The organism is Nitrosomonas eutropha (assembly GCF_003201195.1).
Classification (GTDB): Bacteria; Pseudomonadota; Gammaproteobacteria; order Burkholderiales; family Nitrosomonadaceae; genus Nitrosomonas; species Nitrosomonas eutropha.
This window is the reverse complement of the sequence record NZ_QICQ01000021.1, coordinates 1-52,128: the sequence shown is the minus strand read 5'-3', so window position 1 is coordinate 52,128 and position 52,128 is coordinate 1. Positions and strand designations below refer to the sequence as shown.

The following is a 52,128-nucleotide window of genomic DNA, read 5'->3' as shown; positions in this document are numbered from 1 at the left end:
GTGACTGGGAAAAGCTCATTAATTGGTGGCTGGATCATATAGGGGAAAATGACCCGCTACTGCGCAATACGACCCTTGACCAATGTCGGAGGGACGCTGAAGCCAGAAAGTATTTTATGGAGCACGCCATCCTTGAGAGAAGGAAAGATTAAACACAACCAGTGGTTTAATTATTGAAGGAGACATGAAATGTCAAAGAATGCCGAATGATTGAAAAAATATTGAGAGAAGGAAAGATTAAACACAACCAGTGGTTTAATTATTGAAGGAGACATGAAATGTCAAAGAATGCCGAATGATTGAAAAAATACCGTGCCAAGATGGATGATGCTGGATTTAGGCGGCTGAGCTTTTATGTATGCCCTGAATTGGGGCAACTACTGGATAGGGAGCATCGCCCTTCAGAGTGCAGAGGGCGTACCCTGGAGCGCTTGCTATTGGGTAAGGCTGCAAAGCGTCCTGATTATTGGACGGAAGAAGAACGAGCGCGCAGGACGGCAAAGTGCCAGGCAATCATGAAAAAATTCAAGCTATCTTAACGTAACGATAGGGGAATTTTCAACCACCGACATACACACGCGCGATAATGGAAATCACCACTACCGAGGAAGCCTGAAATTTTAAGGTGTCCGCGTGGTGGTGGTTAGTGACATTTCAAAAAACGGGTAGAAAACTGGGTGTTTTAGAGATCCATAAATCCAATACTCCCTTATATACGTCATTTCCAATGATTATTCGAATCCCGCCTTCAAAAAAGCCTCATCCTGTATATGGATGGGGCTTTTTTGCACCAATCTGCTGTCCTGCAACAACCCGGTAATGACCCAGTCACGCCTAACCTTGAACAATACACCATTAAATTCTCATTGAAGAAAACACAGAAGCCATGAAATAGCTGACTACTTTTCAAGCTTGCCCTTTGAGAGCAATCGCTATGGTCTGTGCCTTCCTGTGGTTACCAATGTGAAACGGGAACAGGCCCTAAATCCAGACAAATTTCATATATTTCCTCAGCTGTTTATCAAGCCTGCTTTATAAATGCCGTTGTTTTAGCTCATAACAACATAAAAACTTTTATTATTGCGAGCTCGGTATCCATAAGCTATGAATCGATGCATTATTGACTACAAAACAATAAAATCCACGCAACCGGAGATTATCTCCAGGATTATCGAAATTGATGAAGAATCCTCGAACTGTTTCAGGGAGATGGATTGTTTGTTGCGCTCTGATCAGGTGGTTGCATCGTTCATTCTCAGAGTGGCCAATTCACCTATTTATAACCGCAGTCAACCGATTAGAACGCTGCCTATCGCAATCAGCCTGCTAGGAATCAACATCATTCGTTCCCTAGTCATACTGGCCTTTTCACGCTCGGTATTCTCTAAAAACAAAAATACATTAGTACGTACACATATCTGGCAGCACTCACTATTAGTTGCAATTGCAAGTTACAACATCTGTTCTGAATTAGGTAAATCAGCGGATTGTGAAGAAGCTTTTGTTGCCGGTCTGGTGCATGATATTGGCAAAATTCTGCTTTTTACCCATGCACGCAAGGATTATATGGATGCCCTCACCCATGCACTTGAGAGCGATTGTTCAAGCAGGGAGGCGGAGCAGAAATTCCTGGGAACGGATCATTATCAGATTGGTGAGCAAGCGGTCAGGGCATGGAAACTTCCATCGCAGTTTCAACTATATGTCGGCACTGATCTCGATCAGCTGATACCCGGGCAAACTGAAAACAAAATCCAGCTTTGGCTGGCCATTGCCAATAATCTGATCAAAGGTGCCGGTATTGGTGCCAACCCCTGTGATCTGGATGTTCGCAAGGAGAAATTGATAGCTTACGGGCTAAGTGAAGAATATGCCGATCACCTACTCGACGAGGCGTTCTTTCAAAAATTGATCAATGATGAAATCTATCAATTCTGTGCAAATGATCACAGCTAAAACACCTTTTGCAGCAAATTCAAGTGAAGCCAGGCCGATCGCTATTCGATCCAGTTACCCGATCATCATTACTTCGCTTGAGCAAAATATCTGGCAAGAGCTTGAACGAAAAATTGCACACTCACTGGAACGTTTGTGTTGCCAGCGCCTACTGGATTCAACCGTACTGCTATTACACAAGCTGATTACGAATCTGGTTAAAACCATGCATCGTCATGCTTTCCAGCAGGCAATTGAAGGTGATCTCGGTCTTAATGTCGCCAGCAGGAATAGCGTATTTAATGAACTCCTGCAAAACGAACTGGTCATGCATGGCGATCGGAATATCGAGCAATTCTGTAAAGAGAACAATTTTCAGATCATGCTGACTTTCCCTGAAGAAAAAGATACTTTGATACAGATTGAATACCCGATCAGCTGTGACGATAGCGCCTATCTGGATAACAAGCTTGCCAGAGCAATCGGATTCGTATTGTCAAAACAGACTCATGATAAGTATTCGCCAGGATATTCTGCTGCCAGAATAGTAAGGAATATTGCAGAACATCACCTCTATCAGTCGCAGACAGGACACTCTCAATTGCTGACCTGTGCGGAGGAGTCAGATAAGGCCCAGGTTATTTTCAGCAAGCTGGGCTACAGCATTATCGTTTTCTCCAGCGCCGGGGATATTCTGGCTATATCACCCACAATTCTCAACAACCTGAAACTGGAAGTATCGCCTGTTTCAGCACATACCCTTGCAGGTATTATCCCCAGCCATTTTTATAATGATGTGTTGTGGGGGCTTGCGTTGGAATTACAGAATGGTTTGTTCGAGAACTACAGAACCCGCATCAGGCTGCCCCATGATGACAGCCTGTCGATACTTTTCAATATTAGTGGTTACCGTCACCATGACATGACAATCCACACGATGTGGCAAATCGTATCGCTGGATCACAAGGCCACTGACACACTGGCAGAAGGCTCTATCCTCAACGAAGCTCGTGTGCATAACATTACCCGTAATTATGTGCCTCAGCTAGTCGAGCAGAAAGCCAGAGAAATCGTCCGGCTGGGTGGCAATGCACTCCCTAATGAAGAATGTCAGCTTGCCGTTCTGTTTTGCGATATTGCCGGCTTTACCACTTACGTGGAAAACAATGAAAAAGAAGAATCCGTTATCCACACGCTCAATCTGATACTTGGCAGAATCACAAAAGCAGTCAAACAGCATGAAGGCGTCATCGACAAGTTCATGGGAGATTGCGTCATGGCGCTCTTCAAGGAACCATATAAAGCCGTACTGGCCGCACTCGACATTCACAAACATTCCCATGATTTCAATAGTCTGCGGATGCGTGCCAGCAAAGATCTGCTGCTATTGCGTATCGGCATCCATTGGGGAAAGGTTGTAATTGGCAATGTCGGTGCTTCAGGCAGGCTAGACTGGACAACAATTGGTGATGTTGTGAATACCGCTGCCCGGCTTGAGAAAAGTTGTTGTCCGGGCGCGATACTGATTAGTGAAGAATTACATGAAGCCATTGCACAGATTGATCACACCGAGATCAGCTTCAGCAAGCGCTTTTATCTCAAACTGAAAGGAAAACGCAACAAACAGGCTGTCCGCTACGTCCAGATAACCAGCCAACCTCTTTTGCATGATATTTTTATCACCCGTTCGAGAGCCTAAATTCAAGGAGATCATTGGGCACTGCCATATAACCCTGTGTGATCTCGGCTGGATCAAAATACAGAGCCAGGAGGGGAGAATTCTTGCTTCCCGATATCGACATACCAGCTGCTTTACCCTGTGAGCATTGCCCCGCTACTATCGCCCGGATAACTCCATAAGCCGATCCACCTCGCGATAATTCATCGTAACGCACTTCCCTCCATCGCTACTCCTCAAAACCAGAAAAGGGGACTACTGCCCCAAGTTAACATTTCCACATGAAAACTTGCTATTCCTTATTATTTCTGGTATTGATGACAGATTTCTTTTCCTCAACTCTACAATTATAAAGCGTATTATCAGAAGGAGCATGTCACGAATGGGTAAACAATTGGAATCAAACACCATTCCCCCTTATGAACCCAAAGCAGGTGAGGAATATATGAGCCCGGAGCAATTGGCACATTTCCGGAAAATACTGGAAGTCCAGCGGGCTGAACTTGGTAAGGAAATTGATCGTACTGTACACGTCATGCAGGAAGAATCCACAATTTTTGCTGACCCGGCTGACCGGGCCACCCAAGAATCTGACATGGCGCTGGAACTGCGCAGCCGTGACCGCGAACGCAAGCTGATCAAAAAAATTGGTGAAATCATCACCAAAATTGACGAGGGTGATTATGGTTATTGCGAAAAATGTGGTATCGAAATTGGCCTAAAGCGGCTGGAAGCTCGGCCAACAGCAACACTTTGTATCGACTGCAAGACCCTGGACGAAATCCGGGAAAGACAAGTCGCCAAATAACAGTTTAGGGCCTGTTCCCGTTTAATCTCAAGCTATTGATTTAAAGAAGCAAGCTCGTACGCTGTATTTCAACAGCAATACGAGCTTGCAATGTCACGATTACTGCTCAATGATGAGCCTGGTCGAAGCTGCTGACCATTTTTGTTTACTACACGCCAGTTCTGCAGGCATGCTGGGCACCACGGCCACTGGAAGAGCACCACCTTCATTGCGGGACTGCGTCACGATGCGATCACCGCTCCGTTAGTGCTCAACGGCCCAATGAACGGGGCCGCGTTTCTCGCCTATATTCATCAAACCTGCCTGTGCCCCACGCTGCAGCCAGGTGACATTGTGGTGGCCGACAACCTGTCTTGTCACAAGGTTCCAGGCGTCCGCGCAGCCATTGAAGCGGCAGGTGCCACGCTGCTCTACTTACCGCCGTATTCGCCTGATCTGAATCCAATCGAGAAAATGTTCTCCAAACTCAAAGCCCTATTACGCAAAGCCGCCAAACGAACCATGGATGCCTTATGGGCACAGATCGGCAAAGTGTTGGATCTGTTCACTCCGGAGGAGTGTGCCAACTACTTCGCTTCATGTGGATATGTAAACAAGTAAGCCAAAAATGCTCTAGTAAAATGTCTTTACATACAACGGACAGCCAATTACATAAGCCAATACCAAAGCATGGCGGAAGGCATTGATGCGTGCCGGTATCGAAAATTTCCGCTGGCATGAGCGACACACCTGGGCAAGTTGGTTAGCTCGAAGAGGTGCGCCTTTGAATGTGATCCAGGAGATGGGAGCTTGGGAATCAACCGAGATGGCGAAGTGTTATGCTCATCTCGCTCCCGAGTAATTCAGAAAACATGCAGAAGTGGTAGATGTTCTGCTGCTTCCTGACACAAATTTGACCGGAAAAATCAGCAGATTAGAAAACTCACCTACCCTATTGATTTAATGGTGCCGACAGCAAGAATCGAACTCGCGACCTTCTGATTACAAATCAGCTGCTCTACCAACTGAGCTATGCCGGCAAATAAAAAAATAAAACTATTTTACAATTTTTAAAAACGCTTTATCTCGTTGTTTACCTTCAACGGATAAAGCTTGGTCTTTCTGTAAAATAGAATCATCTATGTAACTCCCCTCGGTCCATCCCGTATTAATCTCCGGAATAAAGGTAAGTCCTTGCCCTGATTCTCGCGCAAATATTGCAGATACAGCTGCAATCATAATCCTGATTTTTTTTGGTACTCCATTGAACCGAGTTATAAATTGAATTATTTCATTATCAATCTGTAAGTCATTCACTGACTGGCTGCTTATATTAAGTATAATTTCTTTATTCTTAAATAACTCAGCCGGAATACCAGAACATCCATCTTCTAATGCTGAGATATAAGGGCAATATCCATTATTAATACACCACTCATGGACAGCACGTATTAAATAAGGTTTGATTGAAGAGACATTATTCATTTACGCATCAATTTTTCAGCTGGAGTCAATGCATCAATAAATAGCGGTCTGCTAAAAAGCCTTTCAGCATACTTTAGCAACGCAGCAGCCTGCTTTGGTAGCTTGATCCCATAGTGATCAAGCCTCCACAATAACGGAGCAATTGCCACATCCAGCATGGTATATTCATCTCCCAGCATATATCTCTGTTTGTCGAAGATAGGGGCAATCATTGCCAATCCATTCGCAATTTCTATGCGAATTTTGTCTGCTGCTTTTGGATTGCCCTGCTCCAGAGACTCAACATGGCTGAAAAGCTCCTTCTCAAATCGGTGTAATAGTAATCTCGCGCGAGCACGCATCACTGGTTCCGCAGGCATTAATTGCGGATGAGGAAAACGATCATCGATATATTCATTGATGATGTTTGCTTCATACAATACAAGATCTCTTTCAACCAGGATTGGCACTTTTCCGTGTGAACTAATTACAGCGATATCCTCAGGTATATTATTAGGATCAACATCGATAACCTGAAAATCCATATCCTTTTCATGCAATACAATTCGACAACGATGGCTGAAAGGACAAGTTGCTGTTGAATATAATGTCATCATAGCTTCTGTATAACAAGTAATTAATTTACAGAAGATAATTCTGAAGAATCTTCAATGTATATCTCTCCAGTATTCTTTCTTAAGCAGATAGGTTAGCCCAAGCATACCAAACAGAAACAGTAATACGATGACTCCAAGTTCTTTACGATAAGATGCATGTGGCTCACCTAAATAAACCATATAATTTACTAAATCAGCTACAAATTTATCGTATTCCCCTTTTGTCATCGTCCCGGATTTTGTTAAAACCAAATTTTTGGTTCCCGGTTCCAATGTCTGCCATCCTTGTAAATGATGCAGAACGTGAGGCATTGCAACTTTGTCAAAAGTCAAGTTATTCCAACCACTATAAGTGGACGTATCCTGATAAAAAGTACGTAAATAGGTATACAACCAATCTGCTCCACGGGATCGAGCGATAACAGATAAATCTGGAGGAGCCACACCGAACCATTGCTCAGCCTCTTTCTTTCTCATAGCTGCTTCCATAAGATCGCCAGTCTTTTGTCCGGTATGAATAAGTTCCGTACGAATATCATCCTCACTCATTCCGATATCACGATGTCGGTTATAGCGCATAAAATCAGCGCCATGACATGTGAGACAGTATTCAACGAAACTATTGGCACCACGTTTCAGCGATTCCTTATCAGTCCTATCTATAGGAGCTTTGTCTAACTCAACTTCCTGCCCGGAAGAATGTGCGACAAAAGGAGTTAGTAATACAGCCAGTAATAAAATTTTTATCATTCTCATTTTGTTACGTTCTCTGGTTCAGGTTTAACTTTATCTATTTTGCTATACCACGGCATCAGCAGAAAGAAAGCAAAATAAATCGTAGTAAAGATTTGTGCCAGTAAAGTATACAAAGGTGTTACCGATTTAGTCCCCAACCACCCGAGAACAAAAAAGCTGATCACAAAAAGAGTCAACGCAATTTTAAAATAGGGTCCTTTATAGCGGATTGATTTAACCGGACTGCGGTCCAGCCAAGGCAGGAAACAAAAGATAACTACAGCCGCCGCCATTAAAATCACACCCCATAATTTGGCATCCACACCCAAAAAGTTCACTGTCACTGCACGCAACATGGAGTAATATGGAGTGAAATACCATACTGGAGCAATATGATCCGGGGTATGTAAAGGATTGGCTGGTATAAAATTATTATCTTCCAGAAAATATCCACCCATCTCTGGTGCAAAGAAAATAATCCCACAGAACACAATCAAAAATCCCACTGCTCCAAAGATATCCTTGACCGTGTAATAAGGATGAAACGGTATGCCATCGACCGGGATCCCGGTTTGTGGATCTTTGTTAGCCTTGATTTCTATACCATCAGGATTATTGGATCCCGTTTCGTGCAAAGCAATGATATGTACAAACACCAGCACTACAATCAAAACAGGAAGTGTTACCACGTGATAAGCAAAAAACCGGTTTAAAGCTGCATCCGACAGCATGAAGTCACCGAGAATCCAGTTTGACAAGGTATCGCCTATAAGTGGTATTGCTCCGAACATACTGACGATAACCTGAGCTCCCCAATAGGACATTTGCCCCCATGGCAAAATATATCCTGTAAAGGCCAGGCTCATCAGAACAAAAAATATGGCCATACCTATCAACCACAGCAATTCACGCGGCTTTCGGTAAGATCCGTACATCATTCCGCGAAACATGTGCAGATAAACCACCACAAAAAACATGGAAGCACCAGTTGAATGCATATATCTGATCAACCAGCCAAAATCCACATCTCGCATGATATATTCAACCGACGCGAAGGCCATTCCGGCATCTGGTTTATAACTCATGGTCAGAAAAATACCTGTCAGCAGCTGATTAACCAGCACCAATAACGCTAACGATCCAAAGTAATACCAAAAATTGAAATTCTTGGGAGCATAATATTCAGATAGATGCGCTTTCCAAGTAGAAGTCAATGGAAAACGCTCGTCTATCCATTTTATCATTGAATTTTGCTGTTTATTCATTTTAGGCGGACTCTTTACTGTCAGAACCAACCAAAAGTTGGTTATCACTTAAATAGGTATAAGGAGGTACTACCAGATTGGTAGGAGCCGGTACGTTTTTGTAGACACGTCCAGCCAAGTCAAACTTGGATCCATGACAAGGGCAAAAGAACCCCCCTAGCCAGTCTTCACCTAGATCAGCAGGCGCTATATCCTTCCGATATACCGGGGAACATCCAAGATGCGTACAAACTCCCAGCACAACCAGTATCTGGGGTTTGATTGATCTTGTCGGGTTTTGCGCGTAAGGAGGCTGTTGATCTCGCTCAGAGTTCGGGTCAGCCAGCTGGTCATTTAATTTCTTCAGATCATCCAACATTTCAGAAGTACGCTTCAGTACCCAAACAGGCTTTCCTCGCCATTCAGCTGTCAGCAGCATACCTGGTTCCAGCTTACTGATATCCACTTCAACCGGTGCCCCTGCAGCTTTAGCTCGTTCGCTAGGCATCATACTACGCAAAAAAGGTGTCGCCACACCCGCGCCAGCAACCACCCCAGCAACCGAAGTGGCCACCAGTAAAAAGCGGCGTCGCCCGCTCATCTTTCCGTTATCACCACTGTCTGTCATTTTCTAACAATTCCATTTCATTAATTACCAGCTAATCAATAACACACTTAATTCCGGCACCTTGAAGCACATGAATTTCTAAAATGGCACCCTGGCACCCTCCTAAAAAGCGCGATTATTTTAGCATAGACTATACTCGCCAAGATAGATTGATTACTATCGACTAATTGATATGGGCCTTAATCTAATTTACCATGACATTGCTTATATTTCCTGCCTGATCCACAAGGACATGGATCATTCCGTCCAATCTTGTCACTTTTACGTACAAATGGTTGTTGCTTGGCTTCATGACCCTCCGTGACTGATTGATGCTCCTCTTCCGCCTCACTATAAGCAGCGTGATGATATTGCAAATTTTTCGGGGTTGAGGTTTCTGCTACTGATTCAACCTGCTGCTCACTACGGATTTGTACGGTCATAAGAATTTTTGTTACATCAGCTTTAATCGCGTCGAGCATCCCCGCAAACAGCTCAAAAGCTTCCCTTTTATATTCCTGCTTAGGATTTTGTTGAGCATAGCCGCGCAAATGAATCCCTTGTCTCAAATGATCCAGCGCAGCCAAATGCTCACGCCAATGTGAATCTATACTGTGCAACATCACCATACGCTCATATTGATTCATGATTGATGCACCCACTTGTTCGACTTTACCCTGATAGCTGGTGTTCACAGATTCCATGATACGGCTACGCAGATTTTCTTCATGCAGTTCACTATCAGCTTCCAACCATTCCTGCACGGGAATTCGCAAGAGAAATTCACTGGCCAAAGCTTTCTCTAACCCAGGAACATCCCATTGTTCTTCTATACTTTGTGCAGGAATATAAAGACCAATTAGTTGGTTTATCACACTCTCACGAATAGCACTAACGGTTTCTGAAATACCTTGCTCGGCATCCAGCAACTCGTTGCGCTGCTGATAAATAACCTTGCGCTGATCATTGGCCACATCATCGTATTCCAGTAATTGCTTGCGAATATCAAAATTTCTGGCTTCGACTTTTCTCTGAGCATTTTCTATTGCACGCGTCACCCATGGATGTTCGATTGCCTCTCCCTCTGGCATTTTAAGGCGCGTCATAATATTCGCTACCCGGTCGGAAGAAAAAATACGTAACAGTGGATCTTCTAGGGAAAGATAAAAACGGCTGGAGCCCGGATCACCCTGCCGGCCGGAACGTCCACGCAGCTGATTATCAATCCGGCGTGATTCATGCCGTTCAGTGCCAATGATATGCAATCCTCCCAGCTTGATTACCTCATCATGCCTGACTTGCCACGCTTGGCGGGTTTCCTTTATTTTTTCTGTTTTGGTCATATCATCAAGAGCATCATCTACCCGAATACGATTGATTACCTGCTCCAGATTTCCGCCTAGCACAATATCCGTTCCTCGACCAGCCATATTAGTCGCTATGGTCACCATCTTCGACTGCCCTGCCTGAGCGATGATATCGGCCTCCCGTTCATGCTGCTTGGCGTTGAGAACCTGATGAGGTAGCTTCTCTTTTGTCAGCATGGTTGATAGCAATTCATTATTTTCGATTGAGCCAGTTCCAACCAGAACTGGCTGTCCACGCTCGTAACAGCTTTTGATATCCGCAATAATCGCCTGATATTTTTCTCGTGCCGTACGAAAAACCTGATCCATACGATCTTCCCGTGCGATCGGACGGTGAGTTGGAATGACAACCGTCTCCAATCCATAGATTTGCTGAAACTCAAATGCCTCCGTATCAGCAGTACCGGTCATACCGGCAAGTTTTTCATACATCCTGAAATAGTTCTGAAAGGTGATAGATGCCAAAGTTTGATTTTCTTTCTGAATTGAAACATTTTCTTTGGCTTCAACAGCCTGGTGCAATCCCTCCGACCAGCGCCTTCCCGGCATTAAACGACCAGTAAATTCATCTACAATAACCACCTCATCGTTCTGCACAACATAATGCTGATCGCGGTTGTATAACGCATGCGCACGCAATCCCGCATTAAGGTGGTGAATCAAAGTAATATTAGCTGGATCATACAAACTGGATTCCGCTGGCAGCAAGCCAACCTCACCCAGTAATTTTTCAGCATGTATAAATCCTTCCTCGCTCAGTAATACCTGTTGCGTTTTTTCATCCACACTATAATCACCCGGACTATTTTCATCCTTCTGCCGAGTAAGCCGGGGAATCAATACGTCAACGCGTTTATAGACTTCGGTATCCCCTTCAGCCATGCCAGAAATGATCAAAGGCGTTCGGGCTTCATCAATAAGGATCGAATCAACCTCGTCCACAATTGCAAAGTTAAGCACGCGTTGTACCCGCTCTGCGCTATGCCCCACCATATTGTCACGCAGGTAATCAAAGCCATATTCGTTGTTCGTACCGTAAGTTATATCTGCACCATAAGCAGCTTGTTTATCTTCATGAGGCATCTGTGACAAAACCACCCCGACACTCAATCCGAGGAATTGATAAATTTGCCCCATCCATTCAGCATCGCGCTTCGCCAGATAATCATTGACTGTAACAATATGCACTCCCTTTCCGGAAAGCGCATTAAGATAGATTGGTAAGGTGGCCATCAATGTCTTTCCCTCACCGGTACGCATCTCGGCGATTTTCCCTTCATGCAGCACCATTCCGCCGATTAGCTGTACATCGAAATGACGCATGCCAAGAACACGTTTACTCGCCTCCCTGACTACGGCAAACGCTTCTGGCAGCAATTGATCCAGTTTTTCGCCATTTGAGATACGTTGCTTGAACTCGCTCGTCTTGTCACGCAGCTCCTCATCCGACAGTGGTGAAATGACAGCTTCCAGCTCATTGATGGTGCGGACGATCCTTGAATATTGCTTTACCAATCGATCGTTACGACTACCAAAAATACCTTTTAGTAAATTACTCAGCATGGGAAATTGTTGTTTATCTATTGATGTAAAAATGCACTGTAATACAGATCAACTATCAAACATGATCTATTTCACAGCAGGGGGAAGCAGAGGGGTACTGAAATTGCTTGCTAGCTGATTCATGATCAAACCAGAATAATGTTATAGAAAATGCATGCAAGCGCATAATAGTTGCAGATACGTAACGAGGATAAATGATACACATTATATTTGGATTCAGTGCGTTAAGTAGTGCTTGCTGTGACCCGCACTTTTCTTATTTACGCAATCATTTATCTGGCTGAGCATCAACTGATCTAATTCATCGTATGTCAGGATAAATTCCGCAGCGACACATCAAATCGTTGCGATAGTAAAGTCCGATCATACTACCATAATCGAAATGATAAGCAGAAAAGACAATAACTGTTTTGGTACTGAGCATATTGTCTCAAACCCTGATTATCCAGCATAATCTTCAATATTTATAATATGTATACAAAGCAAAATGGTATGTCCATCCTTAATCTAAGCAACTATCTGACAGTTCTGAGTAATACGCCCGATTATGGTCAATTATTTATCAAGGCAAGACATCTGGCAGAGGTACAAAAACACCTACTGGATATCATTCCATCTCAATTCAAAAATCGATGTACGGCAGGGCAGCATACCGCTGACGGCCTCTTGGTTATTTATGTGGATAACGGTGCTTCTGCCACTCGGCTACGCAACTTTGCCCCATCAATTCAACAAAAAATGAATAAAACCGGAATCAAGGTTGAAGATATCAGGTTTCGCATCCAGCCTCAGTTGCATTCCCAAGAATCTGAAGACACTCATGAAATTAAACGTTTACTGAGCCAGACTGCTGTTGAGCATCTGGACAGGCTATCCTGTTCATTACCAGCTGAATCCCCCTTGCAATCTTCCCTCAAAGCCTTGCTGGCAAACAGCCGTCATGAATAAAAATCGCTGTTTAACCCTTCTCCATATTGCTGATAAACGTATTGGCTTCATTTATAGATTTTTCCATCGCGGCAACCAGAATTGAGACATTCGATTGCAGTGTTTTCAATTCTCCTTTCAATGAAGCAATCGCCCGGGCATTTAGGTTATGTTTAAGATACATGACTTGATCATTAAAAACAGTCAACACAGGTTGTATTCTGGATTCAGCATTTTTCATGGCAGCAACAAGCTGTCTGTAATATGACTTCGTTGTATCGAGCTTTTCCTGGCTGCTTCGTTTTAAAGTCGAGTTTGAGTATTGTGTAATCTCCTGTTCCCACTCCCTGAACAATGCGGCCGAAACACTTTCGATATCCTCTATCCGGCTTCTGACTTCATTTGCCTTATCCACGCTTGCTTCGTATTCACGGTTCAGCTTTTTATAGACTCCTTCAAGATCGCCACCTTTAAAATTCGTGGCAACAGAAAATTGCTCCAAAGCTGATTTGAATTGCTCTCTAGTTTCTTCTTGCGTGTCCCTCGCCTTTTCCACGCGATAAACCAATATATCCCGTTTCGGGATGCCAACTTTCTCCAGCCCACTGTAATACATAGTAGAACAAGCAGTTAGAAGAACTGCAAAACCCATAACAAAAATTTGATTTGAATATTTCATTGTCGCGCCCCAATAAATCTCGTAAACCCTCGGTGAGGACTCAGAATATAGATATTAATCTCACCGCAGTACGCCACGCCGCAGTAATTGCCACATCACCTTATAGCCCCAGAGTATCGGATGGCGCCTTAACATCGGCGTAATCTCCACCTTGATGCCTGTATGCCGCTCAATTTTCCACGCAGCATAATCCAGACAATCCCGGAAAGTTATCGTCGCCTTGCTCAGGCGTAGTATTGATAAAACTCTTCCCTGCCAGCGCCGCAATCGCCATTGGATACGTGTACTTAATTTCTTTAGCGAGGTTACCGCTCCAATATGATACTGCTCATCAGTTTGCAAACTCAGCAATGGACTCAAGGCAGGTACGGCCGCTACGGTTAATTGGTTGTAGAACTCGGGATCAAGCTGTACTAAATGTTGAGCGCGTCCCTTGCGCTCAGCACGCAGCTCAGCTGCATAAGTCAGCATTAGCCCGGAAGTCCAGATTGTCTCCAGATTACTGGAGCCTGACTCAAGTACAGGCAACGTTGAACTGATAAATTTAAGTATGGCATGCGCCTGCGCACGGTAGATACGCTTCTGAATCTGGTCGTCACGTGTATAAAGCAATCTGGCCGGTTGCGAAAAACGCGCCCAGATATAGGGATGAAACCAGTGACGGGCGCCACGTTCAAAATCTGCTGTAGATATAACTGCATACTTTGCACGCATGACACCGGTTGAAGCGGGAATCTCCAGATAAAAGACATTTGGTGGCAACCAGGCATTCAGATAGGCCAGCAGATGATCGGAATAAGCTAGCTGATAATCACTGATCAGCACATAAAAATCGACAATACCTTCAGTCAGATCAGAAGTATGCAGGCATGAGCCGTATAGAACGATTGCATCCAGAGCCTCCCCGAAACGCTGTCTCAACGCATCAGTAAAGCCTTGAAATAACGGGTGTACAGGCTGAGCATCCTGGATCGCTATTTTCTGTATCAGGAGGTCAGGGATACTTTGCAAATCAACGGAATCACCCATTCAGATCTCTCTTTTAGAAAACACGGAACAGAATCGGGCCATCAGCCGTGATTTTTACTGGTCCGTACTGACTGGAAGCATGATAAAGCTCGCCATCCACGATATACTCATCATCCAGCCACAATTCAACTGAAGCTGCGTTATAACTGATATAGCCTTCCTCTCTTTTCAAGTGGTGGCCGCGCCCTGCGATCAGCGGCCAGATATTTCGCCAGAAGTGCTTACTGTGTTGCTCGACAAATGTTGTACGTAACGGCGCAGGTTCCTGCCCCCAATAAGGGCGAATGCCGAGCAATAATCTTTCCAGCGTGCTGACGAGCGCAAACAGATATACTTTTTCGCTCAAGGTACCCGTGTTATCTTCTTGAGTAATATGCACCGGGGCCCACTCAGTTTGTGGGCGTCCCAGAAAGGAGCCCACCAACGAACGTAGTACGATCAACACTGTAAAGATATTGCCAGTAATCCCCATGTGCTTAATCTGACTGTGCGAGAATTTCACGCCACGAGCAATCAAACCAAGGCCAAATATCATTCCGTATACATTTCTTGTACCGGCCTGTTCAATCCGCAATACTGGCCTCTTTATCCGCTTCACCTCACCAGGTTGGTGCACATATTGCCTGATTCTGGTCAAAATCTGCTCTGCCCGCCCATTCGTCCCTAGATCCAATGCAGTCATGTTGGTTGTTCCAGCCGGTACAATAGTGATTTCCGGCCATCTATCCAGCGACAAGCGTTCAAACAAACAACTGATCACACCTTGCAGAGTACCGTCTCCCCCCACAACAACCAGCCATTCAATCTTTGCTTCGATTATAGCGATAACAGCCTGCTCAAACTCAACTGGGCTGGTTGCCTGAATTTGTCTGATTTCCGGCAATGTTGCCAGAAGACTCTGCATCTGTGCGGCATGTTTACGAAACCAGCCTCCCAGCGGGTTGTAGATCAAACCTACCCTGGCAGATACAAAATCCCCCACAGAGTTACTGGTCATCTCATGTTGGCCTGACATATCGCTGGGAAAGAGACGGCCGGGTAAATACTCTGACTGCAAATTGCCGTCTGTCACGAACGGGATCAATGCCCTCCATCCATGAGTAAAGTACACCGTCCCGGGATCGGCTTTGCCAGGCGATAAACAGCCTGCAAATAAGGAAGAAGGTAGACAGACAATGCCACAGTACGACCAGAATGAATCCAATATCCGGCCTATCAACTATCCAGCCAGCAGTTAACAAGATCAAGTTCGGATTACGCCGTGCGGTAATTAGGCGGTGAAATGAATCGACCTTACGCCAGATGAAAATATCGAAAGAGGCCAGCCAGAACTGAAAGGCGCCTTCGCAAAGACGACCACCTATATAGCCAATAAACATTAACCAGGTGAATAATTCGAGATTGGTCAGCGGTGTGGTGGTAGTCATAAGACCAACACCCCAAGCCAGATACCATAAGGGCGGATGGATAATATCCAAACCATGATCTAATATATCGCCCACCTTGCTTGATGTCAGCGTAACGCGTGCCAGTTTGCCATCGACCGTATCCAGAAAAGTCATCAACCATGCCATGATCAGGCCGACACCAAACGCACCATACCAGAATGCCACGCCCGCCAGTACAGCCAGAACCAAGCTAAGTAATGTTACATGATTAGGCTTCAGTCCCAGCTGCACACACAGACGTGTAGCCATAAACGCTGGCCAAGGCCATAGCCATTTAGTGACCAGATCAGTCACACCTTTATAGGAGGCGGCAAAAAGCTCGGATTCAAGCGCGGCCTGGTTGCAACGCAGAATCGGCAGTACATAAGGTGGATCTTTCTTTTTCAGATTTTGCTGTACCTGAATCGGGAGGTCTTTTAAGGTGCAGCGTGGAAGATCATCGGGTACCGGCCGTTTCTCGCTCAATACTTCACACATCACACCAGCGTCGTTTCCGTCTGCCCGGATCGCCACTGGAATTTCATCCACAGGTGTAACAAGTACCGTGTGTTTATCCAATACCATCAGGGCATTGATCACTCTGGCATCGAACAGATAATCAGCCCGCAGCAACAACACGAAATCCGCTCCAGCCAATTGTGAAAGATCTTCTACCACAGCAGCTGTCCCGATTGAGCTCAGCATCCGTTCAAGACGAGTGCGCCCACTCACCCCCCACAAATTAGTTTTACTATTGCCGACAATATGAACAAAGAAAGTTGCAGACATGTTTATCTCAGAAAGTTCATCGTAACAGCCAATATGCTGCAATAACAATCAGAATTGATCCAGGTGCAATTGAAACAACGATAGGATTCAACTGAAATACCAGCCCGATATTAGCGATAATCTGATCGAGCAGATAAATACTGATCCCCATCAATGAAGCCAGAACCAGTTTTCCTCCCAATCCTTCACGCACCGAGCCAAAAATGAAGGGAATTGCTATCAAAATCATTGCAATAGTCATCACTACACTACCGACCTTGCGCCATAAAGCCATAACATAGGCATCCGCTTTCTGACCGGTCATCTTTAAGAATTCGGCATGGTGCAACAACTCCAATGGGGTCAGGCTTTCAGGCGGTTTTGTCAGTGTCGCGATATCTTCAGGGCCGAGAAACGAGTGCCACTGAAGTGCGTGTACTTTCCTGGAAAAGATACGATCTGGGGCAAACATACGTACAGTAACATCATGCAATTTCCACATACTTTTGTCGAAAATATCTGCATATTGCGCATGTATATGGGCAGTCATCAATCCCTGTTTATCAAAATGCATGACTTCGATATCTATTGCCCGCCCTTTATGCAGCATTTCACCAATACGCAATATATTCTGCTCATTACGTGTCCAGATTCCGAGCCCCTTCCCCAATTCCGCACTTTGCTCCAACGCCACCGCACGCAATACAATCGCCTGCTGTTGAAATTGTGGCGCCACCAAATACTCAAGTGCTATGGTTGAGGTGATAAGCCCCCCCCCGATTCCAATCGGGGCAAGGCTGATCATCAAAGGAGAAAATCCTGCCACGCGCATCGCCACCAATTCAAGGCTGACCGCTAACCCGCCTAGCGCACCTACTGTCCCCAGCAGCGCAATGAAAGGCGCAATCTGGATAAATCTGCGAGGCATCAGCATTGCCGTATACAGGAAAGCATCCCGGGTGGTATATGTTCCTTTCCCCACATCATCCAGCTGATCAAGCAGATCAAAAAAACTGAACAAGGGCAACAGCACCACAGTAGCAATAATCATCCCTGTCAAAACCTGCAAGGCGATGTAGCGATAACAGATCTTCACTATTTTCTTGCAGATAAGAATAACCTGAGCTCAGGCAGGCGCAATACAACAACCATGAGAAGCAATCCATATACCCACCAGATCCCCGGCACGGCAGCAACAACGCCCTGCTCCACCCAGGTTTTCGCTAATCCACTGAGGTTGTAATAAACAGCGAATACTAGCGCTGCAACAATAAATGTTCTATCAGCTTTATCTTTACGTGGCGCTGTCCGGGTAAAAGAAACCGCGATCAAAGCCAGCAAAATGGTTGCGGCTGGCCGGGAAAGCCGCCATTGTAATTCCGCTATCTCCTGCGGTTGCTCGGAATTCCATAATGATTGCGTTGATGCAGCCTTGCGTCGATAGTTTTGAGCTTGATCGTTTTCATTAAAGTAAATCATCTTTTCAAACTGAACAGTGCTATCCCTGGCTGCATCATATCCAAGACGATAGATTTTCCCGTCCAGCAATTCAATATACGGCCATTGCTCCTGTGTCATGGGCTGCTGGTAACCTTCTCGGGATACGATAATTTCTCTGTTTTCAGCTGTTCTGATGTAGTGAAAAATGCCTTCCATGCGTTTTTCAAGATCATCTTTTCCCCGGATAAAGATTACACGGCCACTTTTCTCACTACCGTAGAATCTTCCTGGCTGAAATCGATCAGTATTTAACTCAGCTTCAGCCTGTGCATTCATCACATAGCTTTCTGCATACGCCCACGGGCGAGCATAAATGGAAAGGACTCCACTGAGGACGGCAATGGGTAGGGCAATTATGAAAACAGTACGAATAATCTGGTTGTCACCATAACCGACAGAACGTAACACATTAATTTCCTGATCACGGTTCATCCGGCTTAAACCATGGATTACCGCAACATAAAAAGCAATCGGCACCAGCACTTCCAGCGCAATAATAGTTTTCAGCCCCACCAGTTTGAACATGGCTATGGCACCCAAGGTCTCAGCCACCGCCCCGGTTAAAAAACGCGCAACGCTGAAACTTACGAAAAGCCCGATCAGGATGATAGTTACTACGAAGAAAGGAAGTAATAGTTCCCGTGAGATATATCTTTCAATAATTCCCATGAAAGTCAGCTGTCCGTTCTACACCGGTGGATGTGTCGATATTGCTTTGGCCAGAACAGATTTTACCAGCTGTAAATCTTCCACTTTATCAACATCAATGCCTGCTTCAGGAAATGGCAAAATTACCGGACGCACCTGCACCCCTGTTTTTTCTGAAACTTCCTGTAGCGCCTGATCAAGCGTTAAACGTCCGGTCAGATATGACCAGACAGCTCGCCAACCCAGCACCCGGTTGATCAGTTTCCAGGGACGTTTGCGCAATGCCTCTGCCTGCTGCCAGAAATCCACCAGTGTGCGCCCCCGAGAATTGAATGTGAACAAGTTACAGCCACAGAAATTTCCATCACGCAAACGAATTACCGTGCGCCTGGCATTACCATATCTGTCTTGCAAAGTTTCATACCGGATGATCCCGACAGTCGCATCACATTCCAGATTGCGGGAGGCTTGCAAGAAATATTCCACAATTTCCGGCGTCAACAGGGCGTGATCGGCTGTCGTCAGCAAAATTCTTTGATGCATATCGATTTGCGAGAGCCCATGAACAGCACTACGGGCGGGTGAGTCCAGATTTTTCACCCAATCTACCTGCTTATTTTCTATACGTTGCTTGAGTTCTCCGCATGCAGATAGCAGCGATTCGGGCGGGCCGCACAGAAGAATAGATTTTATTTTGTTACAACCGCTCAAGGCATCGAGTACCCGGATAACCATTGGTTTTCCACAAACAGGGGCATAAGCCTTGCATGCCGCTCCCGTATACCTTGCCACAGGATCCTGATCACCCCGGTCGGCAGCCAATACCAGGGCAGCAAATTGATCGTTATCGCGCATCGCGAACAAAGCAGAATTTTGTCTTGCTGGATTGATTTGATCGCATCCTGATCATGCCAACGTTTTCTCATAAATACGATAACGCTTGTACTCTTTCCCTCCTATTCTTTCGAGAATTGCACGCATGGGCAGATTATCCTCAAAGACCCAGGATAATTCAACATGCTGAATACCCCTGGTTCTGGCTATTTTTCTTGGTGCATCAATAACCTTGAAGGCCAATGCCATCCCGGAGAGCGTATGATGAAATTGCTTGCGAACACCCATTAGGGGAACTCTTCCGGTGGTAATTGAATTGGATTTCAGTTTATTAACCAGGTGGAGCCAGCCAAAGGGAAAAAGATTTCCATTCAGATCTGGCAATACTTCATTCAGATTTGGTAGCACTGCCATGAAAGCGACAGGCTCCCCATCCATTTCTGCTATCTGGACGAATTCATCCGGAACCAGCCAGCGTAAAGAACTGCCCAGTTCGGCAAATTCTTCCTGCGTAAAGGGAACGAATCCCCAATTCCCCGACCATGCATCATTAAATATATTTCGCATGATCTCGATTTCCTCGCTAAACCGATTGCGTTGCAGCGTCCTGATCTTTATCCGATGCTGATATTTACGATCAATAGTCTGCATGGCGGGAGGCGATTCAAAATCTGTTTCAAGCCAGTAAGCCAGCAAATCCTTCCCGGGATGATAACCATTTTGTTCCAGCAGATTGACATACCACCGAGGTGAATACGGCATCATGAAAACAGGGGGGGTATCAAACCCCTGAACCAACAGGCCACACTCCTGGTTAATAGAAAAATTGAATGGCCCGCTGATCTGACGCGCTCCCCGTTTAACCAGCCAATCTTCAGCCGCCTGTATCAGCCCACTAAAAACGGTTTCATCATTAATTGATTCCAGCATACCAAAATGTCCGGTATCTGGTCCGTACCGCTGCCGATGCAGTTCATCTATCTGTGCACTAATTCTGCCAACAGGCTGATTATTACGGTAGGCGATCCATCCTTGCCACTGGGCATGCTTGAAATAGGGATTGAATCTGGAGAAATACAATCGCCGTTCCAGCCGAAGAGGAGGCACCCACAGCGGATCATCTGCATATACTTGCCAAGGTACATCAATAAACTTCCCTACTCCGCGAAAACCAGAAATCGGGAGAATTTCGATTTTTCCTTCCGATGGATGATCCGGGAATATGCTCATGTCCTCATTAATAAACAGGCTCGCTCAAGCTCAAGCAACGACTTGTCCGACAAATCGAACACTTCCTTCCGGATATAATTGCAACCTGATTATTTTTTGAACTGCTCAGTATAAACCAGCAAAACTGTAACCATTTGCTGAAAAGTCTGCTGCTGTTGATGCTGACTGAGTTGTTCTGCAGTAAAGTCCTGTGCATTTCCTCCAGGTAAACCTTCCTGCTCATTTCCACCTAGACGTGCAAACTGGTAGAACTTGTTCCATGCAACGTTATATTCACGCAACTGATTTTGTGGAATGAAATTTCTCAGGACTTCAAAGGCATCCCGCAACACAGGCAGGCGAGGCTGCATATAGGCCACCAGATCATCCGGCCAGCGAGTGGTCACCGGATACAAACCAATTAGTTCCTCGTGAAAAACAGAGTCGTAATATTCCACCGCTCCTGCTCGGCGCCGATGATTAATAATATCCACCCCCACCCCCACAACCAAAACCAAACCCAGCAGGGTAAATGGCCAAATCGGGGCATCATGAATATAGAGTGATACCTGTTCAATAAATTTTTCCAAAATATCCTCCTCTTTCCTCTAAAAGAGATAACGTGTTCAAGACAACTAATATTTGCCACTGCAACCGATTGATATTGCCACAGGTCACCAGCGGTCGCAATGCTTTACAATTCGATAGTTTCGCGCACAGCCTCTACAGGAAGCAAATTCATAGAAACGGTAAAGAACATGATAAATCGCTCGTTGCCATACGGCTGTATTACAAAAACCCGGTAGAAAAGTAATCCTGGTAACAGAAATGGCCTGAATTTTATATCGAAACAACCAAGGAGGGAGTAGTGGAGGACAAAGAAAAAAATACGTCTGAATTATTACAACTGATTGTTATACAAAATAACAATGAGATGATCACTGTCGATCAGATCAAACATTCTCTGGATGAACGAGGATTTGCTGTATTGCTGGCTATTGCCACCTTGCCAATTTGTCTTCCTATTCCCGCCCCACCTGGTTTTACGACTGTTTTTGCTATTCCGCTTTTTATTTTTTCAGTACAGATGATATGCGGCATGAGGGCACCCTGGATTCCCCAGTGGCTGGCAAGGAAAGCAATAAGAAAAAAAACACTGGATAAACTGATCAACAAGATCACACCATGGTTGCGAAAAATAGAAAGACACCTGCACCCGCGGCTAACCTACATCAGCGTGCATGCCTGGGAGCGAATCATTGGCCTCTTCTCTTTTATTTTTTCAATTTCTATTGCGCTGCCCATTCCCTTGATCAATTTTTTGCCAGGCTGGGGTATTCTTATTATGTCGCTCGGATTACTCAGCAAAGATGGCCTGACCATTTTCGCCGGCATGATCGTCGGCACCATCGGCGTTGGAATAGCTCTGATAATCGTTGCATTGTTATGGATGGGAGTTCCGATACCATACCTGCATCCGGCTGATTAATTCAACCTGCAGCCACTTTGCTGATCACATAGCGAAATTTGCCTGATTTCTCGGCTGAAATTTCGGATACCTGCTCTATTTTGATTATTACACCCCGGCCCAACCGAGCCTGGAATAACGCAATAATCTGGCCTGTATCCACTTGACTCAAGCCGCCCTCAGTAACGATTAGTACGTGGGTAAGATCTATACTTTCCTGTATGATTTTAAATGTTTTTATCTGCGGCATATCTCGCAGGATGTAAATCAGTGCCAGGCCATGCATGACTGTACCATCCCGGGCGACGACGAAATCAGTGCTGCGACCCTGTATTTCCCTGATCAGCGGCAAGCCACGTCCGCAGTCACATACCTTGTCATCAAGCGTGCCAATATCACCGGTTCGATAACGAATAAAAGGAAAATCCCTGCTGGCCAGATGAGTCACGACAATCTCACCTGACTCCCCATGCGGGAGAGGATGGCCGTGAGAGTCGACAATTTCAACAATAATATCCTCAGCGGTAATATGCATCCCGCCTGCAGGGCATTCATGCGCAATAAAACCTGCATCCCGGCTGCCATAGCCATTTGCTACCCGGCAGCCAAACGTATCGCTGATCTGCTTACGCTGATCGCCATACAGCCGTTCAGATGTCACAAATGCCACCTTAATACCCAGATTGCGCATGATGATGCCGGTTTTATCAGCATGTTTCGCGATATGGGATAAAGCTGAGGGATAGCCAAACAACATTTTGGGTCGAAATTCACAGATAGTACTGAGGAAACTCTCTACTTTTTGATCAGACATTTCAAATGCCGGTAGCAATTTGCTGCGAAACAGACGGTCGCGCACGGCACGTAATGCATCCTGCGCCCCCAACTCGATTGGAGAGCCCCACACCACAATCTCCGGATCTCCTATATCCACTCCCCACCAACGTGTAGCACGCCACTTGGCAGCGATATCGTGACTGACACGCTCTTTCCCGATAAAAAACACCAGCGGCTCGCCACTTGATCCACCCGTATTGAAGCGAGCCAGATGACGCGCCTGATTGGATTTAAGTGCTTCCAGATTGGCACGAATCGCTGGTTTGTCCAGAAAAGGTAGATGCTGCAAATCAGCCAACACATTTATCTTTTCCGGCTGAAAATTTAACCCGGCAAATAGTTTTTGGTAATAAGGAACATGAGTATTCGCGTAGATGAGTAATTGACGCAATCTTTCAATCTGTAACTGTGTAATCTCTTCAGGAGAAAACCACTGGGTGTTCTCCATAGACTTACGCACATTAACACTGCTGTGTTTTTTAATCTGTTCATGAAGTGGAAAAAGAAACCTGGATACCAAATGAGTACTAATATTAGGCATAAACTTACTGTCTATCTTAATGATCCATATCGTTTCGCCTGCTCTGATTGAGCAGCAATTTTCGTAAATTCTTCTACAAGCACAGCAACTCTCTGATCCCAAGAATTTTTATATGCATAATCAATAATTTTTTGCTGATTCCAATTGCTCTTTAAAGCATTATCAATCGCCGACCTAAGTGCCTGTTGATCATTAAAGGGTACTAATTTACCTAACTCTGTATTACAGACGACTTCAGCATTCCCTCCCACATTAGTAGTGACAACTGGCAAGCCACAAGCCATCGCTTCAAGAAATACATTGGCCCAGCCTTCGTTTCTTGTAGCAAGCACAAACAGATCAGCGGCTGAAAGCAGGATTTTCAAACGATCCGGCGAAACAATACCCAGAAATCGGACATGCTCCTCCAGCCCGGATTCAGAAACTTGTTGCTTCAATCTCCCAGTCCAGTCACCCTCGGCACTTGCCCCACCTGCTATCAGAAACCGAATATCAGGATAAATTTTTCTTAAATCAGGCAAGCACTCGATAACACGGTGAAACCCCTTACGTTCACAAAGACCACCCACTGACACCAATATTGGTATATCTTCCGGTATCCCCAAGCTCCTGCGTGCTTCAAGCCGATCAACACGACAAAATTTATCAAGATCTACACCATTTCCTACTACGAGTATTTTGCCTTCCTGAATTCCGACTGTCACCGCTACTCGCTTTAAAGAATCCGATACTGAAAAAATTTTTACGGCACGTATCATGGCTTTACGCATGAGGAAACGGTATAAAAATCTACAGGAAAGCCGCGCTTCCGTCCCTCGCAAGGTAATAGTGACGGGAACTCGAAACCATTTTCCCAAAAGGCTTGCAGCGTACCCATCCGGATAAGCAAAATGTGCATCAATAATCTGAAAATCGAAACGTTGCTTAAGCTGCCACAAAGTCAGCAAACTACCTAATGCCATGAAAAAACCATCCAGAAATTTCAGAAATCCAGGTACAGAAAAAAAACGTGGATGGTAAATTTCAAAATCTTGCTGATACTCCTGATAAGGTGCATCTGGCCTGAAATGAGGGCGCCAGCGGCGCAGAATCCCCTGCAATGGGAACCAAGGAACAGGAGCAATTACCACAAGCGGCAGATGTTTACCCACTCGAAACATACGCTCACGAATGAACAATCCCGCATTAGGCTGACCGGGATGTGGAAAAAGTGAAGTAAATACAACAACCCCAAGATCGCTATCATTGCCTTTATCCCTATTCTTCACTTCCCATGGAGTGTGTCTCATACTACTAAAACCATAATTATTTGATCAAAAAAGATAATAACAAATCATCTATGACAGTAGCATTCAATAAAATATCTTAAAAGAAGAAAATTGGAATCATAAAATCATGTATTAACTTTAACTTTAATAAGTACGCCCCAGAAACTAAGCCACGACAAATCTTCATCAGAAATATCTTGAAATGATTCAGCAAGATATGACCTGATCGATTTAATATTCTGCTCTTCAACAAACAAGGTAAAAGTAAGACACATTAAAATTGTGGCAAAACCTGTGGTAGCCAAAGCTCCGGTAGTAGTTAACATGCCACTACTAATTAGGAACTCCTTTATAGGAACTCCTTTATAGGTTATATCCATGATCCATGTAGTCTGTAACTCTTTAAATCTACCTCATGTAGTACTACCAAACTACCTTCATGCAATACCTCGAGCTATAGTCAAATACTGCTTGCTGTATGGAGGATCAGGCGGCCACCAGTTTTGGAGTTCCACTTCCCTGGAATGACTGCCTTGGCACCTTGCTGTTCGATTTGATCGCGTATGATCTGACTGTCTAGCCTTTGCCTGCAATAATAGATTGAGCCGCACCCAGCCTGAATAGCAAAGCCGATGCGTGTGTGCAATCATTGATCTGACCACCGGTAATATCGAATACGATGGAAAGTCTGTGGGCATCACCGCCATGCGAATCTTGCAAGTATACCGCCCCAGCTTTTTCCGATTGCCTTATCCTTTCCACTCGCACTGTGCTGGTGAGCCTTGATATAGAACTACCATAGATGAAAACCCGCTCCATGTCCGGCTCAACCACCAGAGCCTGAAATACCTTGAGCCATTTTCCGCTGGCAGACCAGGCGGTGAATCGTTTATAAATCTTGCTCCAGTTCCCGAATACCCTTAGGTAAACCTCTCCAGGAAGAACCAGTACGCATGCGGTACAGCATGCCTTCGATAATCATACGCAAATCTTGCTTGTTGTAGAGGTTATTGTGAAGCAAAATGGTCAGTGGCTTTGACCAGAGCTCAGCATTGAGCAGTAATCGGGGCATTGCAAGCTCGTATTGCTGTTGTGTGAGAACTACAACGGCAATACGAGTCTGTTCTTATGAAGCAAGAAGACAGCCTGAAACGGCAACAGACCCTAATCAGGTAAAATTTTATACGCAAGCGACATCTGCACTGGTTCACGGCCTGCCGATAGAAAAATACTCAAATCCTTCGGTTCGGATACTATCTGGATCGTATATATTACGTCCGTCAAAAATTACTGCATTCCTGAGCTTACGCCGGATTTCACTGAAATCCGGAGAACGGAACATCTTCCACTCTGTTACAACAATGAGTGCATCAGCACCTTCCAAAGCTGACATAGATGAATTTGCCAGTTTTAGGCCGGGTTCACTCGCGAAAAGTCTTTTTGTCTCATCCATCGCCACCGGATCATAAGCAGAAACAGCAGCACCCTGCGCCAACAAACCGGTAATCAGCATTCTACTGGGAGCTTCCCGCATATCATCTGTATTGGGTTTAAAAGCAAGTCCCCACAGCGCAAATGTTTTACCTGAAAGATCAGAGCCAAATCTTGCCCGAATTTTGTCAAGCAAGACCTCTTTCTGACGAGCATTCACAGCTTCTACCGCTTCCAGAATTTTTAATCCAGTTCCATTTTCTCTTGCAGTGCGTTGCAATGCCTTAACATCCTTGGGAAAACAAGATCCCCCATAACCGCAACCCGCATACAGAAAATGATAACCAATACGTGGATCAGAACCGATCCCCCGACGAACATGCTCGATATCGGCTCCCAATTTCTCAGCTAGTAATGCCAGCTCATTCATAAATGAAATGCGTGTTGCCAGCATAGCATTGGCAGCATATTTGGTCAGCTCGGCTGATCTGGCATCCATTACGACCAGCCGGTCATGATTTCGGTTAAAAGGCGTATATAATGTCCGTAAAAGTTCTATGGCCTTATCATCATCTGCGCCGATAACGATCCGATCCGGGCGCATAAAATCGTCTACAGCAGCACCCTCTTTCAAAAACTCCGGATTGGATGCAACACTGAAATCAATCTCAACACCACGTTTTGCCAATTCTTCATAAATAACTCCGCGTACTCTATCTACAGTCCCCACAGGAACGGTGGATTTATCCACAATCAGCTTATAATCCTGCATATTCTGGCCAATTGCCCGTGCTGCCGTCGTAACGTATTGCATATCGGCAGAACCATCCTCATCTGGCGGGGTCCCGACTGCGATAAATTGTACCAACCCGTGATCCGTACATTCTGCCTGATCCAAAGTAAAGCGCAAACGGCCTACGGATACATTGCGCCTGACCATGTCTTCTAGATCAGGTTCATAAATCGGAATCTCACCTTGTTTCAACAAATTGATCTTATTGACGTCCACATCCAGGCATAACACATCGTTGCCCACTTCAGCCAGACAAGTACCTGTTACCAGTCCGACATAGCCAGTTCCAATTACACTTATTTTCATAATTTTCTACCCATTTTCATCTTATCTCAAAGTAAACGTCCAAGCCACGGCACAAATTTAACTCACATATTTTCCGCTTTGAATATCTACCCAGAAACAATCATCTTTTGTTTTTTTGTCTGTTAAGTAAATCACAATAAACAAACTGGTATCTGTCCACACTTTTCCGCCAGTTGCGTTCGGTCTCTACAAATTTCCGTCCTGCTCTGCGCAATTCTTCCCATTGCTGAGGGGTGTTCAGAAGTGTTCCGACCTTCTCTGCCAATGAATGGGGATCACCAGATTTAAACAAGATACCATTATGATTGTCGCGGATCAGCTCCCGGTGGCCACCGACATCCGAGGCAGCCAACACCCTGCCCTGCGCCATAGCTTCCAGCGGCTTTAAAGGAGTGACGAGATCGGTAAGGCGCATGGAAAGGCGGGGATAAACCAGCACATCAATCAAATCATAATAAAATTGAACCTGATCATGCGGCACACGGCCGGTGAAGATAACCTCATCTTCTATACCAAGCTGGCTGGCCAGTTGCCGCAACTGTTTATCCTGTGGCCCGCCTCCAACCAGTAGTACGCGCAAATCAGGATGGTACGGTGACATGAGCGGCAAGGCTTGTAGCAGGATATCCAGGCCTTCATAGGCATAGAACGAACCAATAAAACCAATAACCTGCTTGTGCCTGAGCCCCAATCGTTCTCTCAGCGATTCATCAGCAGGATATGTTGACACAAACTGCTCAATATCGACAGCATTAGGGATAATGGTGATTTTTTCCGGCGCAATCCCCCGCCCGATCATGTCGTTGCGCAACCCTTCGCAAATCGTGGTGATTGCATCCACATGCCGTAATGCATAATTTTCCAGGCTGCGCGTTAGACGATAGCGCATGCCCCATTCCCGGCTGGTACCGTGATCCACGGCCGCATCTTCCCAGAATGCTCTGACTTCATAAACGACAGGAATCCCTGATTTACGAGCAACACGCAAGGCAGGAATAGCATTGAGCGCCGGAGAATGCGCGTGCAGAATATCGGGCTTGACGGACTGAACAATCTCGATAAGGCGATCAGTCAAGCTACTCATAACAGCAACCTGATTCAGAACGGGCAACTTGTTGACAGGATGCGCACGCCTGGGTGTCCGGAAGAAATGCCAGTCATCAACATCTTCTTCTAACATGGTTAAGCCAGCATGTTTGGCACTCGTCACATGGAATGTCTCCCAGCCAAGAGCACGCTGTTCTTTCAAAATTGCCAGGGTACGAAATGTATAACCGCTGTGTAACGGGATGGAGTGATCCAGAATGTGCAGAATACGCATAATTTAGTTTTCAGCCGGATAAAATTCAGATAACGGTACCATCGATATTTTTCCAACGACAAAACCCCTTCTTTCTTTATTACCACGCAATTTCTGTATCCTTTCTTATTTGATAAATCTTGCTACCAGACGGATATCTATTCCGATTTTCCGAATATCAGTTATCTGTAAATTATATTTCTCTGATAAATCTGTAATTTCGGGTAGTACCAGCATTGCTTGCGCCGAATTACCCAACAGGTTAGGGGCAAAATAAAAAATAATCTCATCTATCAATTCGGCTGCTACCAACGCCCCGTTCAACACTGGACCTGCTTCAACCAGCAGCTCATTGATACCCAATTCGGCCAGTTTCGTTATCATTGCTTTAAGATCAACTTTACCTGCCAGATCAGGCAGAACAACGACATGAGCACCCGCATCCTCCAGAAGATGTATTTTTCCCCTGTCAGCCTGCACCGTAAAAATCCAGGTTGTATCAGCATTTTCCAGCAGTTTTGCCTGTAGAGGAATTTCCAGATTCGAATCCAGAACGATACGTATGGGTTGCCTCGAAGTCTCGATATATCGTACTGTCAACAGTGGATCATCCACCTTTACTGAATTGACTCCCGTTAATATTGCACATGAACGGGCACGCCACCTATGGCCATCCTGTCGAGCTGGCTCGCCTGTAATCCACTGGCTTTTCCCATTTTTCAATGCAATCCTGCCATCCAGGCTGGCCGCTATCTTAGTTCGTATCCACGGTCGGCTATGGTGCATCCGGGTAATAAATCCAATATTCAGTTGCTGTGCTTCATCCTCCAACAAGCCTGTTTGCACTTCAACTCCGGCTTTCTGCAGCTTCTCCTTTCCTTGACCGTTTACATGAGGATTAGGGTCATCCATTGCCATAATCACTCTGCATACCTCAGCGCAAATCAAAGCTTCAACGCATGGCGGTGTACGACCATGATGACTGCAAGGTTCCAGTGTTACGTAAACTGTAGCACCTCTGGCCAAATCCCCCGCTTCCCGCAACGCATTGATTTCTGCATGCGATTCCCCCACCCGCTCATGCCATCCAGTTCCGACTACCTTGCCATCATTTACAATCACACACCCTACACGCGGATTCGGGCTTGTGGTAAACAACCCTCTTTCTGCCAACTGTAAGGCATGCGACATGTGCATATAATCTGAAGCAGTAAACACTTGTTTTATCATCCCTTTAAGAAAGATAAATCGATAATGCACGATCACCTTAATTTATCAGTACGATCTATCCCTCCTTTCAACAACTCAAAAAATCAATCGCCAGATCTAATTAGGTAACTATTATCATTGCATAATTTATATCGGCTCTTTTACCTGTCCCGGTATTCATGCTACGATTTTCGTACATTATTTTACAGTTGGAGGTAAAAATGTTTTTTGCGAGGACAATTATCACCCTTCTCGTCTTATCGTCGACAAGCTTGGTGTTCGCTAAAGATCAGGTACCGTATGCTACGCAGGTTAATGATCTGATGCGCTATTATCGTGTCACTCCCCAAATTGCCACTTCTGGAGCTCTTACTCATGACAGCATTCAAGAGCTGGTCAAGCACAGCTTCAACACTGTAATTGATTTACGTATTGAATCGGAAGGTACACCAAATGAAAGAAAAGCTGTCGAAGCAGCTGGAATGACCTATATCAATATTCCCGTTACCAATGACGGCGTAAATGAATCACAATTGATAGCCTTTAAGCGGGTTCTGGAACAAGCATCTCCTCCTTTTCTGGTACATTGCGCAACTGGCAACCGGGCAGGCGCCATGTGGACGGCTTATCGACTGAAGGAAGGTATTTCTCCAGAAATCGCCTTCAAGGAAGGACGTGCTGCTGGTATGAGTGTCGGCATGGAAGAAAAAATCAAGAAATACTGGTGTGCCAAGATTGAGGGTGGATGTTAAGCAGATCTATCCATCATTTCGCAACAGAGAATACCCGCCCCTCTGTTTTTGTACCTAAAATACCATGGGCATTCTAAAACTGAGTCTGACATCCTGTGCATCATTGGTTGTGCCTATAGCAACAGAGAAATTCAAGGTGGTCTGCTGCGAATATTTGAATGCATAGCCAAGCAGTAACTGTCCTATATCCAGCTGACTACCTTTCAATGTACGGTTATTTATTTTGGTGTTAAAAATGTGACGATGGCCATACCCGATATTGAAAGACGAGCGCTCGTTGATCCCGAACCCCATACCAAAAGTCATACCCACCGCATAACCTGGATCGACCTTAAATTTGTCGCCTGATCCATCAAGTGCCTTTTCCTTAGTGCCCATATTATAGTTATAGGCCAGATTTGCGAAGAATACGGCCGGGTCAGTCGCGTAAAGTGCAGTTACACTTGGCTCAAAGCTGAAGAAACCAGATCCTGTAGGAACCTCGGTAGGAAATATAGCTCCAGGAACTCCTTGTGCTCGTGCATATTTAATATCAAAAGGGCCTTTGCCCGTAGGCGCTGTAGCTCGCATATTTCCCACCAGAATAGGCCACCCTCCCGCTCCCGAGTTAAGCTGATAGCGAGCAGCAAATTCAATGTCTCCCAAACCATTTCCAGATGCGTTGAATGTTTCATCAATCCCCGCACCAATGCTGACCGGCCTGGAGCGTTGCTCATCAAAACGTGCACGATAAGGGACTCTTGCTTCGATCTCAAGACGGTCTGTCACGCCATAACGAGCTCCAATGCTTGCCATCATGCTATGTTGATCTACCTGGCGGATATCTATCAAGCCGATAGCAATTGCCGGGATAAATGTAAATGCATCCAGAAAAACCCGATTACTGTCTGTAAAAGCATATTCCAGCGCAGGCTCAATCACAATTTTTCCGTGGCGTGTCAGTACCCCCCCTACTGCGTCACTCAATCTGGGCATTTCAGGTGGTCTTGGTTTTTCATCCTGTTTGGGGGGTGCCTGCCCTACCGGCTTTGATGGAAGATTACTGGATTCTGCACGCACCTGAACATGATCAGTATTTTTATTAATCGGTTTAGCAGCCGTCGTCTTTGGTGGAGAAGATTGTGATGGGTGGGATGCTCCATTTTTAGCAGCAGTATTTCCAGAGGAATTGCGATCAGCTGATTGCGAGGTAATCAAAGAATCCAGGCGAGCTTTCAGATTCTCAATTTCCTTTCCCTGCTCAATGATAGTCTGTCGCTGCTTCTCAAATTCCTTTTGTTGCTGTGCAAAAAGAGATTTATATTGCTCAAGCACTTCATCTGCTGACCTTCCTGCTTGAGCGTAAATGACGAGAAATACTGCGAGACAACCTGCGAATAATTTGTACATCATACTACCCGTCAACTGACCAACTTCTTTAGGTACATCTCTTTTCATATCCAGCAACGTAAATGATTAAACTATCGCAATAATGCCGGAGCCAGAAATTCAGTAAAAATACGATGATTACTGCCATTCGCCATCACTTCCTTCAAGTTGCTCACCTCTATGTTGATTTTTGTCAGTGCATCAATATGCTGACTATCCAGCGTGTTCTGAATAAAAGAACTGAGTTGCGGCATTGCAACAGAATCAGGTATCGAATTTTGCATACCCGTCTGTAAAACCACACTTTCTCCAGGAACTTGCATGGAAGATGAATGCACCAGCATATCATTCAAATGAATAAATTTTTCCAGATTCATATCAATGTGTATGCCGTTTGGAAGAACAAACCCTCCTCTTAATGTTGAAAGCTCTTCATCTGTTACTCGCTCCCATTCCTGGTGAAAATGATCTTGTGCCGACGTTCTAGTATTCAAATCCTCTGCATATGCCGCAACCATGGAACAAGACAGTACCAACATAGCAAGACATGATTGAATATTTTTAACCATCAGACGAAAACTCTTGATTCTCATTTTTCCCCCGCGCTGTACGAATTATCAAAAGTCCCAAGGGCCTGGGTGCAATACATTAAAAACTCCCAAACTTGATCGATCAACAGCCTCACCCAGCGGAGCCACTCTGCCCACCCATTCCTGATATATTTTTTGATAGCTTACTTCAGGATCGCGATTATCATGGATCAGAAATAAAATACGATTCCCCCACATTTCTTCAAATTCGGAACGATCCATGGATTTAACACCCTGAGCCGGATCACCTAATAAAATTTTGAATTCATCCACTCCCTTAATGATGACAAAGTGCATGTAACCATTATGGTTGATAATGGTAATAGCTGGATTTCCAGTAGAACGCAATTTGTTCAGATCAATCTTGAAACCATCCGAGCGATATCCTCTGCGTTCAAGATACCGTTTCATATCCAGCATGGAAAAGCCTTCCCGTTTTATTTTTTCCTGATTTCCATGCTGAAACATGTCGATAAATACAGATTGCTCGTCTACCGTATCGTCATAATGAAAAGTAAGTAGGCTCGCCAGAGCAGCAGAACCGCAGCTGAAATCATACTGCTGCCGATAAACAGTATTGAAACGCCGTTCTGCAAAAGTTTTTACTTGTATATTAAAGTTAGCACCACCTACCATATCGATCATATCCATCCCTGATACTTCACTACAAGGAATTATCAGGATCCCTAATAAAGCAAACGTGATCAGAGACAGTCTCATATGCGATTTTGTCCTGGAGTAACTAAAATTGCTTACCACCTCATGCAAACTATGTAATAAATCTCAAGCAGCTAACAAAACATAAACCGTGTGTGCTTTATATGTTATCGGCTGTTCTCTCAAAATATTCAATCTAAATCAGGGTAATATCGTTACATTAATAATTGTCGAATCCTGAATAAGAACATTGTTACCCGAATTCTGAATCACTGAAAACATACCCCCTGATCCGGCAAAAGAACCGCTGTCAATCATATTAAAGCCACTAGCATTGTTCGTTGCTGTATTGCCAGAGAGAAGTGCACGAACATTCATATTGTTCAAGGTAGTTACATCAATACCCTCTCGGCCTGTCGCCCCATCAAGCTCCTCCAAGGAAGCTCTTTCTGCATGAGGAAGGTATGCATCCTCAACCGCCATCAATTCTGTACCGGATGCCGCGTAAATCATGCTAACAGGCATGAATAATGCAAACGCAATCAAGCCTTTTCTGATATCGGCTTTCATACCGACCTCCACATATTGCTTATATTTATATCTTCTGTTTTAGCAAAAAAAACTGGCAAGCAATATCATTACTGCTTGCCAGTTAGAAGAGTTACATTATTAACTCAAGTTGTAATTATCCAAACTTACAATTATTGGTTAACGTTTACATTACCCTGGAAGGAAACTTGCTGTTGAACCAGTGAGCTGGATCCAAGGTTCTGAGCAACTTGATTCAGGCCTGCACCATTGAACGAATCAGAAATATTGTTGCTTAAACTTCCACCTGAAAGTGCAACAGCTTCTTCAACTGACAAACCACCAGCTGACTGACCTGTTACAGATCCTTCCAATGCTGAATTGTTAACAGAATAGGTAGCTGTCGCATCGCCACCATTGGATGCTGCACTGCCATTGCTTGCAGTAGTTTGGCTGTTATCACTGTTGTTGGTGTTGTCTACAGTTGCAGTACCGCCATTGTTGGCAGCTGCGGATTGGCCTTCAGCAGATGCAGAGCTGTTATCACTATGATCGCTGTTGTCAACCGTGGCTGTACTACCATTGTTAGCTGCAGCACTGCCTTGGCCACTCGCATCAGCCAAGCTGTTGTCACTGTTATCGCTGTTGTCGCTGTTGTCGCTGTTGTCAGCAGTAGCGGTACTTCCATTATTGGCAGCAGTACCATAGCCGTCAGCATACGCAGAGCTGTTGTCGTTATTGCTATCAGCGGTGTTGGTGCTGTTATCGCTGCTGTCGTTATTGCTGTCAGCAGTGTTGGTGCTGTTATCGCTGCTGTCGTTATTGCTGTCAGCAGTGTTGGTGCTGTTGTCGTTGCCGTTGTTGTCAGCAGTGCTCGAGTTGGTGCTGTTGTCGTTACCATTGTTGTCAGCAGTGCTCGAGTTGGTGCTGTTGTCGTTGCCGTTGTTGTCAGCAGTACTCGAGTTGGTGCTGTTGTCGTTACCATTGTTGTCAGCAGTACTCGAGTTGGTGCTGTTGTCGTTACCATTGTTGTCAGCAGTGCTCGAGTTGGTGCTGTTGTCGTTACCGTTGTTGTCAGCAGTGCTCGAGTTGGTGCTGTTGTCGTTACCGTTGTTGTCAGCAGTGCTCGAGTTGGTGCTGTTGTCGTTACCGTTGTTGTCAGCAGTGCTCGAGTTGGTGCTGTTGTCGTTACCGTTGTTGTCAGCAGTGCTCGAGTTGGTGCTGTTGTCGTTACCGTTGTTGTCAGCAGTGCTCGAGTTGGTGCTGTTGTCGTTACCGTTGTTGTCAGCAGTGCTCGAGTTGGTGCTGTTGTCGTTACCGTTGTTGTCAGCAGTACTTGTGTTGCCATCAGCGGAGGTTGTATTGCCGTTTGCTGTGCTTGCAGTACTTCCGTCACCTTTGACTCCAGCAGAATCAGCTACAGCTATATTTGGCAGCGGTGCCGCGCCGTCAACTGCCCAAGCATTACCTGCAAAACCAAACGCCAGAACGATACTGGCAGCCAGAATTTTTTTAGAAAATTGATCCATGGTATTTTCCTTTAATATCAACTATTTAATTAAATATAGATATTGCATAACATCTATTGCATTACTCAACAAGGCGAATGTCGCTAATCAACCACAACCCTTGTCGAGTCGAGATACTAATGAAATTACTGTCACAGTGGCAATACTGCAATTGCATACAAGCTATAATTCCAGTACAAAAAAATATATTTGCTCCATAAAGCTCACCTGATATTTATGTCGTAAAATTTAACAGTTACCGATAAAATACTTTTTTTAAAAAAAATAACTTTTAATAATCAATATATTAAATATATTGGCATAGTTTATGCTTATTAATCTATCTATATATACTTACGAAGACCGAGGCATTCAGGGAAAATACTGCTTTGTAGCGAATTAAGCCTTAAAAATAGCGTTTATAACCGCTCACAAATGACAGCAATAAAAATAAGCCTCGATAAAATTGGAGTGAAGTTTTATGGACTATGAAAAATATAAGCGCCTACCCCGATCGCACTACACCTTGCTTGAGGCCAGCCGTGAAAAGAAAACAACCAATACAAAGATCCTCGCACAGCACCTCAATCGATCTCCGGCAACCATTCGAACCCAGTTCCAGAGAATCCTGGCGTTTCTTCAGGTTCACTGCAGATATGAAGCACTGCGTAAAGCAGAGGAGAAAGGTTTGATCAGGCAGAATAGACGTCTTCCCTCTGCCTGCAAAGAAGAGAGTAGCTCACCGCAAGCCTAGGAGATGAATCTGAAAAGCCCTCATCAACTACAGTAAGCTACGCTTACCAGAGATGACCCAAAGAAGATAAGATTTTTTAGTGGAGACTGTAAAATTTATCGACAGCCAGTTGCTGGTATGATCTTAAAAAAAAAGCACGTAATATTTCACCAAAATCAGGTTGGTGACGCCCTCCAGAAATTGGCAAAAATCAGTACCAACACCCTGACAGGCTCAGCCAACGGCAGTATGAAATTCAGAAAACAGAAAATGTAAGGCAAGAAATAGCAGAGAGTGTCGAATTTTTTTACAGCAATCCGCACTGGTTACTACGCATCACTCTCCGCTCATCTTGCAATGGCCTGATCAAAACAGGTATCACTCAAAATAGGGGTCAAGAAGCGGATCAGCTCAGCAAACTGGCGATACGCTTGACAGCCTCCCTGAGATTTTCCATGGAAGTCGCAAACGATAACCGCATATAGCCCTCACAGCCAAAGGCTGACCCTGGCACAACAGCCACTTCAGCCTGTTCCAGCAAATAACTGCAAAAAGCAACGTCACTGCTGTCCTGCAACACTTGTTGGGATTGCAACTGCTTAATTGCCTGCCTTGCATCCGCAAAAGCATAAAATGCCCCTTCGGATAATAAACAGTGAATACCCGTTATGGAATTCAGCGCATCTGTCAGAAACTGATTGCGTTCCTTAAAAGCCTCCACCATTGGAATCATGCAGGATTGATCACCATTTAATGCAGCTTCTGCTGCCATTTGAGCAATAGAGTTCGGGTTGGATGTACTTTGTGATTGAATATTTTCCATTGCGGTTATGATTGCTGCCGGCCCACCGCAATAGCCAATTCGCCAGCCGGTCATGGCATAAGCTTTGGAAACGCCATTGAGGACAACGGTGCGTGCTTTCAGATCAGGGCAAGCGTTCAGGATATTGACGAACTTATCACTGGTCAGGAGGATATGTTCATACATATCATCGGTAGCGATCAGAATTTCCGGATGTTTACGTAATACTGCCCCTAATGCCTGTAATTCTTCCTGACCGTATACACTGCCGGAAGGGTTGCCTGGGCTGTTGAGAATAAACATGCGGGTTCTGGGTGTTATCGCTTTCTCAAGCTGATCGGCTGATATTTTGAATTTTTCTTCGATCCCGGTATTAATAAAAACAGGTTTTCCTTGTGCAATCAAGACCATATCCGGATAGGAAACCCAGTATGGCGCCGGGATGATAACCTCGTCACCCGGGTCAATTGTAGCCAGTATCAAGTTGAAAAAACTTTGTTTTCCTCCGCTGGAGACCAAGATCTCTCCGGCAGTAAAATCCAGGGAATTTTCCCGTTTGAACTTCGAGATAATCGCCTGCTTTAAAGATGCAGTACCACCCACAGCCGTATACTTTGTAAAACCATTCCGGATTGCCGTAATCGCTGCATCCTTGATATGCAACGGCGTATCGAAATCCGGCTCACCTGCACCCAGACCAATAATATTTTTTCCTTCCGCCTTGAGCCTGGCTGCTTTGGCAGTCACTGCCAGGGTGGGCGAAGGTTTGATAGCCTGAACGCGTTGCGAGAGTTTCACGAGACAGCTCCTGATGTATGTGATTTGCGCATGTTAGAATCAAAAAATAATTAAATTTCGAGTACAGCGATCAAACTTGTGATTATTACCTTTCCGGACAGTCCTTACAAGCTCAATCAGGCATTTCAGCCTGCGGGTGATCAACCGGATGCCATCCGCAAGTTGGTGGATGGAATAGAATCAGGCTTGTCATTCCAGACGTTGTTAGGCGTAACCGGATCCGGAAAAACGTTCACCATCGCCAATATGATTGCGCAACTCGGGCGCCCGGCCATCATCATGGCCCCGAACAAGACGCTGGCCGCGCAGCTCTATGCTGAAATGCGTGAATTCTTTCCAGAAAATGCAGTTGAGTATTTTGTCTCCTACTATGATTATTACCAGCCTGAAGCCTATGTTCCCTCCCGCGATCTGTTCATCGAAAAGGATTCCAGTATTAACGAACATATCGAACAGATGCGCCTCTCTGCTACAAAATCCCTACTGGAACGGGAAGACACCATCATTGTAGCAAGCGTATCCTGCATTTACGGCATTGGTGATCCCGTTGATTATCACGGTATGATTCTACATGTGCGTGAGCATGAAAAAATCACGCAACGCGACATCATCCAGCGGTTGGCAGACATGCAATACCAGCGTAACGAATTCGAGTTTGCGCGTGGCACCTTTCGTGTACGTGGCGACGTGCTGGATATCTTCCCGGCAGAGAACTCTGAAACCGCACTACGCATTTCCCTGTTTGATGATGAGGTGGAAAGCATAGCGCTGTTTGATCCGCTCACCGGACATACCCGGCAGAAAGTTTCGCGCTATACGGTTTACCCTTCCAGTCATTACGTCACTCCGCGCAGCACCACCCTGCGCGCAATCGAAACCATCAAAACCGAACTTGCCGAACGACTCAATCATCTTCACGAAAATCATAAGCTGGTGGAAGCTCAGCGCCTGGAACAACGTACCCGTTTCGATCTGGAAATGTTAAATGAATTGGGTTTCTGCAAAGGAATTGAGAACTACTCGCGCCATTTGTCAGGTCGCTTACCCGGGGATCCACCGCCAACACTCATTGATTACCTGCCGGGTAACGCATTGATGATTATTGATGAGAGCCATGTTACCGTGCCTCAAGTTGGCGGAATGTACAAAGGTGATCGTTCAAGAAAGGAAAACCTGGTGGCTTACGGATTTCGCCTGCCTTCCGCATTGGACAACCGGCCGCTCAGGTTTGAGGAATTTGAAAAACTGATGCCTCAAACTATTTTCGTTTCCGCCACACCGGCAGATTATGAAATACAGCACAGCGGCCAGATTGTTGAACAGGTTGTACGACCAACCGGGCTGGTGGATCCGGTAATCATCATCCGTCCGGTAGCCACCCAGGTGGACGACCTGATGTCTGAAGTCTCAATGCGTACCAAACAAGGCGAGCGAACATTGATCACCACCCTGACCAAGCGCATGGCGGAAGATCTGACCGATTATTTTTCTGATCACGGCATCCGGGTACGTTATCTACATTCCGATATTGATACCGTTGAGCGAGTTGAAATTATTCGTGATCTGCGCCTGGGAAAATTTGACGTCCTGGTCGGAATCAATCTGTTACGGGAGGGACTGGATATTCCAGAAGCTTCACTGGTTGGCATACTGGATGCCGATAAAGAAGGTTTCCTGCGTTCAGAACGCTCATTGATCCAGACCATGGGACGCGCCGCCCGACATATCAATGGAACCGTCATTCTTTATGCTGACAGGATTACCAATTCGATGCGGCGCGCCATTGATGAAACTGAACGGCGACGTAACAAACAGAAGCTGTTCAATCAGCAGAACGATATTACGCCACGCGGTGTCAGCAAGCGGATCAAGGATTTGATTGATGGTGTTTACGACAGCAAAGATGCGGCAGAACATCAGAAAGTCGCACAAATCCAGGCACACTACGCTGCCATGGATGAAACACAACTTGCAAAAGAAATTCAACGGTTGGAAAAAGCCATGCTGACGGCCGCAAAAAGCATGGAATTTGAACAGGCAGCCCAGTATCGTGATGAAATAAAAAATCTTAAAAACAAGCTGTTTATCGGTATGATTGATCCCACTGAAATTGGGGACATACTGCAGCCAGCGATTAAAAAATCCGGAAAAAAATCCGGGAAGCGTCTCCAAATCTGATTGATTCCCTCTCCTGTAGGTTTTGCATAGATCGTTCATCCATGTCAAAATAAAAAGGAACGCTCGGCTGGAAACAGGGTTTTCCGGCAATCTCATTTCCTTGCTTACAACCAGCACACACTTCTTCGGACAAAAAATTTGTCCGCATTATTTCCGGGAGTGACCAGCCATCACTGACAGGAGTTTCGATAGAATATGCCTGCCGATCATTGTGATATATCTATAAAGAACGTAATTCTGTTTGGCGAAGTATTGGCAGATATCTTTCCTGATGGCCCGGTAATGGGAGGAGCTCCCTTCAATGTGGGATATCACCTACAAGCTTTCGGCTTGCACCCGGTCTTGGTAACGCGTACAGGAAACGATCCTCTTCGCCAGAAATTGATCAAGCTGATGAATAATGCCGGGATGTCTACAATCGGTGTCCAGTGTGATTCACACTATCCCACTGGACAAGTTCAGGTTAAACCTGGTGAAAACGGTCATGAGTTTAAAATCCTTGCAGATCAGGCCTACGATTTCATTGATCCACATGTTGCCGGTGATACTGCCTCGACTGCCAAACCCGAGCTGGTGTATTTTGGAACATTAGCACAACGCAACCCGGTATCCGGCGTAGCGCTGGAAGAAGTATTACGACGCACTCCACAAGCCTCTCGTCTGCTTGATATCAATTTAAGAGAACCCTGGTATCGCCCGGAAACCATCCAATATTCACTGACCCAGGCGGATCATGTGAAAGTCAATGAAGACGAACTAGCTGAATTATCCGGCTTATTAGCTTTCCAAGCCAGTGATGCTCGCGACACCGCGTTACGCCTGATAGAAAACTTCCAGCTAAAAACCCTGCTGGTGACACGTGGAGCCAATGGCGCATGGCTGCTTGATCAGGCTAACAATTATACTGAAATACTCGGTATCGCCAATGTGCCGATCGTTGATACCGTTGGTGCGGGAGATGGTTTTTGCGCAGTCTTCATCCTCGGATTACTGTTTGACTGGCCAAATGTACTAACACTGGAACGTGCAAACCGGTTTGCTGCCGCCCTATGCGGGATACGTGGCGCCACACCGGAATCAGCCGGATTTTATGATGTTTTTCTCAAGAATTGGAACCTGCTATGATAATAAAACGATGTTAGATCAAAAACTTTACATTCTGATGATCAGTGTACATGGCCTGATACGCGGTCATGATATGGAGCTGGGGCACGATGCGGATACCGGCGGACAGATCACCTATGTTGTCGAACTGGCGCGCGCATTGGGACGCAACAGTAATATTGCCCAGGTTGATCTGCTAACGCGCCAGATTGAAGATTCAAAAATCTCCCCTGATTATGCAACCCATATCGAAAAACTCGGGCCAAACGCGCAGATCGTTCGATTACCCTGCGGCCCCCGTAAATATCTGCGTAAAGAGTTGTTGTGGCCACACCTGGACCAGATGGTGGATCGCTGTCTGCACTATCTGCGCCAACAAGGACGTTTGCCCGATTTAATCCATACGCATTATGCAGATGCCGGCTATGTCGGCCTGCATTTATCCAATCTGCTGGGCATTCCACAAATACATACAGGCCATTCGCTTGGTCGCCCCAAACGGGAACGTCTGCTTGCCGCCGGCCGTAAAGAGCAGACAATCGAACGACAATTCAATCTATCGCAACGCATCGCGGCTGAAGAAGAAACACTGGTCCACGCTTCATTGATCGTCACCAGCACCTCGCAGGAAATAGAAGATCAATATGGCATGTATAAAAATACTGATCCGCGCCACTGCCGAGTTATTCCGCCAGGAACTGATACCTCGCGTTTCTCACCACCTGGGCGCAAGCTTATTGACCCCAACACACAAACAGGCGTAGATCGATTTCTAAGCAACCCCAAGAAACCGATGATTCTGGCTATTTCCCGTCCGGACACACGCAAGAATCTCGATGGACTGATAGAGGCATACGGCTCAGATCAATCCCTGCAGGATATCGCCAACCTGGTAATCGTTGCCGGCTCCCGTGAAGATATTCGTATGATGGAAACATCGCAGCGCGAAGTCATGAATGATTTATTGCTTGATATTGATCGTTATGATTTGTGGGGCAAGGTTGCGATCCCCAAGCACTTCACAGCAGAAGACATACCGGAACTTTACCGCTTGGCTGTTCGCAGACGTGGTATCTTTATCAACCCCGCCCTGACTGAACCCTTCGGGCTTACCCTGATTGAAGCTGCAGCCAGTGGCCTGCCCATTATTGCGCCGGAAGATGGTGGTCCGCGTGACATCATCGCCAATTGCCGCAATGGATTACTCGTCAACACACTGAACCATACAGAAATTGCTAACGCGTTGAAAGAAGCGTTATCCGACAGGAAACGCTGGCGCGACTGGTCCAGAAATGGCATAACCAATGTCAGGCGCCACTACACCTGGGATGCCCATGTCACAAAATATGTAAGGGAAGTCAATAAATTATTGCGTAAGGCGCGTAAACGTCTACGCCGCCAGTCCGCAGCTACGCTGTATCCTGATTGGGCACCTATTCCATTGGCGAGAAAAATAATCATCAGCGATATCGACAACACCCTGCTTGGTGATGAGCAGGGGCTAGCAGAATTGCTGCAATGGCTACGAGCACATGCCGATACCGTCTCATTCGGGGTGGCTACCGGAAGATCGCTCGAAAGCGCGGTAAAAATTCTCAAAAAATGGCATGTACCAATGCCCGACGTCCTGATCACCTCGGTCGGCAGCGAAATCAATTACTGGCCATCCTTGCGGCCAGATCAGGGCTGGAGTAATCACATCCGCCACCAATGGCGACGAGAAGCGCTGGCTGAAGCACTGCAGGCCATCCCGGGATTAACGCTTCAACCCCCGGAAAATCAGCGTGAATTCAAACTGAGTTATTTGGTTGCTCCCGAACAAATGCCTCCACTCGAACAGCTATACCAATATCTCCATCAGCAAAATCTACATGCCAAATTGATCTATTCACACGAAACATTTCTGGATGTGCTACCGACGCGGGCTTCTAAAGGTCTGGCTGTGCGTTATCTAGCCTATAAATGGGGATTATCATTGCAAAATTTTCTGATAGCCGGGGACTCCGGCAACGATGAAGAAATGTTGGTAGGCGATACACTGGGTGTAGTGGTGGGGAACCACAGCCCGGAGTTGGAGCCATTACGCGGACTAGAGCAGATGTACTTTGCGAGCAATACCTATGCCCGTGGAATCTTGGAAGGGCTGGAGCATTACAATTTTGCACAATAAGGATTTCGCCATGACCACGATCGACACATTTACCACTTGCACCCTACAGAATAGGGATGCTGTTTATACGTTATTACGGCGCTATTTCTCAACGAATCGCCCCTTGCTCCTGCAATCCGATCTGCGAGATGAATTGCTACAGCTGGAAAAAGATTGCGAGCGGTCCGATATGCTTCATGAATTTGTATTCCATCTACAGGAAGGCGTCTTCTCTTCACCTTGGGCATATTTTGTACTTCGACCCGGAATTGCCGAATTGGAATTCGTACGTATGCATCAGGAACACCTGATGCCGGAAAAGATAACCATCAATGAATTTCTCGGGTTCAAGGAAACAGTCACCAAAGGTGAAGCGATTGAATCTATTCTAGAGGTCGATTTCGGACCATTCAACCGGGCATTTCCCAAATTGAGGGAATCTCGCTCAATTGGGCAAGGAGTTATCTTCCTCAACCGCCAGTTATCCAGTGAAATGTTCACCCGTATCGAGGCAGGCAGTACCCGATTGCTGCACTTTTTAGGCGTCCATACTATCGACGGACAACAACTGATGTTCACCAGCAATTCACACAATATCAATATGGTGCGCAGCCAGTTGCGGCAGGCGCTGGAAATGCTGGAAGCAGTGGATGGTACGACGCCCTGGGCCGAACTGTCCTCAGACATGAGCAAAATCGGATTCGCACCAGGCTGGGGACATAACGCCGCCCGGGTGGCTGAAACCATGAATATGCTGATGGATATTTTGGAAGCACCCTCCCCTTCTGCACTCGAAGCATTTCTGGCACGTATTCCCATGATCTCTCGTCTATTGATTCTTTCCCCGCATGGTTATTTCGGCCAGGATAATGTGCTCGGACTGCCTGATACCGGTGGTCAGGTTGTCTATATTCTCGATCAGGTACGCGCACTCGAACAGGAAATGCGCGACCGACTGCAACTACAAGGCGTGCAGGTCGAACCCAAAATACTGATTGTCACCCGTCTGATTCCTGATGCGGGTGACACCACTTGCAATCAAAGGTTGGAAAAGGTCAGTGGCTGTACTAATACCTGGATTTTGCGCGTTCCATTTCGTAAAAAAAATGGGGAAATTATTCCTCAATGGATCTCACGCTTTGAGATATGGCCTCATCTCGAGACATTTGCCCTCGATGTTGAACGAGAGGCGCTAGCGGAACTGGGTAGACGTCCCGATCTCATCATTGGAAATTACTCGGATGGCAATCTGGTCGCCACCCTGCTCAGCAGAAGACTGGGCGTCACACAGTGCAACATCGCACACGCTCTGGAAAAAACCAAATATCTGCATTCGGATATTTACTGGCAGGAAAACGAGGACAAATACCATTTTTCCTGCCAATATACGGCAGATCTTCTGGCCATGAACGCCGCTGACTTCATCGTGACAAGCACCTATCAGGAAATCGCCGGGACACGGGAAGCAGAAGGCCAGTACGAAAGTTACCGGGCTTTCTCCATGCCTGGACTTTATCGGGTCATTAACGGAATTGATCTATTCGACCCAAAATTTAATATCGTTTCCCCAGGCGCCGATGCAGAAGTTTATTTCCCCTATACCGATCAGTCCAGGCGTCTGCACAGCCTGATCCCCGAAATTGAGTCCATGCTCTTCGACAATACTGCGAACTTTCCAGCCCGAGGTATTTTACAAGACTCGGATAAGCCTTTGATCTTCACCATGGCGCGCCTGGATCGTATCAAAAACATCACCGGCCTGGTTGAATCATACGGCGCCTCACAGCGCTTACGCTCACTTGCCAATCTTGTCATAGTGGGAGGAAAAATAGATCCGCAGCACTCATCTGACCATGAAGAACAAGAGCAAATACACCAGATGCATCATTTGATGGACGAATACAAGCTCGATCCGCAGGTTCGTTGGCTAGGTATGCGCCTTGACAAAAATCTGGCAGGTGAGCTTTATCGCTATATTGCCGACAAGCGCGGCATATTCGTGCAACCCGCCTTGTTCGAGGCCTTCGGCCTGACTATCATTGAAGCCATGGCATCCGGTCTGCCGACTTTCGCCACCCGCTATGGCGGGCCGCTGGAAATCATCCAGCACAATCGTTCTGGTTTTCATATCGATCCCAATCAAGGTACAGCTACTGCTGATCTGATCGCAGATTTTCTCGAAAAGAGCCATGAAAAACCGCTGGAATGGGAACGTCTCTCGCAAGGCGCACTTGCACGCGTTGCTAGCCGCTACACCTGGAAACTATATGCAGAGCGCATGATGACGCTATCGCGTATATACAGCTTCTGGAAATTCGTCAGTGGGCTTGAGCGAGAAGAAACCGATCTCTACCTCAATATGTTCTACCACCTGCAATTCCGGCCATTGGCGAATAGGCTGGCCGGTGATGCTTGATTAAGGATCAGTCTGTACAACTTCCGCACCATCATTGTGACTACGAATGTAATGAAGTAGGAAACACCCTATAAAGTCTATTTTATCAAATACTTATATGGATCGCACGTTGCTACGTTCCTTACGATAACGAGATTTTGCAGGGGTTCCTCAAGACATCCTCAAAAATACTCATTTAGTTGCCGTTTCTCAATCATCTGTTTATCAAGAACAAGAGAAAATGATGAAACGCACATTTCAATCCACGCAGACTGATTCTCAAGTTTCTCCACAAACTTATCTCACCATACATTCGCTAAGACGTAGCCAAGGCACTCCGGTCTTAACGGTCCTGACAGGCACTTTGAATGACACCCGGGGAATATGGTGCCGTTGGATACAACAAGAAAGTAGAAATACAGTCATCTGGTCGCCCGGAATGGCTAAATCACTTTCGATCAGCTGGATAGAGACGCTACTTGCAAGCGCCGACCTGCAGCACCAATTGCTACTGTATCTAGCGCAGGTTAATCGGTGTACCACGGAAGAAATCTTCCTTGCGCTGAAAAATAAATCGAGTGATGAATTGGAGATTTTCCAACAGCAGTTACCCATTCAGCTCTCTACACAAGAATCGTTACTCCTAAGCTGGTTTTTGACACAAATCGCCTTGTCCTGTGAATTGACACCTGATTTAGCGTCAAATCTGGCACAGGCCATGAAATTGGAAGATGGCGAAAATCTAGCGCAAGGTATCATGGCTTTTACCAAATTATTGCCAGTGGAAATTTTACCCGGCTTACTGATGGAAGTGACTGATGATGAATTATTACGATCTCCATTCATTCGCATGCTGGCGCAGATTGCAGAGCGCCTACCGGAAATGCCAATTGCATTAGCAGCCATACCTGCACACTTCGAAAACTACTGTACAAAAGCACCTGAATCAAGAATAAAGGCTATGTTACGGCTAGGTATTATCAAAGCACAGTCCTATTCAGATTCTCACTACACCTTACCCGACAAGACAGACCAGATTCTTCGGCAATGTAATGCACCGACGCAATTGTATGAGGAAGCGCAATCATTGCTCCGCTTGATCGTTGAGAAGAAAGATGATTCTTCTGTTGCTCGCAGTCAGGCCGAGCAATTTTTATTTCACATACTAGAATGGGTACCGGAAACACGTGGCGTATTCAAGTTAAATGTCAAAATGCCGTTTAAATTTGGGAAGCGACTAATGGAGATTGATCTGTTTTCCATTTCTGACCAAATAGCCTTGGAAATAGATGGCTATTATCATTTTCAGGATCCGGAATCCTGGCGCCGGGATCGGCGCAAGGATCTTGTATTACAAATGCATGACATACTTGTTTTACGCTTCCTGGCAGAAGATATCGTTTCCCAACTGGATGAAATTCTTGATAACGTTTACCAAGCATTACAGCACCGACGAAATAAAAAATTAAACCAGAAAATCAATGATGAGTGCAACTGGATATCTGACACTTCAAGAGCTGATTCCAATTCGATTCCTGGCTTGTTCAGCTAACGGATTGACAATCAGTGAGGTAAAAAAATCATTAACCCCTGTTTTCCATCAAGCGCCCTCAAGTAATGAATGGCTACAAACATTGCAGCAACTAACCGAACATGGGCTATTAAAAAAAACAGGTAAGTCACGATTTCAAATCACGGTTGCAGGGCGGGAACAAGCACTGCAAAAATTGGACCTACCATCCTTACCCCTGACATTACGTTGGCTGACATTGAGAAACTGCTATCTCATTGCTGCTCTGTTGGGATTACCTGCTCCGATCAATGAACGTGATCGCCTAGCTATTACAAGTGCTGATGGCCTTCGGGCAGCTATTTTGGCCAATGCCTTTAAACTTACTACCAGCGCCTATTCTTCTCTGATCAAAGTTAGAGATAACCTGCTCTGGCAACAATTAGCCCAACCTGCTGACAGTGCAAATCTACAATGTAAATTAGCGGCATCCAATATCACACATGCGAAGCCTTTTACGGCAGGCTCGGTTGCGGCCCTGCTTCTAAGTGGCATATTAGGAACCGAGCGTGAATTATCCTGGGATAGTGCATTAAAACAACTGGCTGCAAAAGCTGCAGGTGCACGACGTATCAGTCCAGAAGAACTGCGACTAGCAATTCTCAGAACGGCTACACAACCTTTACAGCAACCTGAGATATTAGAAAAACAACCTCCACAGCAGCCTGAACCATTGAATCTGGAACACTTCGCTAACCAGGTAAATCAATCTGCCAGACGCTGCCAAACGGGTAAATTTGGTGATAACAAACTATTTATCTCGCACGTTTGGCACCAAATAGAGCGTGAGGGTAATACATTTGGGCTGGATCTGAATGAGTTCAAATACTACCTGATACTGGCCAATAACAAGGGGTTAGTCAACCTAAGCCGTGCAGATCTTCCTTATGCTATGGATCAAGATGCCGTCTCGTTGTCAGAAACTCTTTATCTAAACTCGACTTTCCATTTTATACGTTTGAAACCATAAGATGTCTGGAACCCCACAAAAAGAATATCTACAGATTTTTCGTTCCCGCGTAAAGGAAGATATTTTCCATTCCATTACGCATCACAATCAGATTTGGCAACCTGATCCTTATGATATTGAAAGCATCCACCAGGAAAGCCGTGAGTGCTTTGAACGGTTATTGAATCGTGTAAGTAACTGTGAGCAAACAGACTCGGGGCGCATCATGCTGTTGCTGGGAGAGTCTGGAGCTGGAAAAACCCATCTCATGCGAGCTTTCCGTAATTACACGCATGAAAAGTCACTGGGGTATTTTGCCTACATGCAAATGACTTCTTCTATTTCAAATTATGCGAGCTATGCGCTTCATTACACGATAGATTCTCTCGACAAACCGTATTGTGCAATTAATGGCAGCACGACGGGATTGATGCACTTATCCAATGCATTAATTGAAAGACGACAGATTGTTTCACAACATGCCATTGAGCAACTGCGCAATGGTGAATTGAACCATGACGAGTTGAGTGAGCTGATTTCCAAAATCACCGATGCCATTCTGAATAAAGAAGGGGAGCAATTCCGGCACGTTGATCTTGATTTAATTCGCGTACTCCTCTATCTACAGCACGACGAACCCGCTATTCATGCCAGAGTTCGTAAGTATCTTCGCTGCGAAAATATGTCGGAATACGATTGCAAAATACTTGGCAATCTCACACCGCGTGTTCAGGAAGATGCTCCGGATCGTCTGTTACAAGCTTTAGCACATTTGATGATGGCAATCAATAAAGGAGCTTTTGTCATTTGTCTTGATCAATTGGAAGATATTCATCCTGCAGAAGATGTCGAAATAAAATTCCGGCGTGCCATGGAAACAATGACCAGGCTGGCTGAAATACCGAATGTGTTCGTTGTGATAGCTTGCCTGGACGACGTATACATTTTGCTAAGAAATAGTTTACCTCAATCCCAAATTGATCGAATAGAACGTGATCCCGATACGATTACACTCTGCGGGGAGCGCAGCAAAGCAGAAATACGCGAAATAATTAGCATAAGGTTAGAAGCTCTCTACGATAGCCAGGGAATCTACTCCAGTTCAGGGGAATCTATTTTTCCTTTCCAGGATGAGACACCTACGCTGTTGGCCGGGATGAAAACACGCCAAATCATTGACTGGTGCCGCCAGGAACGTGAATATTCAATCCGCACGGGTAATCTTCCGCGATTACCCGACAAAAACAGAGACACACCACCACAAACAGAAGAGAGTGATAAAAAAATCATCCAGCCATTAGAACAGCTATGGAATGATCATTTAGCTTATCCGCATGCTGTACCCGAAAATGAGGATGAAATGTTGCAGTTACTCGGACGCGGGATTGAGCATTGCGCCGTTGAATTCAATCATTCGCTCAAATGTAGTATTGTGCAACGAGATGATTTTCTGGATATAGACATTCAAAATTCTGCGGAGAATATTGCCTATTGGTCAACCATAGGTTTATGCCAAAAACCTTCACAAGGAGGTGCACTGGCAAGACAAATCAATAAACTACAAACAGCGGCAAGCGGACGCACGGCGATCGCTATCCGCTCTATCGAGTTTCCCGCTAATCCAAAAACCCAGATTGCCATCCAACTGGGTAAATTCGTAGCAGATGGTGGTAAAAAAGTGCTGATCCCGGATGCTGACTGGCGCACGATGGTAGCCATGGAATCATTCCGTAAACAATACGCAGAACGATCTGACTTCAAGAGTTGGCTGCAAAAGGCACAGCCATTGCTCAGCTTGCCTTCAATTCAGCAAATTCTGGATCTTGAAATGACTCTGAAAAGATCCGAAACCTCCTCCGTTCCAGAAAATGCACAGCCACCAGTTCCTCCTGCTCTTGTGAACGTGCAACTATTGGCCCCAGATACCTCACAGCTGAAAATAGGTATGACTCAAGGCTATCAACCCTCCTTTTACAAAGTCGATATTTCTCAATTCGTGCGTCACGCTGCTTTTTTGGGCAGTTCCGGGAGCGGCAAAACAACTCTGGCCTTGAATATCATCGAACAATTACTGCTGCAAGGCATTCCGGCAATTCTTCTGGATAGAAAGGGTGATCTTTGCAGCTATGCAAAAGACGAAGCATGGCGTAGCCCTGTCGCAGATCCAATGCGCGCTCAAATGCGCAAGGATTTACGAAATAAAATTGAAGTGGTCGTTTACACACCTGGCGTTATTGAAGGACAAGGCCGTCCTTTAAGCATACCTATCGTACCTAAAGGATTGGAGAATTTATCATCTGGGGAATGTGATCAGCTGGCCAACCATGCAGCCTTCTCTCTAGGAAGAATTATGGGCTATAAAGATCACGGCCAGGATAAAGCTCGAATCATCATTCTCGGGAAGGCAATTTCCATCCTGGGCCAATTGAACAAGGGCCGTGTATTGACAATTGATCATCTGCTGGATTTTATTGACAAAGATGATCCGCTATTACTCAATGCAATTGGAAGACTCGACTCCAAGTTGTCTAAAAAACTAGTGCAGGATTTACAAACTCTGGCATTGGGACATGGAAGCCTGTTTTCCCGATCAGGAGAATTACTGAATACCGAAAACTTATTCGGCCATTCGAACGGGAAAACCCAGCTAAGTATCATCAACACCAGCAATCTAGGCAACAATGACAACGTATTGTTCTGGGTATCGCAGCTATTACTGGATATTGGCCGTTTCGCAGCAAAATCGCCGAGTGATAAACTGCAAGGCGTCATTTTGCTCGACGAAGCAGATCTTTATTTGCCCGCCCAATCCAAGCCAGCTACCAAAGAGCCATTGGAAAATCTGCTCAGACGCGCCCGCTCGGCTGGAATTGGATTGATGCTTGCAACCCAAAGCCCGGGCGATCTGGATTATCGATCACGTGATCAGATCTCTACATGGTTTATCGGGTGCATCAAAGAAAAAACTGCATTAGATAAATTGAAACCCATGTTAAGTGAAGCGAAAACGGATGTTTCCAGTAAACTAGCCCATCAATCAACTGGGGAATTTTACGCCATTCATAATGGAGAAGTAAGCAGTATCAAGGCAGACCTTTCTCTCGTGCAGGCCGAACAAGTATCAGCACATGAAATTTTAAAGCTAGCCGGTAAGAAAAAAGATAATCGTATTTCAGCCTTTTTTCAAAATGTGTTTACAAGCTCCTGATTCTGTTCTAGCGCGCATTTAAAAGTTTTTTCTGAACAATACCTGTCTCGTGTCTGCTGATCCAGACGCAGAAATTTTTGAAAGCACCATCGAAAGCACTTACCAACACGACAAATTCAGTTAAAACCAGCACACCGTGGGACTAAACATCTAAGAATATTCTTGAGATAGTCGGTGCTGCTATTGCACTGGTAGCGCTGGCTTACACTGCTTACAGCGTGGGCATAAGTCGAAAGATCTCGCGGGCAGAATTCTGGCTCGAATTGCGAGATCATTTCTCAAGGTGTTCTGGTCAAGTAAACCTGGACACATTATTAAGTACTTTTTTCAAACTCCTGCGGAGTCATATTTCCCAAAGTGGTATGCAATCTGCGTGAGTTGTAATACACCATATAGGCTTGCACATCCTGAATGGCATCTTCTCTTGTTTGATAGAGGACACCAGTCAACCATTCTCGCTTCAAGCTGCTGAAGAAGCGCTCTGTAGGTGCGTTTACCTATCACTTTACCCTGGTGGTTAATGACTACACCAACATGTGTATCTAAATGGGTATCAACGCCAAGAATAACTTCATTCTGAATCAATGTGCCGTCCATATTTTATACTCCTCAGTCAAGATTGGCGCATTACCAACCCCACTTACCGGACAGGACACTCACGGTGCAAT

At 45.5% G+C, this 52,128-nt stretch carries 45 protein-coding genes, 1 tRNA gene and 3 pseudogenes; 17 read left to right on the top strand and 32 right to left on the bottom strand.

What is annotated here, in order from left to right:
* Positions 1-299 precede the first annotated feature (299 nt).
* From C8R14_RS08645 to C8R14_RS08635, 3 genes are all read left to right on the top strand, one after another.
* The gene (locus tag C8R14_RS08645; RefSeq protein WP_011634195.1) at positions 300-539 is read left to right on the top strand and encodes a hypothetical protein; all 240 of its coding nucleotides are present in this window, start codon (positions 300-302) and stop codon (positions 537-539) included.
* 565 nt (positions 540-1,104) lie between these two features.
* On the top strand, positions 1,105-1,956 hold the full coding sequence (locus C8R14_RS08640) for an HDOD domain-containing protein (protein WP_041353469.1): 852 nt from the start codon (positions 1,105-1,107) through the stop codon (positions 1,954-1,956).
* A complete protein-coding gene (locus tag C8R14_RS08635; RefSeq protein WP_107818414.1) occupies positions 1,919-3,634 on the top strand; it encodes an adenylate/guanylate cyclase domain-containing protein in 1,716 nt (571 codons plus the stop codon). The genes C8R14_RS08640 and C8R14_RS08635 overlap by 38 nt, the downstream gene beginning before the upstream one ends.
* On the opposite strand, the gene C8R14_RS13360 is transcribed toward C8R14_RS08635, so the two are convergent.
* Positions 3,615-3,830 carry a hypothetical protein gene (locus C8R14_RS13360; RefSeq protein WP_143000389.1) on the bottom strand — a complete coding sequence of 72 codons (216 nt, stop codon included), beginning with the start codon at positions 3,828-3,830 and terminating at the stop codon, positions 3,615-3,617. The two genes, C8R14_RS08635 and C8R14_RS13360, sit on opposite strands and share 20 nt — an antisense overlap.
* A gap of 165 nt (positions 3,831-3,995) precedes the next feature.
* Here C8R14_RS13360 and dksA point away from each other — a divergent pair, with 165 nt between their 5' ends.
* The gene (gene dksA / locus C8R14_RS08630; RefSeq protein WP_011634192.1) at positions 3,996-4,421 is read left to right on the top strand and encodes an RNA polymerase-binding protein DksA; all 426 of its coding nucleotides are present in this window, start codon (positions 3,996-3,998) and stop codon (positions 4,419-4,421) included.
* 99 nt (positions 4,422-4,520) lie between these two features.
* Here dksA and C8R14_RS14100 read toward each other — a convergent pair whose 3' ends face one another.
* The gene (locus C8R14_RS14100) at positions 4,521-4,646 is read right to left on the bottom strand and encodes a hypothetical protein (protein ID WP_258333016.1); all 126 of its coding nucleotides are present in this window, start codon (positions 4,644-4,646) and stop codon (positions 4,521-4,523) included.
* Between C8R14_RS14100 and C8R14_RS08625 the strand changes: the two are divergent.
* Positions 4,602-5,021 (top strand): annotated as a pseudogene (locus C8R14_RS08625) (transposase); the annotation flags it as partial. The gene C8R14_RS14100 and the pseudogene C8R14_RS08625 overlap by 45 nt on opposite strands.
* A gap of 22 nt (positions 5,022-5,043) precedes the next feature.
* A pseudogene (locus C8R14_RS14405) lies at positions 5,044-5,364 on the top strand (tyrosine-type recombinase/integrase); the annotation flags it as partial.
* On the opposite strand, the gene C8R14_RS08615 reads toward C8R14_RS14405, so the two are convergent.
* From C8R14_RS08615 to secA, 7 genes are all read right to left on the bottom strand, one after another.
* A tRNA-Thr gene (locus tag C8R14_RS08615) sits at positions 5,365-5,440 on the bottom strand.
* A 16-nt stretch (positions 5,441-5,456) separates the two neighbouring features.
* Positions 5,457-5,885, bottom strand: coding sequence for a ClpXP protease specificity-enhancing factor (locus C8R14_RS08610; protein ID WP_011634189.1), 429 nt, complete (start codon positions 5,883-5,885; stop codon positions 5,457-5,459).
* Entirely contained in the window at positions 5,882-6,481 is a 600-nt protein-coding gene (locus tag C8R14_RS08605; protein ID WP_011634188.1) for a glutathione S-transferase N-terminal domain-containing protein, read from the bottom strand. The genes C8R14_RS08610 and C8R14_RS08605 overlap by 4 nt, the downstream gene beginning before the upstream one ends.
* Positions 6,482-6,532: 51 nt before the next feature.
* On the bottom strand, positions 6,533-7,237 hold the full coding sequence (locus C8R14_RS08600) for a cytochrome c1 (RefSeq protein ID WP_011634187.1): 705 nt from the start codon (positions 7,235-7,237) through the stop codon (positions 6,533-6,535).
* On the bottom strand, positions 7,234-8,481 hold the full coding sequence (locus C8R14_RS08595) for a cytochrome b (RefSeq protein ID WP_011634186.1): 1,248 nt from the start codon (positions 8,479-8,481) through the stop codon (positions 7,234-7,236). Before C8R14_RS08595 ends, C8R14_RS08600 begins: the two co-directional genes overlap by 4 nt.
* 1 nt (position 8,482) lies before the next feature.
* A complete protein-coding gene (gene petA / locus C8R14_RS08590) occupies positions 8,483-9,088 on the bottom strand; it encodes a ubiquinol-cytochrome c reductase iron-sulfur subunit (protein ID WP_011634185.1) in 606 nt (201 codons plus the stop codon).
* A gap of 179 nt (positions 9,089-9,267) precedes the next feature.
* Complete coding sequence (gene secA / locus C8R14_RS08585; RefSeq protein ID WP_011634184.1) at positions 9,268-11,997, bottom strand: preprotein translocase subunit SecA; 2,730 nt, start codon at positions 11,995-11,997, stop codon at positions 9,268-9,270.
* 492 nt (positions 11,998-12,489) lie between these two features.
* Between secA and C8R14_RS08580 the strand changes: the two genes are divergently transcribed.
* The gene (locus C8R14_RS08580; RefSeq protein WP_110332597.1) at positions 12,490-12,945 is read left to right on the top strand and encodes a DciA family protein; all 456 of its coding nucleotides are present in this window, start codon (positions 12,490-12,492) and stop codon (positions 12,943-12,945) included.
* A 10-nt stretch (positions 12,946-12,955) separates the two neighbouring features.
* On the opposite strand, the gene C8R14_RS08575 is transcribed toward C8R14_RS08580, so the two are convergent.
* The 9 genes from C8R14_RS08575 to C8R14_RS08535 all read right to left on the bottom strand — a co-directional run bounded on the left by C8R14_RS08575 (position 12,956) and on the right by C8R14_RS08535 (position 21,608).
* Positions 12,956-13,603, bottom strand: a complete 648-nt coding sequence (locus C8R14_RS08575; RefSeq protein WP_011634182.1) for a DUF2959 domain-containing protein — start codon at positions 13,601-13,603, stop codon at positions 12,956-12,958.
* Between the two features lie 60 nt (positions 13,604-13,663).
* Entirely contained in the window at positions 13,664-14,632 is a 969-nt protein-coding gene (locus tag C8R14_RS08570) for a hypothetical protein (RefSeq protein WP_011634181.1), read from the bottom strand.
* A 13-nt stretch (positions 14,633-14,645) separates the two neighbouring features.
* Positions 14,646-15,629 (bottom strand): diacylglycerol kinase family protein, encoded by a 984-nt coding sequence (locus C8R14_RS08565; RefSeq protein ID WP_107818413.1) that lies wholly within the window; start codon positions 15,627-15,629, stop codon positions 14,646-14,648.
* Position 15,630: 1 nt separating this feature from the next.
* Positions 15,631-16,848 carry a CDP-alcohol phosphatidyltransferase family protein gene (locus C8R14_RS08560; protein WP_011634179.1) on the bottom strand — a complete coding sequence of 406 codons (1,218 nt, stop codon included), beginning with the start codon at positions 16,846-16,848 and terminating at the stop codon, positions 15,631-15,633.
* A 16-nt stretch (positions 16,849-16,864) separates the two neighbouring features.
* Positions 16,865-17,923 carry an LPS export ABC transporter permease LptG gene (gene lptG, locus C8R14_RS08555; protein WP_011634178.1) on the bottom strand — a complete coding sequence of 353 codons (1,059 nt, stop codon included), beginning with the start codon at positions 17,921-17,923 and terminating at the stop codon, positions 16,865-16,867.
* Positions 17,923-18,996, bottom strand: a complete 1,074-nt coding sequence (lptF, locus tag C8R14_RS08550) for an LPS export ABC transporter permease LptF (RefSeq protein ID WP_011634177.1) — start codon at positions 18,994-18,996, stop codon at positions 17,923-17,925. The genes lptG and lptF overlap by 1 nt, the downstream gene beginning before the upstream one ends.
* 18 nt (positions 18,997-19,014) lie before the next feature.
* Positions 19,015-19,830 (bottom strand): nucleotidyltransferase family protein, encoded by an 816-nt coding sequence (locus C8R14_RS08545; protein ID WP_011634176.1) that lies wholly within the window; start codon positions 19,828-19,830, stop codon positions 19,015-19,017.
* Positions 19,831-19,881: 51 nt separating this feature from the next.
* Positions 19,882-21,039 carry an N-acetyltransferase gene (locus C8R14_RS08540; protein WP_110332596.1) on the bottom strand — a complete coding sequence of 386 codons (1,158 nt, stop codon included), beginning with the start codon at positions 21,037-21,039 and terminating at the stop codon, positions 19,882-19,884.
* 89 nt (positions 21,040-21,128) lie between these two features.
* Positions 21,129-21,608 (bottom strand): hypothetical protein, encoded by a 480-nt coding sequence (locus C8R14_RS08535; protein ID WP_011634174.1) that lies wholly within the window; start codon positions 21,606-21,608, stop codon positions 21,129-21,131.
* A 278-nt stretch (positions 21,609-21,886) separates the two neighbouring features.
* On the opposite strand from C8R14_RS08535, the gene C8R14_RS08530 reads away from it, so the two are divergent.
* Entirely contained in the window at positions 21,887-22,507 is a 621-nt protein-coding gene (locus C8R14_RS08530; protein WP_011634173.1) for an exopolysaccharide biosynthesis protein, read from the top strand.
* A 1-nt stretch (position 22,508) separates the two neighbouring features.
* On the opposite strand, the gene C8R14_RS08525 is transcribed toward C8R14_RS08530, so the two are convergent.
* The 7 genes and pseudogenes from C8R14_RS08525 to ribD all read right to left on the bottom strand — a co-directional run bounded on the left by C8R14_RS08525 (position 22,509) and on the right by ribD (position 30,180).
* Positions 22,509-23,864 carry a phenylacetate--CoA ligase family protein gene (locus C8R14_RS08525; RefSeq protein ID WP_011634172.1) on the bottom strand — a complete coding sequence of 452 codons (1,356 nt, stop codon included), beginning with the start codon at positions 23,862-23,864 and terminating at the stop codon, positions 22,509-22,511.
* An 11-nt stretch (positions 23,865-23,875) separates the two neighbouring features.
* Positions 23,876-25,153 carry a glycosyltransferase gene (locus tag C8R14_RS08520; RefSeq protein WP_011634171.1) on the bottom strand — a complete coding sequence of 426 codons (1,278 nt, stop codon included), beginning with the start codon at positions 25,151-25,153 and terminating at the stop codon, positions 23,876-23,878.
* Positions 25,154-25,257: 104 nt separating this feature from the next.
* A complete protein-coding gene (locus C8R14_RS08515) occupies positions 25,258-25,512 on the bottom strand; it encodes a hypothetical protein (RefSeq protein WP_041353468.1) in 255 nt (84 codons plus the stop codon).
* Between the two features lie 116 nt (positions 25,513-25,628).
* Positions 25,629-26,204 (bottom strand): annotated as a pseudogene (locus tag C8R14_RS14095) (IS5 family transposase); the annotation flags it as partial.
* 135 nt (positions 26,205-26,339) lie between these two features.
* Entirely contained in the window at positions 26,340-27,662 is a 1,323-nt protein-coding gene (locus tag C8R14_RS08500) for a UDP-glucose dehydrogenase family protein (RefSeq protein WP_011634168.1), read from the bottom strand.
* A gap of 100 nt (positions 27,663-27,762) precedes the next feature.
* Positions 27,763-28,983: a TIGR04063 family PEP-CTERM/XrtA system glycosyltransferase gene (locus tag C8R14_RS08495; RefSeq protein WP_011634167.1), complete on the bottom strand. Its 1,221-nt coding sequence runs from the start codon at positions 28,981-28,983 to the stop codon at positions 27,763-27,765.
* Positions 28,984-29,088: 105 nt separating this feature from the next.
* Positions 29,089-30,180: a bifunctional diaminohydroxyphosphoribosylaminopyrimidine deaminase/5-amino-6-(5-phosphoribosylamino)uracil reductase RibD gene (gene ribD, locus C8R14_RS08490; RefSeq protein ID WP_049753154.1), complete on the bottom strand. Its 1,092-nt coding sequence runs from the start codon at positions 30,178-30,180 to the stop codon at positions 29,089-29,091.
* 212 nt (positions 30,181-30,392) lie between these two features.
* Here ribD and C8R14_RS08485 point away from each other — a divergent pair, with 212 nt between their 5' ends.
* Complete coding sequence (locus C8R14_RS08485) at positions 30,393-30,923, top strand: protein tyrosine phosphatase family protein (RefSeq protein ID WP_011634165.1); 531 nt, start codon at positions 30,393-30,395, stop codon at positions 30,921-30,923.
* A gap of 54 nt (positions 30,924-30,977) precedes the next feature.
* On the opposite strand, the gene C8R14_RS08480 is transcribed toward C8R14_RS08485, so the two are convergent.
* The 5 genes from C8R14_RS08480 to C8R14_RS08460 form a co-directional block, all read right to left on the bottom strand.
* Positions 30,978-32,360 carry a transporter family protein gene (locus C8R14_RS08480; protein ID WP_041353467.1) on the bottom strand — a complete coding sequence of 461 codons (1,383 nt, stop codon included), beginning with the start codon at positions 32,358-32,360 and terminating at the stop codon, positions 30,978-30,980.
* Between the two features lie 23 nt (positions 32,361-32,383).
* Positions 32,384-32,860 carry a hypothetical protein gene (locus C8R14_RS08475; RefSeq protein WP_107818415.1) on the bottom strand — a complete coding sequence of 159 codons (477 nt, stop codon included), beginning with the start codon at positions 32,858-32,860 and terminating at the stop codon, positions 32,384-32,386.
* Positions 32,861-32,908: 48 nt separating this feature from the next.
* Positions 32,909-33,526 (bottom strand): C39 family peptidase, encoded by a 618-nt coding sequence (locus tag C8R14_RS08470; protein WP_240142325.1) that lies wholly within the window; start codon positions 33,524-33,526, stop codon positions 32,909-32,911.
* 213 nt (positions 33,527-33,739) lie between these two features.
* On the bottom strand, positions 33,740-34,108 hold the full coding sequence (locus C8R14_RS08465; RefSeq protein WP_011634161.1) for a hypothetical protein: 369 nt from the start codon (positions 34,106-34,108) through the stop codon (positions 33,740-33,742).
* A 131-nt stretch (positions 34,109-34,239) separates the two neighbouring features.
* Positions 34,240-35,595 carry a YadA family autotransporter adhesin gene (locus C8R14_RS08460; RefSeq protein WP_041353466.1) on the bottom strand — a complete coding sequence of 452 codons (1,356 nt, stop codon included), beginning with the start codon at positions 35,593-35,595 and terminating at the stop codon, positions 34,240-34,242.
* Positions 35,596-36,055: 460 nt separating this feature from the next.
* On the opposite strand from C8R14_RS08460, the gene C8R14_RS08455 reads away from it, so the two are divergent.
* A complete protein-coding gene (locus C8R14_RS08455; protein WP_011634159.1) occupies positions 36,056-36,328 on the top strand; it encodes a helix-turn-helix domain-containing protein in 273 nt (90 codons plus the stop codon).
* A gap of 385 nt (positions 36,329-36,713) precedes the next feature.
* Here C8R14_RS08455 and C8R14_RS08450 read toward each other — a convergent pair whose 3' ends face one another.
* A complete protein-coding gene (locus C8R14_RS08450; RefSeq protein ID WP_011634158.1) occupies positions 36,714-37,907 on the bottom strand; it encodes a pyridoxal phosphate-dependent aminotransferase in 1,194 nt (397 codons plus the stop codon).
* Positions 37,908-37,985: 78 nt separating this feature from the next.
* Between C8R14_RS08450 and uvrB the strand changes: the two genes are divergently transcribed.
* The 7 genes from uvrB (at position 37,986) to C8R14_RS08415 (ending at position 51,460) form a co-directional block, all read left to right on the top strand.
* Complete coding sequence (uvrB, locus tag C8R14_RS08445; protein WP_011634157.1) at positions 37,986-40,085, top strand: excinuclease ABC subunit UvrB; 2,100 nt, start codon at positions 37,986-37,988, stop codon at positions 40,083-40,085.
* 195 nt (positions 40,086-40,280) lie between these two features.
* Positions 40,281-41,210 carry a carbohydrate kinase family protein gene (locus C8R14_RS08440; RefSeq protein ID WP_011634156.1) on the top strand — a complete coding sequence of 310 codons (930 nt, stop codon included), beginning with the start codon at positions 40,281-40,283 and terminating at the stop codon, positions 41,208-41,210.
* A 10-nt stretch (positions 41,211-41,220) separates the two neighbouring features.
* Positions 41,221-43,359: an HAD-IIB family hydrolase gene (locus tag C8R14_RS08435; RefSeq protein ID WP_011634155.1), complete on the top strand. Its 2,139-nt coding sequence runs from the start codon at positions 41,221-41,223 to the stop codon at positions 43,357-43,359.
* A 10-nt stretch (positions 43,360-43,369) separates the two neighbouring features.
* Positions 43,370-45,754: a sucrose synthase gene (locus C8R14_RS08430; RefSeq protein WP_011634154.1), complete on the top strand. Its 2,385-nt coding sequence runs from the start codon at positions 43,370-43,372 to the stop codon at positions 45,752-45,754.
* A gap of 418 nt (positions 45,755-46,172) precedes the next feature.
* Entirely contained in the window at positions 46,173-47,285 is a 1,113-nt protein-coding gene (locus tag C8R14_RS08425) for an endonuclease domain-containing protein (protein WP_049753095.1), read from the top strand.
* A complete protein-coding gene (locus C8R14_RS08420) occupies positions 47,218-48,273 on the top strand; it encodes a hypothetical protein (protein ID WP_082211249.1) in 1,056 nt (351 codons plus the stop codon). The genes C8R14_RS08425 and C8R14_RS08420 overlap by 68 nt, the downstream gene beginning before the upstream one ends.
* A 1-nt stretch (position 48,274) precedes the next feature.
* Positions 48,275-51,460, top strand: a complete 3,186-nt coding sequence (locus C8R14_RS08415; RefSeq protein ID WP_011634151.1) for an AAA family ATPase — start codon at positions 48,275-48,277, stop codon at positions 51,458-51,460.
* A gap of 314 nt (positions 51,461-51,774) precedes the next feature.
* On the opposite strand, the gene C8R14_RS14400 is transcribed toward C8R14_RS08415, so the two are convergent.
* A complete protein-coding gene (locus C8R14_RS14400; protein WP_160803634.1) occupies positions 51,775-51,909 on the bottom strand; it encodes an IS3 family transposase in 135 nt (44 codons plus the stop codon).
* Positions 51,910-52,128: the final 219 nt, after the last annotated feature.

Bases quoted from the DNA above. Each gene is read 5' to 3' on its own strand.
- C8R14_RS08640 (WP_041353469.1), top strand. From the start codon at position 1,105: ATGAATCGATGCATTATTGACTACAAAACAATAAAATCCACGCAACCG.
- C8R14_RS08635 (WP_107818414.1), top strand. From the start codon at position 1,919: ATGAAATCTATCAATTCTGTGCAAATGATCACAGCTAAAACACCTTTT.
- dksA (WP_011634192.1), top strand. From the start codon at position 3,996: ATGGGTAAACAATTGGAATCAAACACCATTCCCCCTTATGAACCCAAA.
- C8R14_RS08610 (WP_011634189.1), bottom strand. From the start codon at position 5,885: ATGAATAATGTCTCTTCAATCAAACCTTATTTAATACGTGCTGTCCAT.
- C8R14_RS08605 (WP_011634188.1), bottom strand. From the start codon at position 6,481: ATGATGACATTATATTCAACAGCAACTTGTCCTTTCAGCCATCGTTGT.
- C8R14_RS08600 (WP_011634187.1), bottom strand. From the start codon at position 7,237: ATGAGAATGATAAAAATTTTATTACTGGCTGTATTACTAACTCCTTTT.
- C8R14_RS08595 (WP_011634186.1), bottom strand. From the start codon at position 8,481: ATGAATAAACAGCAAAATTCAATGATAAAATGGATAGACGAGCGTTTT.
- petA (WP_011634185.1), bottom strand. From the start codon at position 9,088: ATGACAGACAGTGGTGATAACGGAAAGATGAGCGGGCGACGCCGCTTT.
- secA (WP_011634184.1), bottom strand. From the start codon at position 11,997: ATGCTGAGTAATTTACTAAAAGGTATTTTTGGTAGTCGTAACGATCGA.
- C8R14_RS08580 (WP_110332597.1), top strand. From the start codon at position 12,490: ATGTCCATCCTTAATCTAAGCAACTATCTGACAGTTCTGAGTAATACG.
- C8R14_RS08575 (WP_011634182.1), bottom strand. From the start codon at position 13,603: ATGAAATATTCAAATCAAATTTTTGTTATGGGTTTTGCAGTTCTTCTA.
- C8R14_RS08570 (WP_011634181.1), bottom strand. From the start codon at position 14,632: ATGGGTGATTCCGTTGATTTGCAAAGTATCCCTGACCTCCTGATACAG.
- C8R14_RS08565 (WP_107818413.1), bottom strand. From the start codon at position 15,629: ATGACCAGTAACTCTGTGGGGGATTTTGTATCTGCCAGGGTAGGTTTG.
- C8R14_RS08560 (WP_011634179.1), bottom strand. From the start codon at position 16,848: ATGTCTGCAACTTTCTTTGTTCATATTGTCGGCAATAGTAAAACTAAT.
- lptF (WP_011634177.1), bottom strand. From the start codon at position 18,996: ATGGGAATTATTGAAAGATATATCTCACGGGAACTATTACTTCCTTTC.
- C8R14_RS08545 (WP_011634176.1), bottom strand. From the start codon at position 19,830: ATGCGCGATAACGATCAATTTGCTGCCCTGGTATTGGCTGCCGACCGG.
- C8R14_RS08540 (WP_110332596.1), bottom strand. From the start codon at position 21,039: ATGAGCATATTCCCGGATCATCCATCGGAAGGAAAAATCGAAATTCTC.
- C8R14_RS08525 (WP_011634172.1), bottom strand. From the start codon at position 23,864: ATGCCTAATATTAGTACTCATTTGGTATCCAGGTTTCTTTTTCCACTT.
- C8R14_RS08520 (WP_011634171.1), bottom strand. From the start codon at position 25,153: ATGAGACACACTCCATGGGAAGTGAAGAATAGGGATAAAGGCAATGAT.
- C8R14_RS08515 (WP_041353468.1), bottom strand. From the start codon at position 25,512: ATGGATATAACCTATAAAGGAGTTCCTATAAAGGAGTTCCTAATTAGT.
- C8R14_RS08500 (WP_011634168.1), bottom strand. From the start codon at position 27,662: ATGAAAATAAGTGTAATTGGAACTGGCTATGTCGGACTGGTAACAGGT.
- C8R14_RS08495 (WP_011634167.1), bottom strand. From the start codon at position 28,983: ATGCGTATTCTGCACATTCTGGATCACTCCATCCCGTTACACAGCGGT.
- C8R14_RS08485 (WP_011634165.1), top strand. From the start codon at position 30,393: ATGTTTTTTGCGAGGACAATTATCACCCTTCTCGTCTTATCGTCGACA.
- C8R14_RS08480 (WP_041353467.1), bottom strand. From the start codon at position 32,360: ATGAAAAGAGATGTACCTAAAGAAGTTGGTCAGTTGACGGGTAGTATG.
- C8R14_RS08475 (WP_107818415.1), bottom strand. From the start codon at position 32,860: ATGGTTAAAAATATTCAATCATGTCTTGCTATGTTGGTACTGTCTTGT.
- C8R14_RS08470 (WP_240142325.1), bottom strand. From the start codon at position 33,526: ATGATCGATATGGTAGGTGGTGCTAACTTTAATATACAAGTAAAAACT.
- C8R14_RS08465 (WP_011634161.1), bottom strand. From the start codon at position 34,108: ATGAAAGCCGATATCAGAAAAGGCTTGATTGCGTTTGCATTATTCATG.
- C8R14_RS08460 (WP_041353466.1), bottom strand. From the start codon at position 35,595: ATGGATCAATTTTCTAAAAAAATTCTGGCTGCCAGTATCGTTCTGGCG.
- C8R14_RS08455 (WP_011634159.1), top strand. From the start codon at position 36,056: ATGGACTATGAAAAATATAAGCGCCTACCCCGATCGCACTACACCTTG.
- C8R14_RS08440 (WP_011634156.1), top strand. From the start codon at position 40,281: ATGCCTGCCGATCATTGTGATATATCTATAAAGAACGTAATTCTGTTT.
- C8R14_RS08435 (WP_011634155.1), top strand. From the start codon at position 41,221: ATGTTAGATCAAAAACTTTACATTCTGATGATCAGTGTACATGGCCTG.
- C8R14_RS08430 (WP_011634154.1), top strand. From the start codon at position 43,370: ATGACCACGATCGACACATTTACCACTTGCACCCTACAGAATAGGGAT.
- C8R14_RS08425 (WP_049753095.1), top strand. From the start codon at position 46,173: ATGGCTAAATCACTTTCGATCAGCTGGATAGAGACGCTACTTGCAAGC.
- C8R14_RS08420 (WP_082211249.1), top strand. From the start codon at position 47,218: ATGAGTGCAACTGGATATCTGACACTTCAAGAGCTGATTCCAATTCGA.
- C8R14_RS08415 (WP_011634151.1), top strand. From the start codon at position 48,275: ATGTCTGGAACCCCACAAAAAGAATATCTACAGATTTTTCGTTCCCGC.